A 55,657-nucleotide genomic window follows, 5' to 3' on the forward strand; every position below is an offset into this window, starting at 1 on the left:
CTCAGCGGTTTCCTCGCGAGGACGGCTTTTTTCCTCGTGGCGGAGCCACTTGGAAAAAAGATCCCGCAGCGAGGAAACCGCTGAGGTTCCGCTGAGCGACCCCTTCGCAGGCCGCCCAGAACATGACTAAGCGATCGGTTCGGTCAGTTCTGTTCGGACTTCTGGTGCTGCTGAGCGCTTCGCGTCCGCGGCCTCGTCGTCGGGCTGCGTCTGCGAATCCCGCTCCGCTTCGACGCGCGCGGTGTACACCTCGACCTCGCGGGCGATGCGCGCCTCGTCCCAGCCGAGCACTTCCGCCATCAGGCGAGCCACCGCGTCCGCCGACTCGACGCCGCGGTGCGGGTACTCGATGGAGATGCGGGTCCGCCGCGTCAGCACGTCCTCCAGGTGCAGCGCGCCCTCGTGGGTGCACGCGTACACGACCTCGGCCTGCAGGTAGGCGGACGCGGCCGGGACGGGCTTGAGCAGTTCCGGCCGGTCGATCGTGGGCGCCAGGACCTCGTGCACCTGCGAGCCGTAGCGGTCCAGCAGGTGCCGGATGCGGTACGGGTGCACGCCGTGCGCGGTCGCGATCTGGTCGGCCTGGTTCACCAGCGCGTGGTAGCCGTCGGCGCCGAGCAGCGGGACCTGGTCGGTGATCGAGGAGGCGACCCGTCCGGACAGGTCCGGAGTCACGGCGTCCACCGCGTCGGCCGCCATCACCCGGTACGTCGTGTACTTGCCGCCGGCGATCGCCACCAGGCCCGGGGCGACGCGGGCCACCGCGTGCTCCCGCGACAGCTTCGAGCTCTCGTCGCTCTCGCCCGCCAGCAGCGGGCGCAGCCCGGCGTACACGCCTTCGATGTCCTCGTGCTTGAGCGGCGTGGCCAGCACGGTGTTGACGTGCTCGAGGATGTAGTCGATGTCCTTCTTGGTCGCCGCCGGGTGCGCGAGGTCCAGGTTCCAGTCGGTGTCGGTGGTGCCGACGATCCAGTGCCCGCCCCACGGGACGACGAACAGCACGGACTTCTCGGTGCGCAGGATCATCCCGGCTTCCGAGACGATGCGGTCGCGCGGCACGACGATGTGCACGCCCTTGCTGGCCCGCACCCGGAACCGGCCGCGGCTGCCGGACAGGCGCTGCAGCTCGTCGGTCCACACGCCGGTCGCGTTGATCACGGTTTGCGCGCGGACCTCGGTCTCCTCACCGGTCTCCACGTCGCGCAGCTGCACGCCCGCGACCCGGTCGGCTTCCCGGAGGAACCCGGTGACCTGGGTGGAGGTCGCCACGACCGCGCCGTAGCGGGCGGCGGTGCGGGCCACGGTCATGGTGTGGCGGGCGTCGTCGGACTGCGCGTCGTAGTAGCGGATGCCGCCGATGAGCGCGTCCCGCTTCAGCGCGGGCACCATGCGCAGCGCACCGGCCCGCGACAGGTGCTTCTGCCCGGGGACGGAGCGGGCGCCGCCCATCGTGTCGTACATCAGCAGCCCGGCCGCGGTGTACGGGCGTTCCCACACCCGGTGGCTCAGCGGGTACAGGAACGGCACCGGCTTGACCAGGTGCGGGGCGAGGCGCGTGAGCATCAGCTCGCGCTCCCGCAGGGCCTCGCGGACCAGGGAGAACTCCAGCTGCTCCAGGTAGCGCAGGCCGCCGTGGAACAACTTGCTGGAACGGCTCGACGTGCCCGCCGCGAGGTCGCGCGCCTCCACGAGGGCGACTCGCAGCCCGCGGGTGGCGGCGTCCAGCGCGGCGCCGGCGCCGGTGACTCCGCCGCCGATCACGACGACGTCGAACTCCTCCGACCCCAGCCGTCGCCAGTTGCGCTCCCGGTCGCCCGGACCGAGCCTGCCCTGGGCCTCTTCCGAGGCGCGGGTGGCATCGGTGGCACCGGTCGTTGCGGATGATTTCTCGTCGTGGGACACCTGGCGTCCTCCTCGCTCGAATCGCGATCACCGCCGACCCGCGCCCCATCGGCACGTTCCGCGGTGGTCATCATGCCCGGCCTGCGCCTTGCACGCCTGCCGCGCCATTGCTGCTCGGACCTGCTGCGGCCAGGTCCTTCTTCGACGTTTCCGCATGGATGTCGCCGGTCCGCCGGACCGTCGCCCCGCGTTGCACGAGGACCTCGATCTCGGCGTCCGGCGTCGCCGAATCGACGATCACCATGTCGAACTCCTCCGCGGGCGCGACCGCGTGCAGCGCGCGCCTGCGGAACTTCGTGTGGTCCACGTAGAGCACTCGGCGGCTGGCCGCGGCCAGCATCGCCTTCTTGATCTGCACCATCTCCTGCTGCGGGTAGCAGCAGATCCCGTCGGTGACCGCCGAGACGGACATGACCGCGAGGTCCACCCGCAGCCCGCGCAGCGCGTCCAGCGCCATGCCGCCGACGAACGCGTCGGCCCAGGGCAGGTAGTCGCCGCCGATGGAGATCAGGTGCACGCCTTGGTGCGCGGCCAGTTCACCGAACACCCCTCGATGGTTCGTCACCACGGTCAGCGGCGCGCGCTCCGGCAACCGCCGGGCCAGGTAGACGCCGGTGGTCGAATCGTCGAGCACCAGGGCCTGGCCCGGTTCGATCAGCTCGGCCGCCGCCGCCGCGAGCTCGTCCTTCTCCGCCTCGTTCTGCTGCATCCGGTATTCCGAGGCGGCCTCGTAGAGCAGCGAGGACGCCGCGGAGACGTAGCCGCGGTTGCGGTGCACGAGGCCTTGCGATTCCAGATCGGCCAGATCCCGGTACACGGTCATGGCGCTGGCGCCCACCGTCGCGACCAGGTCGTCGATGCGCAGCGAGCCCTCGGCCATCACCAGCTCGGTGATCCGGCGTCGCCGGTCCTGCTGCTTTCCGGACGGGCGTCGACCGGACGTAGCGGACATCGTCGTCCCCCTCACCGCCGTATCCCCTGCGGGGACTTCCACCATTGGATGCCCATCCTCCTGGCCGAACCCGCGCCCGACCGTCGCGCCTCGCGGCACGAGCGCCGCTGACTTCGGCTTCACCGTACATCGCGATAAAAACACCATCGCAAAGCTATTGCAATGTTTGTTTTCACATGCCTAATGTGACCGTGTTCTCCGGCGCGTCCGGCCGCCGGAGCGGCTCCAACGGAGGAGGTCGACGTGCCCATGCCCGCAACCGGGACTCGCCGCCGACCCGTGATCCGGCACCCTCGCCAGGCCGACCGGAACCACTCCGCCCGACCGATCGCGACGCGCCCTCCCGCGCTACCCGCACGCCGGACGATCAACGCACACCCGACCGCGCCGATGGCGCCGCGACGAGGGGACCTGGGACATGAGTCTGGGTGAGATCTTCCTCTGGGAATTGATGGGAACCGCCGTGCTGACCCTGATGGGCTGCGGGGTGGTCGCCAACGTGACCTTGCGCAAAGCGCTGGGCAACAACGGCGGCTGGCTGCTGGTGAACTTCGGCTGGGGCTTCGCCGTGTTCGCGGGCGCGAGCATCGCCGAACCGACCGGGGCGCACATCAACCCGGCCGTCACGCTGGGCCTGGCCGTCGACGGGCAGGTGCCCTGGAGCCAGGTGCCGGTCTACATCGTCGCGCAGCTGATCGGCGGCACGCTCGGCGGCGTGCTGTGCTGGGCCGCCTACAAGCTCCAGTTCGACACCCACGACGAGCCCGAGGGCACCCTCGGGATCTTCAGCACCGCCCCCACCGTGCGGAACACGACGTGGAACCTGGTCACCGAGATCATCGCCACCTTCGTGCTGGTGCTGTGGATCATCCAGACGCCCGGTTCCGGGCGTGGTGACGACGGCGCCTTCAGCTTCGGCAACGACGCGCTCGGCTACGCGGCGGTCGCGTTCATCGTGATCGGGCTCGGTGCCTCGCTCGGCGGGCCCACCGGCTACGCGATCAACCCGGCCCGCGACCTCGGTCCGCGCCTCGCCTACGCGCTGGTGCCGATCCGCGGCAAGGGCCCCGCGGACTGGGGCTACTCCTGGATCCCGGTCGCGGGCCCGATCATCGGCGGCGTCCTGGCGGGCGCGCTGGCACTGGTGCTGCCCGCGACCTGAGCGCGCTCCCGTTCCGCGCGAGCGCACGCCGCGCGGAACGGGGCCGCCCGCCGCGGTCCGGGGCGGCCGATCGGCGCACCGCAGGTGGCGTCGGAAGGCTGCCCCGCCGGCCTGCGCGGGTGACACTCACCCCAGGCCCACCACGCACATCTCGGAATCCATCGAAAAGGACGACATCATGGCCTCCTACGTCGCCGCGATCGACCAGGGCACCACCTCCACCCGCTGCATGATCTTCGACCACGGCGGCCGGGTGGTGGCCGTCGACCAGGTCGAACACCGGCAGATCTTCCCGAAGGCCGGCTGGGTCGAGCACGACCCGGAGGAGATCTGGAGCAACACCCGCCAGGTGTGCGCGGGCGCCCTGGCCAAGGCCGACCTGGTGACCTCCGAGATCGCCGCGGTCGGCATCACCAACCAGCGCGAGACGACCGTCGTGTGGGACAAGACCACCGGCAAGCCCGTCTACAACGCCATCGTCTGGCAGGACACCCGCACCGACACCATCGTCGGTGAGCTCGCCGACGAAGGCGGGCAGAACCGCTTCCACGCCAAGACCGGCCTGACGCTGTCGCCGTACTTCTCCGGCACCAAGATCCGCTGGATCCTGGACAACGTCGACGGGGTGCGCGCCCGCGCCGAGAAGGGCGAGCTGCTGTTCGGCAACATGGACACCTGGGTGCTGTGGAACAGCACCGGTGGCCCCGACGGCGGCCTGCACGTCACCGACCCCACCAACGCCTCCCGGACCCTGCTGATGGACCTGGAGAAGCTGGAGTGGGACGAGGACATCTGCCGCGAGATCGGCGTGCCGACCTCGATGCTGCCGGAGATCCGGTCGTCGTCGGAGGTCTACGGGCACTTCCGCGAGCGCGGCGTGTTCGGCGGGCTGCCCATCGCCGGGATCCTCGGCGACCAGCAGGCCGCGACGTTCGGGCAGGCCTGCCTGTCGCCCGGTGAAGCCAAGAACACCTACGGCACCGGTAACTTCCTGCTGCTCAACACCGGAACCGAGCCGGTGCTGAGCAACAACGGGCTGCTCACCACGGTCGGCTACAAGATCGGCTCGAACGACACCGTGTACTGCTTGGAGGGCTCCATCGCGGTCACCGGGTCGCTGGTGCAGTGGCTGCGGGACAACCTCGGGCTGATCGGCACCGCGCCCGAGATCGAGCAGATCGCGCGCAGCGTCGAGGACAACGGCGGCGCTTACTTCGTGCCCGCGTTCTCCGGCCTGTTCGCCCCGCACTGGCGTTCCGACGCGCGCGGCGCCATCGTCGGGCTCACCCGGTTCGTCAACCGCGGTCACCTGGCCCGCGCGGTGCTGGAGTCCACGGCGTTCCAGACCCGCGAGGTCATCGAGGCCATGAACGCCGACTCCGGGGTGCCGCTGAAGTCGCTCAAGGTCGACGGCGGCATGGTCGGCAACGAGCTGCTCATGCAGTTCCAGGCCGACATCCTCGGCGTCCCCGTGATCCGCCCGACGGTCAGCGAGACCACCGCGCTCGGCGCCGCCTACGCCGCCGGGCTCGCCGTCGGGTTCTGGGCCGGGGAGGACGACATCCGGTCCAACTGGGCGAAGGACAAGCAGTGGGACCCGGTGATGCCGGAAGAGCGCCGCGCCCACGAGTACGCCCAGTGGCAGAAGGCCGTCACGAAGACCTTCGACTGGGCCTGAGGACCGGCCTCGAAGACGGGATTCGAGGTTGCACCGACCGCCGGCGGGCCGAGTGCCCGCCGGCTCGCGGCTCCTCGGTGCGCGGGCGCCCTCCGCACCGGGGAGCCGCCTCATCCCCTCGGCTGCGGCCAGGTCATGTCGGTCGTGGCCGTCATCGGCTCGCCGGTCACTTCGATGCGGCGCGGCTCGTTCGGTTCACCGCTGGACATCACGACCAGCACGACCCCGATCAGCGCGGCCACCGCGACCGCCCAGGACACCGACACCTTCGGCATGCGTCCCCCTCAGCCCGCCGGCACCGTGCCGGCCCGCTACCAAGGTCGCCGAAGTCGGCCGACTCGTTACTCCGGCCGCCTCGGCAGGCCGGACGCGGTCAGCCGCCACACCAGGTGGGTGCCGGAGCCCGCCGGTGCGAGCTGGTCCTCCGGAACGGGACACCGGTCGACCTCGATGAATCCCAGGGACTTCGGGATCGCCCCACTGCGCGCGTTCGCCTCGTCGTGCCAGATCTCCAAGCGGTCCGCGCCCAGCCGGAAGCCCTCGTCGATCAGCGCGATCACCGCCCGGCGCATGATGCCGCGCCCCTCGAAGTCCCGGTGCAGCCAGTAGCCGATCTCCAAACCGCCGGGCCCGATCCGGCTCATCAGGCCGGCCGCCCCGATCACCTGCTGGTCCGGGCCGAGCACCGCGTAGTTGAAGGCCGTGCGCTGCGCCCAGTCGCGGTCGTTCTTGCCGACGAAGTCGGCGGCCTCCTTCATCCCGTAGCCGGGCTTCGCCCACGGCAACCACGGCCCCAGGTGCTCCAGCGACTCCGTCACGAGCCGCAGGACGACACCGGCGTCCTCCAGCCGCCACCGGCGCAGATCCACTCCATCGTGGTGCAGTTTCTCGTGCGGCTCCATGCCGCAGGAGTCTGCTGCACTCCGCCCCCGAGCGGTACCGGTTTTCCCACGCCCGCCCCGGCCGGCTCCGTCCGGCGGGACGACCGGCGAGAACCGACCGCCCCTCACCACACCGCGTAGGGGCCGATCTTTGATCCTCGTCCTGTCAGCGGCGAAGCCGCTGAGCAGCGACCACGCACGCAGCCGGACCACCCGCGGGTTCTCAGCGGTTTCCTCGCGAGGACAGCTTTTTCCCTCGTGGCGGAGCCACTCGGGAAAAAACTGCCACACCGGCCAGGGGCGCAGCGAGGAAACCGCTGAGGTTCCGCTGAACGACCACCTACGCAGGCCATTCCGAAAGAACCTGCTCGACGACGTCGGCTGCCGTGCGGGCACCACCGGCTTCCTGGATCTCCTGCCGGATGGCCCGGGACCTGGCGAGCAGCTCCGGGTCGTCGCACACCTGGTCCAGCGCCGCACGCAGCGCCTCCGGGGTCGCCTGCTCCTTCGGCAACCGCACCCCGATGCCGAGCTGCTCGATCCGCTCGGCGTTCGCGAACTGGTCCGCGGCCTGCGGAATCGCGATCATCGGCACGCCGGAGTACAGGCCTTCCATCGACCCGCCCATGCCGGCGTGGGTGATGAACACGTCCGCGTGCGACAGCACGTTGAGCTGCGGCACCCACCGGTGCACCTCGACGTTCGCGGGAATCTCCCCCAATTCCGCCGGGGCGACGACCTTGCCGATGGTGAGCACCACCTGCCAGTCGAGACCGCCGAAAGCGGCCAGGCAGGAGCGGTAGAGCTCCAGCTGATCGGTGTAGGCGGAGCCCATCGAGATCAGCAGCACCGGCCGCTCGTCGGACGGTTCCCATGCGCCTTGGGAGGAACGCTCGGTCAGCATCGGCCCGACGAACGTGTACTCGTCGGCGACCGAATCGCCGTTGTACTGGAACGAGCGCGGAATCGCGACGACGCAGCGCTCGGGATCCATCGTCGCGAACGTCATCGGCACGCCCTGCGCGGCGAAGAACTCGTCGGCGCGGGCGTGGACCGCTTTGAGCTCCGGGGTGTCCTGCGAACCGAAGACCTCTTCGATCCCTTCGAACCGCACGTGCGTCGAGGACAGGCAGATCGCCGGGACGCCCCACTGGTGCGCGAGCACCGGCGCTTGCAGTGCGCCGATGTCGTAGACGATCAGGTCCGGCCGGTCCTGGTCGTAGGCGGTGGCGAGCTGCGCCCGCACCGCGATCATCTCTTCGACGAACAGCAGCACGGCGGCGGCCTGCTCGTCCGGCCACTGCTCTTGGGTGGCCGCGGAGGGCAGCGTCGACTCGTAGCGGACCGGCGTGGCTCCGACTTCGGCCACCTGCGGCACGAAGTCCTCGGTCACGGCGTAGGTGACGCGGTGGCCGCGAGCGGTCAGCTCGGCGACCAGCCCCAGGCCCGGGTTGATGTGGCCGTGCGCGGGCACCGCCATGAAGGCGATGTGCGCACGCTCGTTCGGCACGTGATCCATTCTGATCCACTCCACGATTCGGGAAGCCGTCCCCGCGCGCGGGGACGAGCTCGGAATGTCGGCGAGCACCTGCGCGTCGAACCGGCCCCGGAAAGCGGGCGGCGCGCGGCGCGGTTCAGCCGCAGGCGGCGAACTCGCGCGGGCACGTCACGGGTGACGTTCTTCCGCAGGTGGGCGGAGATCAGAGGTAGAACTGGTGCCAGAACATGCCGGAACCGTAACCGGGCCGCACCGGGGCCGTTGCGTCATTTTCGCCGCTGCGCCGACCAGCGGTGACCGGTTCAGGCGGTGCGCTCGGCGATGGCGTCCTCGACCATGCGGCGGGTCTGCCACAGCTCGTTGCCGTTGACCTCGTCGCGCAGCGCGACCAGGTCGGCCATGGTGGCTTTTGCCGGTCGTCCCAGCTTGTCGAGGCTCTTGAGCAGCCCCAGCTGGGCCAGCGCCATGCCGCGCGGTTCCCGGATGGCTCGGAACTTCCCGTGCGCGTCCCGGTAGGTGCGGGCGGCGTCGCCGTACCGGCCGGCCCGGAAGTGCACGTTGCCGCGCATCTTGCGGTTGTAGGCCAGCGCGCTGGAGAGGTCCATCCGGCGGCAGGTCCCTTCGGCGCTCGTCAGCAGCTCCAGCGCCTGCTCGTGCTCACCGCGCAGCGACAGCACGTCCGCCTGCCCGCGCAGCGCCCACGCGTGGCCGCGGTCGTCACCGGAGTTCGCCGCGACGTGCGCGGCTTCCTCGAACCGCTGGGCCGCCGAGTCGAGGTCCCCGGTGTTGCGCTCGATCTGGGCGAGTCCTTCCAGCGCCCACACGATGTGCCGGGATTCCTCCCGCTTGCGCGCCTCGGTGAGCACGTGCTCGTGCAATCCGCGCGCCTGCTCGAAATCGCCCTGGATTCGCACCGTCTCGGCGACACCGGCGAAGGTGTAGCCGTAGGCGACGATGTCCCCCGCCGCCGCGGCCAGGTCCCGCCCCTGGCTGAGCCAGCGCAGCGCCAGGTTCAGCTCTCCCCGCTGGCGCGCCAGCGTGCCCCCGCTCCACAGCGCCCACGCCCGCGCGGCGGTGTCGCCGGCGGTGCGGGCCGCGCGGTAACTGGCCTTCCAGGCGAGCTCGGCCTCTTCGAGGTGCCCCAGCCTGCGGCAGGATTCGGCGACGGCCAGCTTCGCCTGCGCGACGTCGAGGGCCGTGCCCTGCTCGGACGCCCACTGCTCCCGGATTCGCGCCTGTCCGAGGACGTCCTCGTAAGCCGTGTTCACGGACATGTCCTGCAGCGCGCCCTGGTATTCCGGTGCGAACGCCTTGTTGCCGTTCATTCGAGTCCGCCTCACTTGCCTGATCGCCGATGCCCGGCGTTGTCGTCACCGATACGGGTGGCCACCGCTGATGCCTCGTGGCAGTGGCCACCCGCGTCCCTCCGCACCCCTTGCACGAATGAATCTAGGTGCGGGCACGGGCCGTGCGGATCGGCCGAAGTGGCGCGGTTGAAGTCGATCGATAGGCCGTGGACGCGGATCGTTCTCATACTTTCGGCCCGAGTGCGCCGACCCCTCGATCGTTCGTGGCCGAGGCGGACGCCCGGCCCTGGCGGAGCACGCCTGGTCAGGCACCCGGCCGCTGATCGGCGGGCAGCGCGCACGCCGGTGTGGACCCCGGCAGCCGGTAGCGGTTCGCGGCGATCCACCGGTACGCGAACGCGGCGAGCGAACGCAGCACCGGCAGCGACAGCAGCGTTCCCGGCACCGACCACGGGAGGCCGCAGTGCCGGAGCAGCGCGGCGACCGCGTCCGCGCCACCGCGCACGCGACCGCGTTCGCCCACCCAGAGCACTTCGTGCCGGGCGCGCTGCTCGGTGGTGCCCAGGGCGGCCAGGTCGGCCTCCTGCCACGCGACGATGCGCGCTCGCAGCGGCAACTTCTCGGCGAGCCGCACGCTGCGGGTGCAGAACCCGCAGTCGCCGTCGTAGATCAGGACCGGTGTCGCCATGTTCCACGCCTCCCGCGCTCCAGCGTCCCCGTTCCGGGGACGCCCGTCGATCCCGCGGCGGGCACGAGCGGGGTCAGTCGAGGTCGTCGTGGCGCATCAGCTGGCGCCCGGCCTCGGTCAGCGAGCCCGACAACGACGGGTACACCGAGAACGTGTTGGCCAGGTTCTCCACCGTGACCTGGTTCTGCACGGCCAGCGCGATCGGCAGCACCAGTTCGCTGGCGTTCGGGGAGACGACGACGCCACCGATGACCACACCGGTCTGCGGTCGGCAGAAGACCTTGAGGAAGCCTCGGCGCAGCCCTTCCATCTTGGCCCGCGGGTTCGTCGCCAGCGGCAGCGTCACGATCCGCGCGGGCACGTCACCGCAGTCGATCGCCTGCTGGCTGATGCCGACCGTGGCGATCTCGGGGTGGGTGAACACGTTGCCGGCGACCGTCTTCAGCTTGATCGGGCTGACGCCTTCGCCCAGCGCGTGCCACATCGCGATGCGCCCCTGCATGGCGGCGACGGAGGCCAGCAGCAGCAGGCCGGTGCAGTCCCCGGCCGCGTACACGCCGGGCACCTTCGTGCGGGACACCCGGTCGACCTTGACGTAGCCGCCGCGGTCGGTCTCCAGGCCGAGCCGTTCGAGGCCGATGTCCTCGGTGTTGGGCACCGATCCGACCGTCATCAGGGCGTGACTGGCCTCCACCTGCCTGCCGTCGGCGAGGTGCACGACCACGCCCTTGTCGGTGCGTTCGACGCGCTCGGCGCGAGCGTGCTTGACCACCTCGGTGCCGCGCTCGGCGAAGACCTCTTCGAGCACTCCGGCCGCGTCGGCGTCCTCGTGCGGCAGCACGCGGTCCCGGCTGGAGATCATCGTGACCTTGACGCCCATCTCGGTGTACGCGGAGGCGAATTCCACGCCGGTCACCCCGGAGCCGATCACCGCGAGGTGCTCGGGCAGCTCCGGCAGGTCGTAGAGCTGCCGCCAGCTCAAGATCCGCTCGCCGTCGGGCACCGCGCCCGGCAGAACGCGCGGAGTGGCGCCGGTGGCGATCAGCACCACGTCGCCGATCAGCTCCTCGGAGCCGCCGTCGGCCCGCTCGACGCCGATGTGGTGCTGGGCCATGCCGTGTTCACGGTCGGTGAACCGGGCCCGACCAGCGATGATCTTGACGCCTTCCCGGCGGACCCGAGCCCGGATGTCCGCGGACTGCGCCAGTGCGAGCCCCTTGACCCGGCCGTGCACCACGGCGACGTCGACAGCGACGGATTCGGGACTGGTGCGGATGCCCAGCTCGCTCACGTCACGCGCGGAGGAACGCGCACCCGCGGAGGCGATGAACGTCTTGGACGGGACGCAGTCGTAGAGCACGCACGCGCCACCGAGCCCGTCCGGTTCGACCAGCGTGACGTCGGCGCCGTTCTGCGCGGCGACGAGGGCCGCCTCGTAACCGGCCGGCCCACCTCCCATGATCACGATGCGGGTCACTTCGCGTTCCTCCAGAAATCCGAGCCTTGTGGGCGCCGCAGCCACCCTATGTCGCAAGCGTCGCCGACGATTCGGGCGGTACCCACCGGTTCGTCGCGTTCCGATCACGACTCGCCGTCGACGGTGACGCGGTCCACTCCGACATCGGGCGTATCGATCGCTACCCTGTGGGGCGTGCCGCTGTACGCCGCGTACGGGTCCAACATGGACCCGGCCCAGATGACAGAGCGAGCCCCGCACTCCCCCTTGGCGGGAACGGGCTGGCTGATGGACTGGCGGCTGACCTTCGGTGGTGAGGACTACGGCTGGGAAGGTGCGCTGGCGACGATCGTCGAGCACCCCGGCGAGCAGGTCTTCACCGTGCTGTATGACGTCAGCCCCGAGGACGAACGCCAGCTCGACCGTTGGGAGGGCTCCGAGCTGCGGATGCACAAGAAGCTGCGGCTTCGCGTGCAGACCCTCGACGGCCCGGTGCTCGCCTGGCTGTACGTGCTCGACGCCTACGAGGGCGGGTTGCCCTCGGCCCGCTACCTGGGGGTGATGGCCGACGCCGCGGAAGCGGCGGGCGCACCCGAGGACTACGTGGCGAAGCTGCGCACTCGGCCCTGCGGCAACATCGGACCGTGATCGGCTCGCCGCCGTCGAGCGATCCGGTCGCCACATCCCGCGTGTGATAATCACACCGACGGCACACGTCGTGGGTGAGGTGGGTGTGGCCCAGGTCGACGGGACGGTCTCCCAACAGCAGCGGCGCGAGCAGATCCGGCAGGACGTGCTCGCCCACGGCCACGTGCGCATCGAACAGCTCGTCGAGGAGCACGGCGTCAGCGGGATGACCATCCACCGCGACCTGGACCTGCTGGAACGCCAGGGCTGGCTGCGCAAGATCCGCGGCGGCGCCACCTCCACGCCGGGTTCGCTGCTGGCGAGGTCGGTGGGCGCGCGACGCTCCGACGCCGCGGACGCGAAGGCCCGGATCGCCCGCCACGCGCTGCGCCACATCACCTCCGGCCAAGTGGTCGCGATCGACGACAGCACCAGCGGGCTGGCGGTCGCCGAACTGCTCGCCCCGGCGGCTCCGCTGACCGTCGTCACCAACTTCCTGCCGGTGATCAACCTGCTCAGCGGGCAGGACGGGCTGCACGTGATCGGCCTGGGCGGCGATTACCACCCGGGCTTCGACGCGTTCCTCGGCCTGCACGCCGCCGACATGGCGGACACCTTGCGCTCCGACGTGCTGCTGCTGTCGACGACCGCCGTGGTCGACGGGCACTGCCTGCACCGGTCGCAGGAGACGGTGCAGGTGAAGCGGGCCCTGATGCGCACCGCGGCCACCCGCGTCCTGCTGGCCGACCACTCCAAGTTCGAACGCCGAGCCGTGCACGAACTGGCGCCGCTGACCGATTTCGACCTGGTCATCGTGGACGCCGACACCCCGCCCGCGGTGGTCGAAGGCATGCGCGGTCGCGGCGTGGCCGTGGAGATAGCCGAAGCCTGATCCGGCGGCCGGGCGAACTACCGGGCTCGTTGCAGCCGTTCCACCGCGGCGGGCACGTCGGCCAGCGAGAACACCGCGATGTCGGGCTCGTCGAGCTGCTCCCGCGTCGGATCGGGCGGTGCCTCCCCGCGAACCACCCAGACCGTGCGGATCCCCAGCCGCTGCGCGCCGCGGACGTCGGAGTCCAGCCTGTTGCCGACGTGCACCGCGTGCGCCGGCGACACCCCGGCCCGGTCCAGTGCGTGCTGGAAGATCGCCGGATCCGGCTTGGCGGCGCCCACCAGCTCCGAGATGGCCCAGTAGTCGATGAACGAGGCCACGCCGTCCCGGCGCAGCGCGTCCACCACCAAGGCCCGCTGATTGGCCACCACGGCGATCTTGTAGCGCTCGGAGAGCTCGCGCAGCGCGGGCAGCACATCGGGATGCAGCGCGGAGGGCGGGTAGAACCAGTAGCTCTCGGCGCGGTCGGACAACCGCTGCCGGTCCCCCTCGCGCAGGAAGCGCTCCGCCATCGCCGTGCGCAACGAGCCTTCCTGCGACTGCCGCCGCGCGTCGTAGACGCGCTGGAAATCCGCTTCGAGCAGCACTCCGCCGTTCTCCGCGACCAGTTCGCAGGTCGCCCGCAGCAGGGCTTCCCGGTACCAGGAATCGTCGTAGATCGGCCCGCCCACGTCCAGCAGGACCAGTTCGATCCGCTCGCCCGGCGTCCTGGGCGCCACCGCGGACCCCGGCCCGGAGTCCGCGGGCGCGGCGGCCCGCTCCGGAGCCGGGAGCTCGCCGGGGGACTTCTCGCTCTGTCGTGGCACTTCGCGTCCTCCTCGTCCCGCGGCCCTGCTGGATCCGCACGCCGAAGCGGCGGACACCGACGTCGGCTCGGGCCGGAATGCCGGGCTCCTCGCTGAACATAACGCATTCGAATGCGGTCATCACAGCCGTTCGTGTGATGTTCGGGAGCCGGTTCACGACCGGCCTCCGGTGGGCAGGGCAGCCTCGATGCGGGCCACGACGGGAATGGCTCCGGACGGGCCGAGTCGGGCCAGCTCCAGCAGTTCGGCGGCGCGCCGGGTTCCGCGCCGATCGCGCCGTCGCGCCACCTGCTCGGTCACGACCGCGTGGAACCGGACCGCGGCCGAGCCCAGCGCTGCCAGCGCCTGTTCCAGGCAGGCCAGCGCGGTCCGGCGCTCACCCGTGCAGAGCATCTCCGCGAGGGCGGCGTCCAGCGCGTACACCCGGAGCCCGTCGAGTTCGATCACGTCGGCCTCGCGGACCCAGGTCTGCTTGATCGCCAGGTCCGGCGCCGGGCGGAGCTGGCGGTCGTAGGGCACCGCGACGTGCACCGTCCGGTCGGCGATCGCCTCGGTGCAGCCGTGCATGGCGACGGCGGTCGGGCCGCTGAGCACCGCGTGCGGTCCGGCGCGCAGCAGCGCGGCCTCCGCTCGCGCCAGCGGGTCCCCGGCTCGTTCGGACGGCAGCACCACGCCGGACCACGGCTCGATCCACCGGCCGTCGTCCAGCGCCGCTCGTAATCCGTCCGCGCCGAACGCGCGTTCGGCGCTGGACCGGCGAAGCGCGCCGTGCAGCGTTGCGCCCGGGACCTCGGAGGCTGGCCGGGGCGCGGCACCTCGATCGGTGCGGCCGGGTGGTGCCGGCCCGCGCCGCTCGGCGGGGATCTCGGGAGGAGCCGTGGGAAGCAGCAGGTTCGCGGTCATACCTATAAGAGGGCGCGAACCCCGGAACTGATACATCTCGTTCGAGTGAACGCCGCGGCGGAACTCCCGGTATCCAGCAGAGGCCGACGGGACCCCGCCGCGCGTTCGACTCGCGAGGACGTCACGGCCGGACCGGACGCCTCGCCCGACGCGTCACTTGGTCAGCGCCGCCAGCGCCGTCCCGACCATCACCCGGATGCCGACCAGCAACGCCCGCTCGTCCAGGTCGAAGGTCGGCTGGTGCAGGTCCCTGGCCCGCGCCTGCCCGGAACGCACGCCGAGCCGCACGAACGAGCCCGGCACGTGCTCCAGGTACCAGCCGAAGTCCTCGCCGCCCGAGGACTGCGGAGTGCCCGTGACCGCGTGCTCTCCCAACGCGGCCTGGATCGCCGCGGACATCAGCTCGGTGCTCGCCGCGTCGTTGACCACGGGCGGCACACCGCGCCGGTGCTGCAGGTCGAAACCCACGCCCAGCGGCGCCAGCAGGCCCGACACGAGCTCCCGCGTCAGCGGCTCCAGCTCCGCCCACGTCCCCCGATCGCCGGTGCGCAGCGTGCCGGTGAGCACGCCGGTCTGCGGGATCGCGTTCGGCGCCTCCCCCGCGTGCACCGCGCCCCAGGTGAGCACCGTTCCGGTGCGCGGGTCGACGCGGCGGGACAGCAGCGTCGGCAGCCCGGTGATCACGGTGCCCAGCGCGTGCACCAGGTCCGCGGTCAGGTGCGGCCGCGAGGTGTGCCCGCCGGGCGAGTTCAGCCGCAGCTCCAGCAGATCGCTGGCGGAGGTGATGGCACCGGCCTTCACCCCGACGCGGCCGACCGGCAGCCGCGGATCGCAGTGCAGCCCGAAGATCTGCTCCACGCCGTCGAGCCCACCGGCGGCGAGCACGTCGAGCGCGCCGCCCGGCATGACCTCCTCGGCGTGCTGGAAGATCAACCGGATCCGGCCGGGCAGCTCCGGCCCCGTCGCCAGCGCCAGGGCCGTGCCCAGCAGGATCGTCGTGTGCGCGTCGTGGCCGCAGGCGTGCGCCACGCCGTCCGCGGTGGAGGAGAACGGCAGCCCGGTCGCCTCGGTCAGCGGCAGCGCGTCGATGTCGGCGCGCAGCGCGATGGTGCGGCGCGGCTGCGCGTTCTCCGGCCCGAGGTCGCAGAGCAACCCGGTGCCGCCCGGCAGCACGCGCGGGCTCAGCCCGGCCGCGGTGAGCCGCTCGGCCAGGAACGCGGTCGTGCCGTGCTCGGCGCGGGAGAGCTCCGGGTGGGCGTGGATGTGCCTGCGCCACGACAGCACGTGTCCCGCGTTCGCGGTGAGCCACGCGTCGAGCCAGGCCGGGCCCCGTCCGGCACCCAGGTCTTCCAGCGCGCCGTGACCATCGGACCCCACGCCGGACATGGTGTCGCCGCTGTCGCCGATCGGCTCGCCGGGCGGCCTGGCGCCCAGCTCGGCCTCCCGCCACGCGTCCGCGTCGTCCAGGCCGCCGTTGTTCGCTGTCTTGCGCGGCTCGGGGCCGCGAGAATCCACTACCGTCACGCCACGCCTCCCGACGTGTGTTGCCGTCGCGCCGAGCCCGGGTCGGCCCCGGATCCGGCGGCGTTGTGCTTCCCGGTTCGCACCGGGCGGTCTTCGGCCGAGGCCGCGAGCCGCGATCTCAGGCCGGGTTCGGTCGCCGCCGCCACGGCCGTCCACGCCATCGCCACCGCCGCGTCCAGCACGGCGCGATCGGCCGACGGCGACGCGCACGCGGCGGCGAACTCGGCCTGGTGGGTCACCGCGTCGCCGCAGTCCAGCGCGATCATCGGGTGGATCGCGGGCAGCACCTGCGTCACGTTGCCCATGTCGGTGCTGCCGATGACCCGTTCGGCCTGCTCGGCGCGAGGAACCGGCCGGCGCCCGAGTTCGGTGATCGCCGCGCGGTACGCCTCGGAGAGCTCGTCGTCGCAGGACAGTTCGGCGTACACCGGGGATACCTGCACGACCTCGTGGGAGCAGCCGGTCGCCGTCGCACCCGCCTCGAAGCAGGCCCGGATGCGGTTCTCCAGGCGCTCCAAGGAAAGCGACTCGGCGGCGCGCAGGTTGTACATCGCCGCAGTGTGAGCGGGAACGACGTTCGGCGCGGCGCCGCCTGCGGTCACGATACCGTGCACCATCTGGCCGGATTCGAGGTGCTGGCGCAGCAATCCGATCGCGACCTGGGCGACGGTCAGCGCGTCGGCGGCGTTCACGCCGAGCTCCGGAGCCGCCGCCGCGTGCGCCGCTCTGCCCGCGTAGCGCACTTCGAGGTCGTTGATGGCCAGCGACCTGGGCGCGCAGATCTCCTCCGGGCCGGGGTGCACCATCATCGCCATCGCCAGGCCGTCGAACGCGCCGCGTTCCAGCATCAGCACCTTGCCGCCGCCGAGCTCCTCGGCCGGGGTGCCGAGGACGCGGACGGTGATGCCGAGTTCGTCGGCGACCTCGGCCAGCGCCAGCGCGGCGCCGACGGCCGCCGCGGCGATCACGTTGTGCCCGCAGGCGTGGCCGAGTTCGGGCAGCGCGTCGTACTCGGCGCAGATCCCGATCACGAGGTCGCCGTGGCCGCGTTCCGCGGAGAAGGCGGTGTCCAGTCCGGCGACGGGCGCCTGGACGGTGAAGCCGTGCTCGGCGAGCAGCGCGCTCACCTCGGCGGCGCTGCGGTGCTCGGCGAAGGCCGTCTCGGGCTCCGCGTGCAGGCTGCGCGCGAGTCCGATGAGCGCGCGCTCGTGGCGCCGGACGGTCTCCCGGCAGGTGGCGCGGATGTCGGAGCGCGGTGCGGCCTCGCGGGCGGATGGGTCCTGGTTCATGTGGCGACCATCCTGCACGATTCCGGAGCGCTGAAGCCGCAGTGCCCGCGACGGTCCGCCAGCCGGTCGGCGGATTGCGCTCAGCGGCACCGTGTGATCAGCCGCGGGATAGAAGTTCCACATTCAACTTCTTCGCGGGCTTTCCGAACTCCGCGCACACATCCGAGTGCGCCGTACCGGAAGCAGAACTCCGATGCGAAACGCAATGCGGGACAGGAGAGGCACGGGAAAGCGGAACTCGCCGAAGGCCACGAGCGGACCCGAACGATTCCGCGGTCAGCGCCGGCCAGCGCGGCTGCTCGACGGCGATTCCCCAAGCGGCGGAACGCTTTCCGCCGCCGGACCACTGTCGCCGCAGGCCTGGCGCGGCATCCGAACAAGGGATGTCCACAGCGCCGAAGGCGGGCTGAAAGAGGGTGTGGGCCGGCACCGGTCGGGGGGCTTCCCGGTGCCGGCCCACGTCTGCGAGGGGTCACGACCCCAAGTAGTGCACCGTCCCGCCGGGAGTGCGGAGTGCGCCGAACCCGGCTCGCACATCCCGTGCAGTTGTGAAAATCCCACAGGTTAGCCCGCCAGGTCTAGTCCATAGCGGGAAATCTTCGAAAAGAATGCCGAAAACCGACCTCGTTGCCCTTTTTCCCGGAGCACCGCGTGAGGGGTTGCCCTACCTTTTCCACTTGAAGCTGAGGATCGGGCGCTTGCGGGCCTTCCGGGAGAACAGCACCGCCGCGATGAGCACGAAACCACCGATGCCGACCGCCAGCCGCTGCTTGTCGTCGAACGCGCTCTGCTGGTCACCGTTGAGGTCCGGCCCCGGCGGGGCGGTGGGCTCCTGCGCGACCAGCGCGGTCGCGGCGACCGGTGCCTGCTCGGTCGCGGCGACGGCGGTGCCACCGGCCGCGGGCGAGAGCAGGAGGACCCCGCCGAGCGTCAGGACCGCGAGCAGTCGCCCCATGCGTGCCATCAGCACTCCACACCTTTCCACGCAGCGCTACGCGGCGACGGGCCGCCGCACCAGGCCATTTGATCACATCGCGACCGGTGGACGCTCGCGTCCGGGGCAGGTTGCCCGGATCGTCGCAACGCCTCCGGTCAGGCCGTGATGTACGTCGAGATCCCCTGCTTCGCGCACAGCGCCTTCTCCCGCTCCTGCGGCGTGGACGCGCAGCCGTAGCCCTCGAAGTTCGCGAACCGGCCGCTGCCCTGGTACTCGTCCGCGGGCAGCGAGAGGTACTTGGTCATCACCCGCTCCGCCTCGGCGCAGCCCAAGGTCTTGCCCGACTCGTTCTCCGCGAACAGCCGGTACGTGACGCCCGCCCGGTTCGTGATCTCGCCGCAGTCGGTGTCGCCGGTGTCGGGCGGAGCGGTCGATTCGCCGGTGTCGGACGTGGGCGTCGTCGACGACGAATCACCGGTGGTCACCGACGTGGTGGCGGGGGCCTCGCCGGTCGCCGAGGGCTCCGCGGGGCCGCTGGGAGCCGCGTCGGCGGTGGGCGGCGGCGGTTCGAGGGCCTTCGGCAGGGTCACCACCGCGGGCGGCTGCTGGGCGGGCGCGGACTCGGGTGCGGCGCCGCATCCCGCGAGGCAGAGCCCCGCGATCATGGATCCGGCGATCAGTCGGGCACGCATGGTCGCTCCTCGTTCACTGGGTCCGCCCTGCCAGGAAGGAGGACGCGCGGCGCACCCGCCGAGTTCACCGGAAGTGGGGCGGGCCACAGCCGATCCCCTCGGGGCGCTGTGCCCAGGAACGGTACCGGCGACCGCACCCGGCTCGGCGTTCACCGCCGGTCTTGCTCGCGGCCGATGCGCTCGCCCAGGTCGTCGACGACCAGGTTCTCCCGGCGGATGCTGTCGGTCCGGTACGCCGCGCGCCCCACCAGCTGCGCCAGCACCGGCGCGGTGAGCATCTGGAACAACGCCACCAGCCCCAGCGCCAGCGAGTAGTGGAAGTCCAGCTGCAGGGCCGTGCCGATGAGGATCAGGATCAGCCCGAGCGTCTGCGGTTTGGTCGCGGCCTGCAGCCGCGCGGTGACGTCCGGGAAGCTCAGCAACCCGATCGCCCCGAACAGGCAGGACAGCGCGCCCACGATCAGGCAGCAGGCGGAGACCACATCGAGCTGGTTCACCGGTACGGCTCCTTCTTCTCGACGAGGCGGGCCGCGCTGATCGAACCGATGAACGTCAGCAGCGCGAACGCCGCGAGCAGTGCGATGTTGGAACCGTCGCGCAACCAGCCCATGCTCACGCAGGTCCCGGCGACGATCAGCGTCAGCAGCACGTCCAGCGCCACGATGCGGTCCAGCGTCGACGCGCCCAGGATCAGCCTGATCAGCGTCAGCAACCCGGCGATGCACAGCAGCGCGAAGGTCACGACGAACACCACGTCCATCAGGATTCCTCCTTGATGCCCGCGTCCCGCGCGACGCGTCCGACGATCTCGAGCTCGCTCGCGGAACCGACGGCCCGGACGATGCGGCGTTCCAGGCCCAGCACTTCGCGCCGCACCGCGTCCTCGCCCCCGGCCCGCATCCCGAGCGCGTAGACGTAGCAGATGCGGTGCCCGCGGTCGATCTGCATGACGAACTTGCCGGGCGCCAAGGACACGGCGTTGGCGACCATCGCGGTCAGGTGGTCGGAGTCGGTCAGCAGCGTCACCTGCACGATGCCCGCGGTGGTGCGCGGCCCGTGCCGGACCGCCTGCCACGACACGCGCACCGTGGAGATGACCAGGTCCGCAGCGAGGTAGCAGATCAGCCGCAGCAGCGGCAGCGGACGCGCCACCATGTGGGTGGTGACCGAGGGCAGCGGGAACATGGTCGTCACGAGCAGGGCCACCACCACGCCGAACACGAGCGTGCCCAGGTCCAGCGTGCCCCACAGCAGGATCCACACCGCGGTCAGCCACAGCACCAGCGGCAGGCGGCGCAGCGTGCGGCGGGCGAATCGGGTCATCGCGCACCTCCCAGCACCGCTTCGCGGTAGGTCTCGCCGTGCATCAGGTCGTCCGCGGCCCGCTCGCTGACCCCGGCCAGCGGCCCGGCGAACAGGGCGATCACGACGCTCGCGGTGACCAGCACCCCGGTGGCGGCGACCATCGGGCGGGTCGAGTTGCCGGTACCGACGACCAGCTCGTCGTCGGGGTCCGGGTCGGGTTCCGGCGCGCGGACCTGGCCCCAGAACGCCCGCGTCCACACCCGCGCCATCGCGTACAGGGTGAGCAGGCTGGTGAACACCACGCCGCCGGTCACCGCGTACGCCGGCCAGGTCCCGGCGCCCGCACCGGCCTGCAGCAGCGCCAGCTTCGCCACGAACCCGGAGAACGGGGGCACCCCGGCGAGGCTCAGCGCGGGCAGCGCGAACAGCACGGCGATCATCGGCGCGGCCTTCGCCAGCCCGCCCATCCGGCTCAGCGCCACCGTGCCGGTGTGCCGGGTGATCAGACCGCTGACCAGGAACAGCGTCGCCTGCACCGTGATGTGGTGCACCACGTAGAGGATCACGCCGGTGAGCCCGATGACGTCGTAGACGCCGAGCCCGAACAGCATGTACCCGATGTGGCTGACCAGCAGGAACGACAGCATCCGGTTGAGGTCGTTCTGCGCGAGCGCGCCCAGCGCCCCGACCAGCATGGTGATCAGCGCGATCACCAGCATCAACGTCCACGGCTGTTCGTGGCTGAACACCAGGGTCTGGGTCCGGATCAGCGCGTAGATGCCGACCTTCGTGAGCAGCCCGGCGAACACGGCGGTGACCGGCGCGGGCGCCGTCGGATAGCTGTCGGGCAGCCAGAAGTGCAGCGGCACCATGGCCGCCTTCACACCGAACACGATGACCATCAGCAGGCCCAGCGCCACCTGGAGGCCTTCGGGCAGCAGCGCGACCTTGTCGCCGAGGTCGGCCAGGTTCACCGTCGCGGTCGCCGCGTACACCAGCGCGATCATGGTGATGAACAGCAGCGACGAGGTGAGGCTGACGATCACGTAGGTCATGCCCGCGCGCACCCGGCTGGCCGTGGTGCGCCGCGTGATCAGCACGTACGAGGAGGACAGCATGATCTCGAACGCGACGAACAGGTTGAACAGGTCGCCCGCGAGGTAGGCCAGCGACACCCCGGCGCACAGCACCAGGTACATCGGGTGGAACGTCGTGCTGGCGCGCTCCCGGCCGTAGTCGGTGAGCCGCTGGCCGATCGAGTAGATCAGCACCGCGAAGGTCACCACCGCCGAGATCACGAGCAGCAGCGCGGAGAGCCGGTCGGCGATCAGCGTGATGCCCGCAGGCGCCGCCCAGCCGCCGACCTGCAGCACGACGGGGCCGGTGCGGTCGGTGGCGTAGAGCAGCACGCCGGCGTCGACGATGATCGCCGCGAGCACGACGAGCCCGATGATCCGCTGGAAGTCGGCGAACCGGCCGAGCGCGAGCGACATCCCCGCGGCCGCCAGCGGAAGCAGGACGGGCAGGGCCACGAGGACGGTCACTGAGTGGCCTCCCGTTCGAGTTCCTCTTCTTGGGCCTCGTCCTCGGACTCGGCGAGCCTGCGCTCCAGCCGCCGGATGCGGCGGTCCTCGACGTCGTCGCGGACTTCGTCGTGGCCGAGCAGCACCCACGAGCGGTAGGCGAGCGCGAGCAGGAACGTGGTGAGCGCGAAGGTGATGACGATCGCGGTCAGCGCCATGGCCTGGGGCAAGGGGTCGGTCATCTGCTCCGGTGCCGCGTCACCGAGGATCGGCGCCCGCCCCGGCGGTCCCCCGGCCAGCTGCAGCAGCAGGTTGGCGCCGTGCCCGACGATCACGGTTCCGATCAGGATGCGCATCAGCGAACGCTGCATGAGCAGGTAGAACCCGGCTGAGTAGAGCGCGGCGAGCACCACGGCCATCGTGAAGTTGACGGTGAGGTCGTCGGTCATGCCTGGCCCCTCTCCGCCGCCGCCGCGTCGGCTTCGACGCCGGATCCGAGGGTGCGCAGCAGGTCCAGCACCACTCCGATGATCAGCAGGTACACACCGATGTCGAGCACGATGCTGGTGACGAACTTGATCTGCCCGAGCAGCGGGACGCCGATCTTGTAGATGGCGCTCTCCAGCAGTTCGTTGCCGAACATCAGCGGGACGAACCCGGTGAGGGTGGCGATGGTGAGGCCGAGCCCGATCAGCACCGGTGGGCGCAGCGAGATGATCGCGCTGTCGTCCATCCGGCCGCCCGCGAGGTAGCGCAGCGCGAACGCCTGCCCGGCGACGAGGCCGCCGCTGAACCCGCCGCCCGCGCGGTCGTGCCCGGCGAACAGCAGGTAGATCGACAGCACCAGCACGGTGGGGAACACGATGCGGGCCGCGAGTTCGAGCAGCATGGCGCGTTCCCGGCCGTCCCGGGGGAAACCGGACAGCAGCCAGCGCTCCCGCGGCGCGTCCCACCCCGTCCACGGCCCGCGGTTGCGCTGGCCGTTCTGGGGAGCGGTGATCCTGGGGTCGGTGGTCATTCCTGCACCTCCTCGTGGCGGTGGCCGTTCCCGCTGAGCACCGCGCCGGGCTTCTCGGCGGACGCCACCGCGGCGGCACCTCGGGTGCTGCGGCGCCTGCGGTCGAACCGGGAGGCCAGCACCAGGCTGGCGACGCCGGTGGCGGCGACGGCGAGCACGGAGATCTCCCCGACGGTGTCGAACGCGCGGAAGTCGACCAGGATCGCGTTCACGACGTTCGTCGCGCCCGCGCCCTTCTCGGACTGCGCGATGAAGTCGGCGCTGACGTCCGGCGGCCGTTGCCGGGCGGCGCTGAACAGCACCGCCGCGAGCGCGATGACCACGCCGCCCGCGACCGACAGGGCCAACTTCGGCCAGCGCAGCGACCGCGCCGCGTCGCCCTTGGTGAAGCGCGTGGGCAGCCGCCGCAGCACGAACACGAACGCGACCATCGTGAGCGTCTCGACCAGGAACTGCGCCAGGGCGACGTCCGGTCCGCCGTCGACGATGAACAGCCCGCCGATGCCGTAGCCGATCACGCCGACGACCAGCACGGCGGTGAGCCGCCGCTTGGCCCGCACCGCCGCGATCGCCGCGATGATCACCAGAACGGCCAGCGGCACTTGCAGCAGGTTGTGGTAAAGCCGCATGTCATCGGGGATGTGCGCGTGGTAGAGCAGCACCGAGCCGGGAACCGCGAGCACGGTGAGCAGGATGATCGCCAGGTACGTCGGCAGCGAACCGACCTGCGTCCGCCCGGTGACGCCGACCGCCGTGCGCTCCAGCAGCGCCATCATCCGCTCGTAGCCGCGTTGCGCGTCGAGCAGCTTCGGCAGCCGGTTGCGCACCGCGGTGAGGCGGGCGCGCGCCGCGTGCGCCCACAACCCGGCGGCCACGGCGAGCACGGAGAACAGCAGCGGCAGCTCGAAGCCGTGCCACAGCTCCAGGTGGGGCGCGTCCGCACCGGCGCCGAACACCGCCGCGTAGGAACCGGCGAGCTCGTCGGTCAGCGGGTAGCCGACGCCGAGCACCACGCCCGCGAACGCGGGCACCGCGGCGGGCACCAGCAGCAGGGCGTTCGGCGGCTTCGCCGCGGTCGGGTGCACGCCCGGCTTGTCGCCGAACGCGCCCCACAGCAGCCGGGCGCTGTAGGCGACGGTGAACACCGAGCCGAGCACCAGGACGAAGTCGACGAGCAGCCCGCCCCCGCCGGTGCCGAGGAACGCGCCGAACGCGGCCTCCTTGCCGAGGAAGCCCAGCATCGGCGGCAGGCCCGCCATGGAGGCGGCGGCGAGCAGCGCGATGATCGCCAGCGCGGGCATCCGGCGGCCCAGGCCGGACAGCTCCCGCACGTCGCGGGTGCCCGCCTGGTGGTCGACGGCGCCGACCACCAGGAACAGGGTGGCCTTGAACATGCCGTGCGCCAGCAGCATCGCCGCCCCGGCCAGCGCCGCCGCGTAGGTGCCCTGCCCGACGAGCACCATCAGGAACCCGAGCTGGCTGACGGTGCCGTAGGCGAGCAGCTTCTTGAGGTCCGTCTCGTGCAGCGCGCGCCACCCGCCGACGACCATGGTGAACAGGCCGAACACCAACGTCGGCACCCACCACTGCGGCACCCCGACGAACACCGGGCCGAGCCGGGCGACGAGGAAGATGCCCGCTTTGACCATCGAGGCCGCGTGCAGGTAGGCGCTGATCGGGGTGGGCGCGACCATCGCCGTGGGCAGCCAGTTGTGGAACGGCATCTGCGCGGACTTGGTGAGCGCGCCGACGAGGATCAGCGTCGCCGCGACCGCGAGCTGCGCGCCGCCCGGCGGCTCGTCGATGATCTCCGAGATCCGGTAGGTCCCGGCGGCTTCACCCAGGACCACGAAGCCCAGCAGCATCGCCAGCCCGCCCATGGTGGTGATCATGAGCGCCTGCAGCGCCGAACGGCGCGACTCGCGGCTGATGCCCGCCTGCCCGACCAGCAGGAACGAGCAGATCGTGGTCAGTTCCCAGAACACGTACACGGTCAGCAGGTCGTCGGCGAGCACCAGCCCGAACATGGCGCCCGCGAACGCGAGCAGCAGCGGGGCGGAGCGCCGGGCGTCACCGCTGCCCGGCTGGAAGTAGCCGATCGAATAGACCAGCACCAGCACGCCGATGCCCGCGACGAGCAGCGTCATCAGCAGCGCGAGCGCGTCGAGCCGGAAGGTGAACTCCAGGCCGAGCAGCGGCGCCCACGGGATCTGCTCCACGACGGCGTCCCCGCTGAGCACCGAACCGGAGCGCGCCAGCACCCAGGTCAGGGCCGCGGCGGGGGGCACGGCGGCGATCGCGAATGCCGCGCGCGTGTTGCGCCGGGCTACCGCCGGCAAAGCCAGAGCCACCAGCAGATGGACGAGGACGAACGCGGACAAGGGCACCTCCTCGGCGAGCCGGTGATCAACGACCGTGGACCAGGCGACCCCGTGGAATTGTTCGTCACTCACGCTGCGCCCACCATCGCGCGACCCCACCGACGAGCCGATGGGGCCTCCAGGACACTCTCGACGGCCCGCCCGAAGGCGGATGCCGAGTGGTGCGTGACGGGGTCGCCGAACGGTTTGCTCCCGCTGGCGGTGGTCCCGGCCGCGCCCAACTTATCCGAATCGCCCCGTCCGGCCATAATCCCGAGCCGCGGCGCCCGCTCGCGGACGAAGCCCGTCCGGAGGGGTTTTTCGTTGCGACGAAATAATCTTGGACACCTGCGGTGGCCACGGGGCGGAACCGCCCGCGTGGGAAACTTCACTACCGGTAACACCGCTACCCTGCTCACCGGGCCCTTTCGATCACGCTGAGTGATACGTGCTGTTGGTCGACGAAGGGCCGGGTTTCGACCGAGCACGACGGCGCTGGATGGAGAATGAGCGCGTGCCCACCACTGAGGAAGAGACCTCCGCAGGCGCGGATCGGCTGATCGCCGACCGGTACCGGCTGGAACAGCGCATCGGCGGCGGCGCCATGGGCATCGTGTGGGCCGGCACCGATGAACTGCTGCGCAGGCCGGTCGCCGTGAAAGAGGTCCTGCTGCCCAAGGGCATGCCCGAGGGCGAGGCCGCCGAACTCCGCGAACGCGCCCTGCGGGAAGCGCGGGCCATCGCGCTGGTCACCCATCCGAACGTGGTGACGCTCTACGACGTGGCCCGGCACGAGGGCGAACCGTTCGTCGTGATGGAGCTGGTGCCCTCGCAGAGCCTCGCGGCGGTGCTCAGCGAACACGGGGCGCTCGGCGACCCGCAGCTCGCGCTGGTCGCCGACGGCGTCGCCGCCGCGCTCGACGCCGCGCACCGGGCCGGGATCGTGCACCGGGACGTGAAACCCGGCAACGTGCTCATCGGCGACGACGGCCGGATCAAGCTCAGCGACTTCGGCATCTCGCGCAACGTCTCCGAGCACACCATCACCAGCACCGGGATCATGCTGGGCACTCCCGCGTTCATCGCGCCCGAGATCGCGTCCGGGGAGGCCGTCACCGACGCCGCCGACCTGTGGGGCCTCGGCGCGACCCTGTTCGCCGCGTCCGAGGGCGCGGCGCCCTACGGCACCGACGACGATCCGCTGGCGACGATCACCTCCGTGGTGCGCGGCCCGGTGCCCGCCGCCCACCGGGTCGGCCCGATCGCGGAGATCATCGCGAGCCTGATGATCAAGGACCCGGCGCAGCGGATGTCGGCGCAGGAGGTGCGCAGGCAGGTGCAGGGCCTGCTGCCGCCGTCCGGTTCCCGCCCGTTCGAGATGCTGCTCGACCCGGACGCCCCGACGGTGCGGGTGCGCAAACCCGCGAGCACCGCGCGCAGCAGCACCGAAGCGCAGGCCGAGCAGGAGCCGGCGCAGCTGGCCGCCGACCCGGGGCCGTTGCCGTTCATGCTGACCGATCCGCCGCCCGCGCCGCGCAAGCGCTTCCGCTGGGCAGCGGTGGCGCTGGTGCTGGCGGCCGTCGTGCTGTTCGCCGGGTCCGCCGCCGGCGGATTCGCGGCGACCCGCGTGCTCGCCGGACGCGACGTGCTGCCGCAGCTCGACCGCCCCGCGCCCGTCAACCCCACCACGCCCCGGCTGGCCCGCTACGTCGACGAGGCCGACCGCACCGAGGACGGCCGCGGCTCCTTCGAGGTCACCGCACCGGAGGGCTGGTCGTCGTTCCGCGGCAGCCGCAACCAGCCCACCGAGAGCATGATCGTGTACCTGGTGTCGCCGGACGGGGCCTCCGAGGTCGCCGTCGAACGGTTCCAGGACTACTACGGCGACGGCTACACCTCGCAGGACTACGTCGACGTGCTCGAGCAGCGCTCCGCAGGCCAGCACGGCCGGTTCTCCTTGGAAGTGGACGAAGCGTCCGGCGCCGTCGAGAGCACCAGCGGGGAAGCGGACCGTCACCTGCGCTACACCAGCAGCCAGGGCGGACTGATCGGCCCGGCGTCGACGGCCGAAGGACGCGTCACCACCTCGCAGGTGATGCCGCGCGGCGGTGACCTGTGGGTGCTGCGCGTGACCAGCCCCGGTGATCGGCCCGCCGACAACGACGAACTGTTCACCACCGCGCTCAACAGCTTCCGGCTCACCGGGGCCTGAGCGCGGCGAGCGGTGCGGGAAAGACGGCGATCCCGGGTTGCTCCGGCCACCCACCCGGCGGCCGGGAGATGACTACGCTGGTCGATCGTGACGTCTTCTTCGACCTCTGATCCGTTCGCCACCGCCAGCGCCGCCGCGGCCGCTCTCGCCGAGAGCACCGGAGCGGCCCACCACGACCTGGCCGTCGTGCTGGGCTCCGGCTGGCGACCCGCAGCCGAAGAGATCGGCAGCCCCGGCGCCGAAGTGACCATGTCCGACCTGCCCGGTTTCGAACCGCCGAGCGCGAGCGGGCACAGCGGGCGGATCTGGTCGGTGCCCGTCGCGGGCAAGCAGGTGCTGGTGTTCCTGGGCCGCACCCACCTCTACGAGGGCAAGAGCATGGACTCGGTCGTGCACGGCGTGCGCACCGCGGTCGCCGCCGGATGCCGGACGGTGGTGCTCACCAACGCCGCCGGCGGCCTGCGCGAAGGCATGTCCGTGGGGCAGCCGGTGCTGATCAGCGACCACGTGAACCTCACCGCCCGCTCCCCGCTGGTCGGCCCGCACTTCGTGGACCTCACCGACCTGTACTCGCCGCGGCTGCGCGGGATCGCCCGCGAGATCGACGAGTCGCTGGAAGAAGGCGTGTACGCCGGGCTGCCCGGACCGCACTTCGAGACCCCGGCGGAGATCCGCATGCTGCGCGGCAACGGAGTGGACCTGGTCGGTATGTCGACCGTCGCGGAGGCCATCGCCGCGCGAGCCGCGGGCGCGGAGGTGTTCGGGCTGTCGCTGGTGACGAACCTGGCCGCCGGGTTGTCCGGTCAGCCGTTGAACCACCAGGAAGTGCTCGACGCCGGGCAGGAAGCAGCGGGCCGGATGGGCAAACTCCTCCACGCGTTGGTCGAACGGTCTTGAGATTGCCCGCCCGGTTGGTTTGGGCGTGTGGTCGGGTGGCGGAACCTCAGTGCCTTCCTCGCTGCGGGATCTTTTTCCCGAGTGGCTCCGCCACGATGGAAAAAGCTGTCCTCGCGAGGAAGGCACTGAGAACCCGCGGGTGGTCGGCTCTTTGACGTGGGCTATGTGCTTCGCACATCCAGGCACGGCCTGCGGCCGCAAGGCAGGCGTGGCTTCGCCCGCCCAGAGCGCGGCTTCGCCGTAAAGCACGGCTTTGCCCCGGGGCTTTGCTTGGCGGGGTGGTGTTTTGGAATCGCACTTGGGCCGGGTGGCCGGTCCCTATTGGAGGATGTGACGTCGTGGTCACCGGTCAGCATCTTGATCAGGGGTTGGTGGACGCCGCTCGGAACTGGGTCGACGGCGACGTCGACCCGGTGGCTCGGGGCGAGCTCACCGAACTGCTCGACGCCGCCTCCGCCGGGGACTCGGCGGCGGCCGACGAACTCGCCCAGCGCATGTCCGGCCTGCCGACCTTCGGCACGGCCGGCCTGCGCGGCACCGTGCGGGCCGGGGCGAACGGCATGAACCGGGCGGTCGTCGTGCGCACCACCGCCGGAGTCGCGCGCTGGCTGCTCGACCAGGGCCACCGGGGCGGGATCGTCGTGGTGGGCCGGGACGCGCGGCACGGATCGCGGGAGTTCGCCGAAGACACCGCCGGAGTGTTCGCGGCGGCCGGGTTCGACGTCCGCGTGCTGCCCGAGCCGCTGCCCACCCCGGTGCTCGCGCACGCGGCCCGCGCGCTCGACGCCATCGCCGGAGTGCAGATCACCGCCTCGCACAACCCGCCGCAGGACAACGGCTACAAGCTGTACCTGACGGGCGGCACCCAGCTGATCGGCCCCGCCGACACCGAGATCGAACAGCACATCGCGCGCAGTCCCGCCGCGTCCGCCGTCCCCCGGGAACGGACGTGGTCGGTGCACGAGCGGGCGCTCGCGGACTACCTGGCCCCGGTGGCGGCGCTGCCGCGCGGTACCGCGCGCACGCTGCGGGTGGCCGCGACCGCGCTGCACGGGGTCGGGGCGGGCCCCCTGCAACGTGCGCTGGAGGCGGCGGGCTTCACCGACGTGCACTGGGTGGCCGAGCAGTCCGCGCCGGACCCGGACTTCCCCACCGTCGGCTTCCCGAACCCGGAGGAGCCGGGAGCCACCGACCTGCTGCTGGCGCTGGCCGCGGAGACCTCGGCGGACCTCGCGATCGCACTGGACCCGGACGCGGACCGCTGCGCGCTCGGCATCCGGGACCGGGACGGCTGGCGGATGCTGCGCGGCGACGAGACCGGCGTGCTGCTGGGCGAGCACGTCCTGTCGACGCTGGACCGCTCGGCCGCCCCGGATCCGCTGGTCGCGACCACGATCGTCTCGGCGACCATGCTGCGCTCGATCGCGGACCGCCACGGCGTGCGCTTCGACGAAACGCTCACCGGCTTCAAGTGGCTGGTCCGCTCCGGCGACGGCAGCGGAACGGGGCTGGTCTACGCCTACGAGGAAGCGCTGGGGCACTGCGTCGACCCGGAGCGGGTCCGGGACAAGGACGGCATCTCGGCGGCGGTCCTTGCCTGCGACCTGGCGGCGACGCTCAAGGCGCGTGGACGCGGCCTGCCGGACCTGCTCGACGAGCTCTCCACCGAGCACGGCGTGCACCGCACCGGGCAGGTGTCGGTGCGCGTCACCGACCTCGACGTGATCGCGGAGACGATGCGGCGGCTGCGCGCCGACCCGCCGACCGCGCTGATCGGGACCGAGGTGTCGGTCCAGGACCTGCTGCCGGACACTGACGCGCTGCTGATCACCGGCGCCGGTGGGCTGCGCCTGGTGGTGCGCCCTTCGGGCACCGAACCGAAGCTCAAGTGCTACTTCCAGGTCGTGGAAGCCGCCGAACCCGACCTGGCGACCGCCGAGCAGCGCGCGGACGAACGGCTGGCGCTGCTGCACGCCGCGGTCTCGGTCCTCGTCCGCCCGGACGCCTGAGCCGGGACGCACGCCCCCGTCCCCCTTGCCGCCTCGAGAACAGCGGAGTCGCCCGATGCCCAGGTTGCTGATCGTCCACCACACCCCGTCACCGGGGATGCAAGCCATGTTCGAGCAGGTCGTCGCCGGGGCGACGACCGACGAGATCGAAGGCGTCGAGGTGGTCCGCAAGGCCGCGCTGGCGGCGACCGCCTCCGACGTCCTGGACGCGGACGGTTACCTGCTGGGAACCCCGGCGAACCTCGGCTACATCAGCGGAGCCCTGAAGCACTTCTTCGACACCGTCTACTACCCGTGCCTGGACTCGACCGCGGGTCGCCCGTTCGCGTGCTACGTGCACGGGAACGAAGGCACCGAAGGTGCTGTGCGCGCCATCACGACGATCACCACGGGACTGTCCTGGCGGCAGGTCGCCGAGCCGCTGTGCTTGTCCGGCCAGCCCGACTCGGCGGGCCTGTCCGCGTGCTGGGAACTGGGCGCGACGGTCGCCGCGGGGCTCGCGCCCTGACGTTCGGACGCCGCATTTCCGATCTTGCGCCCGGCCATCGGGACTCCCGTGCGATCTCCGCTCGAACGAGGGCGCGCGCGTGGATTTTCCCACAGCAAAGCCGAAACCGCCCCTGTTGATCTTGATCGAAGATCACCCGGTAAGGTGATCAAGGCCGTCGGGACGCGCACCCGCGCGGCGAACGGGACGCCCTGGATGACGGCCCGCCTTCCCTCAACTGTCGTGTCGAGTTCAGGGCGTCCCCCTCGAAGCGAACCCCGGGCCCGAGCAAGCCGGCGCCGCCGCGCCCGCTGCTCCCGCGAAACCTGCCCTGACGCGGGACAACCGCTCACCATACCGACATTCGACCAGGTCACCGGCTACGCGTTACCCTTTCACGGTGAGTGAGGAAACGATCGAACTCGAACTCGACGACTCCGGCGTCTCCGTTGATCTTCCGAAGCCCGCCCACCCGCGGGACCAGGTCCACGGAGTGCCTTACCGGCCGGTCGAGTTCCGCGACGACGATCTGCCGACCGCATTGGAACGGTCCGCCCGCTGGCTGCGCGAAGCACAGTCCTGGTTGGGCGAGCCCGTAGATGTCATCGCAGTCCACCTGGACTACGACGACCGCAAAGGTGCGCCGTACTACGAATTGAAGTTGCTCTGCAACGAAGAAGACCTGGCCGGCGCACCACTCGCCCTCCGCAAGCATGAAACGGATCACGTCGAAGACTGATCGCTGACGTCATCCGCCCACCGTGTGGCCCGTTCCTCCGGGAGCGGGCCACACTCCGGGGTCAGCTCCCGCTGCGGCGCCCCTTCCAGGACACGGTTCCCCGCAGCACGCGGACCGCGCCGTCGAGCAGCACACCGCCGAACAGCGCTCCGGTGAACGGGGCCAGCGGCGCCAGCTTCGGCTCGGCCCGCATGTAGCGCGCGGTGTGCGCGTGCGCGACGCCCTGCGCCGTCCAGCCGAGCGCGCCGAGCGCCGCCAGCAGCGGCCGGCGGCGGCGACCCCCGACGGCGACCGCGGCGGGCGCCGCCAGCGACAGCGCGATCTGCCCCAGCCCGCCGCCCAGCAGCACCGGCACCGACTGCCGGGTGCCCGCCACGAAGCTCTTCCGGAACGACGCCCAGCCCTGCGAGAACGGGTCCATGCCGGTGGTCGTCACGTGATCGAGCCCGTCCACCATGCGGGTCACGCCACCGTGGTCGCGCACCGACGTGGCGATCGCGATGTCCTCGTTGCGCAGCGCGGCCAGCGAACTCCAGCCGCCGATCTTCTCGTAGTGCGAACGGCGCAGCAGGATGCAGTGCCCGATCGCGAACGCCTTGCTGCCGCGACCGTCCGGGGCGGCGTTCTCCCCGATCATCTGCAGTCCCGGCGGCATCAGCAGCGGCCAGGCCGCCGAGCGGTCGGCCGGGGGCCCGCCGGGCGTGGAGACGAGGTCGGCGTCGACCGCGTCGGCCGTGGCCAGCAGCCGCGACAGCAGGTCGGGGGCGAGCACCGTGTCCGCGTCGACGAACAACAGCCACTCCCCCGCTCCCGGCGGCCCGGCGGCTTCGACGCCGACGTGCATCGCGTGCACCTTGCCCGCCCAGCCGGGCGGCGGACCGTCGACCCGCACGACCCGCACCCGATCGTCGACCGCCGCGTGGGCGCGGGCGATGTCGCCGGTGCCGTCGGTGGAGCCGTCGTCGACCAGCACCACGCGCAGCGCGGACGGGTCGCCGTCTCCGTAGGTCTGGGAGCGGATGCCGCGCAGGCAGTCGTCGAGGACGGCGGCCTCGTTGCGCGCGGGGACGACGACGGTGACCGCGGCCGGGATGACGCTGCGGGGCGGAGCCTCGTGCAGCGGTACGAGCGATCGGACCTGGCGCACCGTGCGGAGGCTGCGATAGCTCGCCCCCGCGACCGCGCCACCGAGTAGAGCGGTCACGACGGCGGTTCTACGTGGAGCCACCACCCCAGCCTGCCACGAAACGGGCGAAACACCTGAGATCGCCCACGCGAACACCTCGGGAACTTCACGAGTCCGGCCGCGGTCGACGTTCCCGCGCCGACGGCGGGGTTCAGCCCTTGGGCTTGGCGGAACGTTCCAGGAAGTCCGCGACCTCGGCGATCTCCCGCCGGTCCCGGCCGACTTCGCGGACCAGGGTGAGCGCTTCGTCCTCGTCGGCCTCGATCCACCAGCCGTTGACGTCGCACATGGCGACCGCGGCGATCCAGCCGAGGCGCCAGTTGCCCTCCAGCAGCGGCCGGGTGCGCACCAGGGAGTCCAGCAGGGCGGCCGCTTTCAGCCACAACGTCTCGTAGGCGGGCACTCCGAGCACCTCGGCGCGCGGCCGGTACGCGGCCGAATCGAGCAGGCCGCTGTCCCGCACGACCAGGTCACCTCGCGTGACGGCGGTCGCGAGCAGCAGCAGATCGGAAGCGTCGAGGTATACGAGCACCGATCAATAATCGATCATGCGGGTCCGAGTTTGTCCAGCAATCCCCGGTAATGCGGCAGCACCCGCTGCATCACCTCGCCGAGCTGCTGGTCCTTGCACTGCCGGGCCCACCGTTCGGCGAGCGCGGAGCGCACGATCTCCTGCTTCGAGCGACCTTCGGCGGCGGCGAGCTCCGCCAGCCGATCGCTCTCCTCGTCGGTCAGCCGCAGTGTCATCGCCATGGCCCGGATGGTATCTCGCTGATACCACCCGGACCAAGGTGTCGTTCTGCCTCTTTTCCCAGCGTGGGAGTGGTGCTACACGGCGCCGTACTCGCGGTCCCCGGCGTCGCCGAGACCCGGCACGATGAAGCCGGACTCGTTGAGGCGCTCGTCGACGCTGGCCGTCACGACCCGCAGCGGCAGCCCGGATTCCTCCAGGTGCTGGATGCCTTCCGGCGCGGCGAGGGTGCAGATCGCGGTCACGTCGGTGGCACCGCGCTCGACGAGCAGGTGGATCGTGTGCAGCATCGAGCCGCCGGTGGCCAGCATCGGGTCCAGCACCAGCACCGGCAGCCCGGAGAGGTCCTTCGGCAGCGACTCCAGGTACGGCGTCGGCAGCAGCGTCTCCTCGTCGCGGGCGAGCCCGACGAAGCCCATCTGCGCCTCCGGGATCAGCCGGTGCGCCTGGTCGGCCATGCCGAGCCCGGCGCGCAGCACGGGCACCAGCAGCGGCGGGTTCGCCAGCCGGTAACCGGTGGTGCGGGCGACCGGCGTGTGGATCGGCGCTTCGGCGACTTCGGCGTCGCGGGTCGCCTCGTAGATCAGCATGAGGGTGAGTTCTTGCAGCGCTGCCCGGAAGGCGGCGTTCTCCGTGCGCGCGTCGCGCATGGTCGACAGCCTCGACTTCGCCAGCGGGTGGTCCACGACCCGAACGTCCATGGCCGAGCACACTAACCGGCACGGGTCTCGCCCCGAGCAACGGCGACCGCCCGATGTGCGCCACGTCCCGCCGAACCCTCCGCGCCCGGACGGCAGCGCTCCGGCCCTCTCCCGCGAACGGCGTACGCCCACTCGAACGAGTGACGGTAGGAGCGCGCGTGCCGGGTAGTCCGGAATCGATGCGCATACCGGCACGTGCGCGTCCGCCCGGCGCGTCCGCGCGCCGGAACCCGTCACCGGCGGAGGTGTTTCCCATGAAGGCAGTGGTCTACCGAGAGCCGTTCGCGGTCGCCGTCGACGAAGTCGACCGTCCGAGCATCCAACATCCCAACGACGTCATCGTGCGCGTCACCTCGACCGCGATCTGCGGTTCCGACCTGCACATGTACGAAGGACGCACCGCCGCCGAACCCGGCATCGTGTTCGGGCACGAGAACCTCGGGATCATCGACGAGGTCGGCGCCGGCGTCGTCGGCCTCAACCGCGGCGACCGCGTGGTGATGCCGTTCAACGTCGCCTGCGGGTTCTGCATGAACTGCATGGCGGGCGACACGGCGTTCTGCCTCACCGTCAACCCCGGCTTCGCGGGCGGCGCCTACGGCTACGTGGCGATGGGGCCCTACACCGGCGGGCAGGCCGAGTACCTGCGGGTGCCGTTCGCCGACTTCAACTGCCTGGTGCTGCCACCGGACTCCAGCAAGGAGACCGACTACGTGCTGCTGGCCGACATCTTCCCCACCGGCTACCACGGCTGCGAACTCGCCCAGGTGTCCCCGGGCGAGACCTGCGTGGTCTACGGAGCGGGCCCCGTCGGGCTGATGGCCGCGTACTCGGCGCTGCTGCGCGGCGCGTCCCGCGTGTTCTGCGTCGACCGCATCCCGGAGCGGCTGGCGAAGGCCGAGCAGATCGGCGCCGTCCCGATCGACTTCAGCGCGGGCGACCCGGTCGAGCAGATCAAGGACCGCACCGAAGGGGTCGGCACCGACAAGGGCATCGACGCCGTCGGCTACCAGGCGCAGACCGGCGACGCGTCCGGCGAGGAACCGGCCGTGGTGCTCAACTCGCTGATCCACACCGTGCGGGCCACCGGGAGGCTCGGCGTGCCGGGCCTGTACGTGCCCGCCGACCCCGGCGGACCGGACGCGAACGCCAAGCAGGGCATGCTGCTGGTGGCGATCGGGAAGATGTTCGAGAAGGGGCAGGTCATCGGCACCGGGCAGTGCAACGTGAAGCGCTACAACCGGCAGCTGCGCGACATGATCACGGCGGGCCGGGCCGCGCCGAGCTTCGTGGTCTCCCACGAGCTGTCGCTGTCCGAGGCCCCCGACGCCTACACCAAGTTCGACCAGCGAATAGAGGGCTACACCAAGGTCGTCCTGCACCCGTGAGCGCACGCCTTGTCCGCGAGCTTGTCCTGCGTAGCGGGTCCGGTAGCGGAACCTCAGCGTTCTTCTCGCTGCGGGGTCTTTTTCCCAAGTGGCTCCGCCACGAGGGAAAAAGCCGTCCTCGCGAGAAGGCCGCTGAGAACCCGCCGGTGGTCGGCCTGCTCAAGCCGGTCACTGCTCAGCGGCTCCGCCGCTGACAAGACAAGACGGAACCCGAAGCTCGCACACCCCAAGACAGGCGGTCGGTGGTCGCGCGCTCGGCGACCCGCTGCGCAGGCCCAAGATCCGAACGATCACCCGGGCGAAGGCATCGAGGGTGGGCCGGTGCTGACTTAGACTGCGCGCATGGTCGAACCACTGCCGACGTCGTCGTCGGGTGAGCAGCGCGCGGGCTCGTTGCCGCCTGAGCTCGCCGAGGCCACCAGGGATGAGAGCTCGCTGCGGCGGTTCCTGCACGGCCTGCCCGGAGTGGACCAGGTGGGGCTGGAGCAGCGGGCCGCGGGCCTGGCCACCCGCAGCATCAAGAAGGACGCGAAGACCTGGGCGATCGACGCGGCGATCGGCATGGTCGACCTGACCACGCTGGAAGGCGCCGACACCGAGGGCAAGGTCCGCGCGCTGGCGGCGAAGGCGCGCCGGCCCGACGCCGACCACCCGGACGTGCCTGCGGTCGCCGCGGTGTGCGTCTACCCGGACCTGGCGGCGACGGCCGTCGAGGCGCTGGCCGGGTCCGGCGTGGGCGTCGCGTCCGTCGCGACCGCGTTCCCCTCCGGGCGGTCCTCGCGGCAGGTGAAGCTGCACGAGGTGGAGCTCGCGGTCGCCGCGGGTGCGTCCGACGTGGACATGGTGATCGACCGGGGCGCGTTCCTGTCCGGCCGCTACGGGCAGGTCTTCGAGGAGATCCAGGCGGTGAAGGCGGCGTGCGGCTCCGCGCACCTGAAGGTCATCCTGGAGACCGGCGAGCTCGCCACCTGCGACAACGTCCGGCGGGCGTCGTGGCTGGCGCTGCTGGCCGGGGGCGACTTCATCAAGACCTCCACCGGCAAGGTCTCTCCCGCTGCGACGTTGCCGGTGACGACGCTGATGCTGCAGGCCGTGCGGGAGTGGCGGGACCGCACCGGGCAGCTGCGCGGTGTGAAACCGGCCGGCGGCATCCGGACCACGAAGGACGCGATGCGCTACCTCGCCGCGGTGCACGAGGTGGCCGGGCCGGAGTGGCTGACCCCGGAACTGTTCCGCTTCGGCGCGTCGAGCCTGCTGGGGGATCTGCTGATGCAACGACGAACGCAACGCACCGGCCACTACTCGGCCGCGCACTACGTGGCGGTGGACGCATGAGCTTCTGGGAGTATGCGCCCGCGCCGGAATCGGCGTCCGTGGCGAACCTGCGCGACCGGTACCGGATGTTCGTCGACGGCGAGTTCGTCGACGGCGCGGGCGATCCGCTCACGACGATCAACCCGGCTACCGGCGAACCGCTCGCCGAAGTCGCCACCGCCGCACAGTCCGATGTGGACACCGCGGTCCGGGCGGCGCGACGCGCCTTCGAGCGGACCTGGGGGCCGATGCCCGGCTCCGAACGCGCGAAGTACCTGTTCCGCATCGCCCGGCTCATCCAGGAACGCGGCCGGGAACTGGCCGTGCTGGAGACGCTGGACAACGGCAAGCCCATCAAGGAGGCCCGCGACACCGACATCCCCACCGCCGCGGCGCACTTCTTCCACCACGCGGGTTGGGCCGACAAGCTCGGCTACGCCGGGTACGGCCCCGATCCGCGACCGCTGGGCGTGGCCGCCGGGATCATCCCGTGGAACTTCCCGCTGCTGATGCTGGCGTGGAAGATCGCTCCGGCGCTGGCCTGCGGCAACACGGTCGTGCTCAAGCCCGCCGAGACCACGCCGCTGACGGCGCTGGTGTTCGGCGAGCTGTGCCAGGAGGCCGGGCTGCCCCCGGGCGTGGTGAACATCCTGCCCGGCGCCGGTGACGTGGGCTCCCGGCTCGTCGCGCACCAGGACGTGGACAAGGTCGCGTTCACCGGTTCCACCGCGGTGGGCAAGGAGATCCAGCGCACCCTCGCCGGTACCGGCAGGAAGCTCACTCTGGAGCTCGGCGGCAAGGCCGCGAACATCGTGTTCGACGACGCGCCGCTGGACCAGGCGGTCGAGGGCGTCGTCAACGGCATCTTCTTCAACCAGGGCCAGGTGTGCTGCGCCGGATCCCGGCTGCTGGTGCAGGAATCCGTCGCCGACGAACTGCTCGGCAAGCTGCGCGCCCGGATGGAGACGTTGCGGGTGGGCGATCCGCTGGACAAGAACACCGATGTCGGCGCCATCAACTCCGCGGAGCAGCTCGCCCGCATCACCGAGCTCGTCGCGGCCGGGGAGGCCGAGGGCGCGTCGCGCTGGAGCAGCTCGTGCCCGCTGCCGGAACGGGGATTCTTCTTCTCCCCCACCGTGTTCGAGCAGGTGCAGCAGTCCATGCGCATCGCTCGGGAGGAGATCTTCGGCCCGGTGCTGTCGGTGCTGACCTTCCGCACCCCGGGCGAGGCGATCAGCAAGGCCGACAACACCCCGTACGGCCTGTCCGCGGGCGTCTGGACGGAGAAGGGCTCCCGCATCCTGTGGGCCGCGCAGCAGCTGCGCGCCGGCGTGGTGTGGGCCAACACGTTCAACCGGTTCGACCCGACCGCGCCGTTCGGCGGCTACCGGGAATCCGGGTTCGGCCGCGAAGGCGGTCGCGCAGGTCTGGAGGCATACCTTGACGTCTGAGCAGCACGAGACCGGCCGGGTCGCGGTGGCCAAGACCTGCAAGCTCTACGTCGGCGGGAAGTTCCCCCGCTCCGAGTCGGGCCGGGTGTACCCGGTGCGCGCTGCCGACGGCGCGCTGCTGGCGAACGCGGCGCTGGCCTCCCGCAAGGACGTGCGGGACGCGGTCGCCGCCGCGCGCGGTGCGTTCCCCGGCTGGTCCGGCGCCACGGCCTACAACCGCGGGCAGGTGCTGTTCCGCATCGCCGAGGTGATGGAGGGCCGCCGCGCCCAGTTCGGCGCGGACGTTGCCGCCGCGGAGGGCCTCGGTGCGGGCGAGGCCGCGGCGGTGGTGGACGCCGCGATCGACCGGGTGGTGTGGTTCGCGGGCTGGACGGACAAGATCACCGGAGTGCTGGGCGCGGCGAATCCCGTTGCGGGGCCGTACTTCTCGTTCAGCGTGCCCGAGCCGACCGGCGTCGTCGGCGTGCTCGCCCCGCAGGACTCCTCGCTGCTGGGCCTGGTCAGCGTGCTCGCCCCGGTGCTGGCGGCGGGCAACACCGCCGTCGTCGTGACGAGCGCCGAGCGCCCGCTGCCCGCGATCACGCTGTCCGAGGTGCTCGCGACGTCCGACGTGCCGGGCGGCGTGGCGAACCTGCTCACGGGCACGGTCGCGGAACTCGCGCCGCGGCTGGCGTCACACGCCGACGTCAACGCCCTCGACCTCACCGGAGCCCCCGCCGACCTGCGCCCGGAACTGGAACGGGCCGCGGCGGGCACCGTCACGCGCGTGCTCCGCACCGGCCGCGCCGAACCGGACTGGACCGCCGCCCCCGGCCTGGAACGCCTTCGCGCCTTCACCGAGCTCAAAACCGTCTGGCACCCGGTGGGCACCTGACCGCTCGCCGTCGCGCGGCGGCGAAGCGCGGTACTCGCCCGGTGCGGCGTTCGGGCGAGCGCGGCCTGATCAGCACCTCGCGGGCCGCAGCCCGTGCGGCCCGCGAGCCGGGTGCCGCGCTCAGGCCGGAGGGACGACCCGGCCGCGCCGGATCGCGGCGAGCAGCAGCAGGACCGCGCCCGCGAGCAGCACCGCGCCGAGGGTGATCGCCGCCCATCCCGGCAGCTCGAACAGCACCGGCGCCTCGCCGAGCAACCGGTCCACCACGTTCGTCCCCGCGATGGCGAGCAGGCCCGCGACCACCGCACCGGCCAGGTACCAGCGCCTGCCGCGCAGCGCGGTCGCCGAGCGGAACGCCGCGCCGACGGCCACCACGATCAGCAGCAGCATCCACACCGCTCCGACCGCGTCGGCGAGCACGAACGGCACCGGCCCGCGGAAGCCGTCGATGAAGAACTCCAGCCCGAACAAGGTCAGCGCGGCGGTGCCGAGCGCGCCGGCGAGCACGGCGGGCCGGGACAGCTTCGCGGGGTCGCCGTCGAGCTGCGCGGCGACGTGGGCGGCGTACTCGCGCGGGGTGCCGAAGGCCTCGACCGGGTCTTCACCGGATTCGGCGAGGTGCGTGTCCACCTCGGCGAGCACGTCCCCGACACGAGCTCCGGAGATCTCGTGCATCCGCAACGCGATCAGCAGTTCGTCCCGGTACTTCTCGGTCTCGATCGTCATCGCCCCGTCCCCCGTTCGATCACCGAGCTCGCGTTCTTCGCGAACTCCGTCCACTTAGGTCCCTGTTCGGCGAGCACCGCGCGCCCCTGTTCGGTGAGGGCGAAGAACTTGCGGCCGGGGCCGCTCTCCCCCGCCCGCCACTCGGTGCTCAACAGCCCGTCGGCGGCCAGCCGGTTGAGCAGCGGGTACAGCGTTCCCGCTTTCATGTCCGGCAGGCCGGCGTCGGCAAGTCGTTGCAGCAGCAGGTATCCGTAGCCCTCACCGCTCTCGGCGAGCAGCGCCAGGACCGCCAGGTCGAGGACGCCGCGCAGCCATTGGGTCTGCCGCGCGTCGGGCTTCTTCTCAGGCACAACACGAAGGTAGCACCTACTAGTTGGTGACACAAACTAGTAGGTCGACAGCGGGGACGTTCGGACAAAGAGAACCGCCCACCCGGGGCGATCCGAGTGGGCGGCGATTCGAAGAGCTGTCCGCACCGGCGACACCCCGCGCCCCCGACCGGAGCGCGGACCACCGGCGGCGTCAGCGGATCTGCCAGTCCAGCCTGCCGTCTTCGGTGACCGTCGGGTGGCTGTGCCCGGCGGAGGCTCCTTCGGTCAACGACCGGTGCACGTCGGTGAGCATCGCCGAGATGCTGCGCCACTCCGGGCGCTGCACCTGCCCGGCCTCCTGCTCCCACTCCAGCACGCACCCGCGCAGCGGTCCCGGCCGCAGGTCCACCACCAGTTCGTCGGCGAACCCGTCCCCGGCGATGGGAATCCACGCCGGGTGGTAGCTCGACCCCGGCGCGCCCGCGTAGTAGTCGCACGCGGGCCGTTCCCATTGCGCCGCCCAGGTCTTGCGGTGCCCGCTCCACACTTCCCACGCGCGCTGCGCGCTGTAGGGCGTGTAGAACGGCGGCAGCACATCGGCGAGGACGTCACCGTCGGTGCCGCCGCAGCTGGTCCACCACTCCCTCAGCTCCTCCGGCAACCGGATCTCGAATTCCGTTTCCAGCTCGGCGAAATCCGGCGGCGGGGAAGGCGGAAGCAGGGCCGCTGCGGTCACCGGCGCGTGCTCACCCAACCAAAGCACGATTCTCGTCCACAGCTCCGTGACATCCATTCGAACCATGATCGACGGGGCGACCGGACGCCGGTACCGCCAACCGTGACCGCGCGCCGCTGCTCACCTCGGACGACCGCTCGAACCCATTCGGTTGCGACGGCTCTCGACAAGGTCGATACGGTAGGCAGCCCGACCGGACGGCAGGCGTGCGTCGGGCAACCCGTAGGCTTCGCGGACGTCTGGTTCGGCGACCGGAGGTAGGAAGATGGCGCAGGACATCGTCCCCATCGAACTGGGGCTTCCGCAAGGTGACGTGGTCACCCTGTGGGCACCGCGATGGCGTGAGGACGGCGAGGACTGGGAGGCCTTCCTCGGCCACGAGGAGGACCTCTACGCGTTCCCCGACGCCGCGAGGCTCGCCGCGTTCGTGCGCACCGCGCACGAGCACGACCTCGACGATCACCCCGCCTGGCACGTGGTGCCCGCTCTGTCCGCGGTCGAGCTGAACCCGGACGAGGACCACCAGTTCGACCTGGTTGGCGTGCCCGAGCTGGTGGCCGACACCCCGGACGTCTGGGCGATCAACGAGCTGCACGACATCGTGGAGATCGCGCGCTCGCTGGCCGACGTGTGCGAGCTGGACACGGTGCACGAGGTGCTCGACGCCGCGGACGGCTTCAGCCTGCTCGACCAGGGCACGCTGGTGTTCACCGGCAAGGACGGCCAGAAGCGCTGGTCCGAGCTGTGCGCCGTGGTCGCCGAGCGCTGGGACGAGCTGCTCGACGCGCTCGACTCCGTCGTGAGCACCCCCGAGGTGCCCGCGGACGCCGTGGCCACCGCGGAGACCGAGCTCGCCGAGGCCCTGGAGCACGACGAGGCCGAGCAGACCGACTCCGAATCCGATGTGGACCCGGTGGACGAGGACTCCGAGCCCGGCTTCTGGGGTGAGATCGGCATCGACCCGATCCGGATCATCACCGGCCAGGGCGAGTTCTACTCGCTGCGCTGCTACCTCGACGACGACCCGGTGTTCCTCGGTTCCGACGGGCGCATCGACGTGTTCGGCTCGCCCCGCGCGCTCGCCCGGTTCCTCGCCGAGGGCGAGGCGCTGGAGGACAACGACCTGGCGCGGGTCGCGACCTGGCCGCAGGTGACGCAGCGGGCGACCGGCGGTGAGGTGGAGATCGAGGTCGACCCGGACAACAGCTACGTGCTCACCGGGCTGGACGACGACCTCGCCGCCGGCCCGTCCGAAGTGGACCCGAACCAGCTGGACCTGGCCGAGGAACTGCTGCTGGACGCGGCGACCTGGGCCGACGACAAGACCGTGGACGAGGCGTTGCAGCCCTCGGAGCGGCTCGGCTGGCTGGTGTCGTTCGTGCTGCGCCCGAACCCGAACCGGCTGCCCCCGAGCCCGCCGTTCGACACCGAGGTGGAGGTCTGGCGCGAGCTCGTCGCCCAGTTCGAGGACCAGCGCCTGCGCAAGCACTGACCTCACGACGCGCGAACGGGCCGCCCGATCAGATCGGGCGGCCCGTTGCTCGTTCGTGCCCCGAGATCACCCCATCAGGGTGGCGTACCCGGGCTTGATCGCGTCGTTGATGATCGCCAGACGGTCGTCGAAGCCCAGGAACGACGACTTCATCGCGTTCACCGTGAACCACTGCATGTCCGCCCAGCCGTAGCCGAACGTCTCGTGCAGCGCGGCGAATTCGCTGGACATCGTGCAGTGGCTCATCAGGCGGTTGTCGGTGTTGACCGTGACGCGGAACCGCAACCGGCTCAGCAGCCCGATCGGGTGCTCGGCGAGCGAGGCCGCGGCCCCGGTCTGCAGGTTCGACGACGGGCACATCTCCAGCGGGATGCGCCGGTCCCGCACGTAGGACGCGAGCCTGCCCAGGTGCACCTCCCCGTCCTCGTCGACCTTGATGTCGTCGACGATCCGCACGCCGTGCCCGAGCCGTTCCGCGCCGCAGTGCTGGATGGCCTCCCAGATGGAGGGCAGCCCGAAGGCCTCACCGGCGTGCACGGTGAAGTGCGCGTTGCGCTGGCGCAGGTACTCGAAGGCGTCGAGGTTCCGAGTGGGCGGGAATCCGGCCTCCGGGCCCGCGATGTCGAAGCCCACCACCTCGGCGTCGCGATAGCGCACGGCCAGTTCCGCGATTTCCGCGGAACGCGCGTTCTGCCGCATCGCGCAGAGAAGTGTTCCGATCCGGATAAGTTTCCCTTGCGATTCCGCACGCCGTTCCCCTTCGCGGAATCCCTCCTGCACGGATTCCACGATCTCCGGCAGGCTCAGCCCGCCTTCCTGGAACAACTCCGGCGCGTAGCGGACCTCGGCGTAGACCACCCCATCGGCCGCCAGGTCCTCGACACATTCGGCGGACACCCGGCGCAGCGCATCGGCGGTCTGCATCACCGCCACGGTGTGCGCGAACGTTTCCAGGTACCGCTCCAGCGATCCGGAATCCGCCGCTTCTCGAAACCACGAACCGAGGGTTTCCGCGTCCTGGTGCGGCAACCCCTCGTATCCGGCGTCAGCGGCCAGGTCGATCACGGTCTGCGGGCGGAGGCCACCGTCGAGGTGGTCGTGCAGCAGGACCTTGGGGGCCAATCGGATCGTGTCCAAGCTCACCGGTGTTGACATGGCACTACGTTACAACCCGGCCACGACGGCTCCGCGCGGGCGGCGAGGGCCGAAAAACCACCCGAATGCACGTCGCCACAGAAGTCACCCGGATAGCCTAAGCGCAACCCCAGCGCCCTATTGACATACAAGAACGCTGGGCTGAACGGCCTAGTGCCCGGCCATCATTCAGAGTGACGCTTCACGGTGCGCTAACTCAATGTATCCGGGGGTGGCTGGGAACGCGGGAAACGACTAGCTACGCTCCATTGGTCCTCCCCTGCCCCTCGACGAAGGACGTCCGAGCCGTGAACGAGAACATGTCCTTCGACCGCATGCGGAACATGCTCACGCGTGCGGCCGAAATCCGCGAGAGCGAGCAGCAGCAGATTTTCGACGCACTCGACGAGATCCACGCCCGGATGTCCCCGCTCGAATCGCTGGGTTCCGTCCGCAAGCGGTTGTCCGAACTCCCCGACCGCACCGAACTCGGCGTGCTGACCGAGCGGGTCGACGAAGCCCTCTCCAAGATCGACGCCCAGGACGGGGTCATCGGTGACGTCAAGCTGGCCGTGGACGGCCTGTTCGACAAGCTCGCCAAGCCCTTCGCCCAGCTCGACGGCCGCCTCGACGGCGTCTCCGGACGCTTCGACGGCGTCGCCGGCCGGATGGACGGGTTGGAGGACAAGCTCGCGCACATCCACAAGCGGCTCGACGAGCTCGGCGGCCACCTCGACAAGCAGGACACCCGGCTGGAAGCCATCCCGGGTTCGGTGACCGGCCAGGTCCGCGAGCGCATCGACGGCCTGGAGACCAGCCTGCGCGGCCGGTTCGCCGAGATCGACGAGGGCGTGCACGAGCACCTCGACGGCACCCGCGAATCCCTGCAGCGCGCGGTCACCGAGACCGGCAGCGGCGTGCAGGGCGCGCTCACCGAAGCCGTCACCGGCAGCCGCGACCAGCTGCAGACCGGTCTCGACGCGCTCGCCGAGCGCCCCGCGGTCGACCCGACCGAGAAGCTCGACAAGCTGGCCGAGCGCCTGGAGCAGCTCACCGAGCGGCTCGACCGCGTCTCCGGCCGGTTGGACAACGTCGAGGACAACGTGCACACCCGCATCGAGGCGGTCGAGCAGGGCGTCAGCACCCGGCTCGACACCGTCGAAGAGGGCGTCAAGTCCGGGCTCGGCGAGCTCGGCGGCACGCTGGCGCAGAACCTGTCGCAGATCAGCGGCACGCTCGCGTCGCGGCCGGACTCCGACGCGGTGGACACGATGGTCCGCCAGGCCAACGAGGAGACCGAGCGGCGCCACGCCGGTCAGCTCGACGAGGCCATGGCCACGTTCGCCGAGCTGATCCTCGGCGGCAGCGGCCCGTCCAGCCCGCCGCCGCCCACCACGCTGCCCCGCCAGCAGCGCGGGCGCGGTCGCTCGAAGAGCGCCAAGCGCGACGGCGACGCCAAGGCGCTGGGTTCGGACGACTCCTCCGACGAGGGTTACGCCGCCGAGAGCGCCTGACCCCGCAGCACCGACCAGGGCCGCGGTTCCCACCGGGAACCGCGGCCCTGTCGCACGTCCGGCACCGGATCTTTCGAAGTGAACGGACCGTTCGCCCAATCTGATCGGACGAACGGTCCGTTCACTCCACCCCGGAGCACCGACGACGGTTTGAGTGAGCGGACCGTTCGCCCGATCTCGTTGGACGAACGGGCCGTTCACTCACCTCGACGTCGTCGGTGGCGGGGCGGCGCGTGTGGTGCTGTTGCGGTGAGCGGACCGTCCGCCCGATCTCGTTGGACGAACGGGCCGTTCACTCACCTCGCTTCGCGGGTCAGGGGCGGATCGTGTCGAGGATCAGCGGGGTGACGGCGGGAGCCTCGGCGGTGACGGCGACGGCTTCGGCGAGCGCTTCGCGGGCGGCGGGGAGCTTCTCGGGGGTGTCGGTGTGGAGTTCGAGCAGCGGGGCGCCCTCGGTGACCCGCTCCCCCGGTTTCGCCAGGCAGCGGATGCCCGCGGCGTGCTGCACGGCGTCCTCCTTGCGCGCCCGGCCCGCTCCCAGCCGCCAGGCGGCCAGCCCCACGGCATAGGCATCCAAAGTGGACAGAACACCGGTCGCCGGAGCCGCGAAGGTCTCCACGTGCGCGGCGGTGGGCAGCTCCGCGTCCGGGTCGCCGCCCTGGGCGCCGATCATCGCGCGCCAGGAGTCGTAGGCCTTGCCCGAGGCCAGCACCTCCGCCGGATCCACGTCGGACAGGCCCGCGTGCGCCAGCATCTCCCGCGCCAGCGCCAGCGTCAGCTCCACGACGTCCGCCGGGCCGCCGCCCCGCAGCACCTCGACGGACTCCGCCACCTCCAGCGCGTTGCCCACGGCTGATCCCAGCGGCACCGACATGTCGGTGAGCAGCGCGCTGGTGCGGACGCCGTGCGCGGCGCCGATCGAGACGAGCTCGTCGGCCAGCGCCCGCGCCTGTTCCAGGTCCTTCATGAACGCGCCGGACCCGCACTTCACGTCGAGCACCAGGGATTCGGCGCCCTCCGCGATCTTCTTGCTCATGATGGAGCTGGCGATCAGCGGGATGGACTCGACGGTGCCGGTGACGTCGCGCAGCGCGTAGAGCTTGCGGTCGGCGGGCGCGATGCCCTCGGTGGCCGCGCACACCACGGCGCCGATCTCGGCGAGCTGGGCCCGGATCTCGGGCGCCGAGAGCCGGGCGCGCCAGCCGGGGACGGACTCCAGCTTGTCCAGCGTGCCGCCGGTGTGCCCGAGCCCCCGGCCGGACAGCTGCGGCACCGCCGCGCCGCAGGCCGCGACCAGCGGGGTCAACGGCAAGGTGATCTTGTCCCCGACACCGCCGGTGGAGTGCTTGTCCACTGTGGACCGCGGGACGCCGCTGAGGTCGAGCCGTTCCCCGGAGCCGATCATCGCGGCGGTCCAGCGGGCGATCTCGGCGCGATCCATGCCGCGCAGCAGGATCGCCATCGCCAGGGCGGCCATCTGCTCGTCGGCCACCGCGCCGCGCGTGTAGGCGTCGACCACCCAGTCGATCTGCTCGTCGTCGAGCCGGTCGCCGTCCCGCTTCGCGCGGATCACGTCGATCACCGAGTGCGCCATCAGCCAGATCCCCTCACCGCGCCCGGTCCTGCGCCGGGTGCTGGCCTGATGAGATCACCTCGCCCCCGGACTTGTCGCCCGCGTCGAGAACCCGCCGCGCGGGCGTCAGAGCTCGAAGGCGTCCGGCAGGACCTCCCGCATCGGGATGATGCCGCGCGGGGTGTCCACCAGGCAGTCCGGACCGCCGAGCTCGTAGAGCAGCTGGCGGCACCGCCCGCACGGCATGAGCAGCTCGCCCTGCCCGCTGCGGCAGGCCACGGCGACGAACCGGCCGCCGCCGGTGAGCCGCAGCTGCCCGGCCATCGTGCACTCGGCGCACAGCGTCACCCCGTAGGACCCGTTCTCGACGTTGCAGCCGACGACGAGCCGCCCGTCGTCGCAGACCGCCGCCGAGCCCACTTGGAGCTTCGAATAGGGGCAGTACGCCTTCGCCGCGGCCTCCACGGCCGCCGCGCGCAGCGCCTCCCAGTTGATCGTCTCCATGTCCACTCCTGATCTCGTAGGCTCTCCGGTCGAATGTCGCACTCGCCCCCGCCGCGCGGGGCGGCGACACGGTTCCCGGCGGTATTGGAAGCCGCCTGGAGGCGGACTCCGCGTTTCCCACCGGAATTCGCCGACCCGATACGCGGCGCACGTCCGGTGACATGGCTCTCGAAAACAAGACTTGACGCTGCCGCTCTCGCATTGCGCCGGTGTCACGAGTTGATTTCTACATCGATCCACCAGCCTGGGGCCTTTGTCTGGTCGATCACACAGAGCACAGGCGAGTAGGCCGCAAGGATGGCGCGGGTCTAGCATCCGAGAAGTCCAGGCCCTAGTTCAGGTGGCCGGTGACGGGCGTACGAATGATGACGACTCGGACCGGTCGTCACGTTCCCGAACGGGCCGTCAGTCCACCAGCGACGTTGGAGGCCTTCCACCATGGCCAGCACCACCGCCTCCGCGGCGGAGGCCCCCCAGCGCGAGGGCAACCCTCGTGCCAAGGGATCCCTCTACCGCGGTGATTTGGGCATGTGGTCGTGGGTAGCGCACCGCATCACGGGCGTGCTCACATTCTTCTTCTTGTTCGTGCACGTGTTGGACACCGCTCTCGTGCGGGTATCGCCTGAGGCGTACGACACGGTCATCGAAACCTACAAAAGCCCGATCATGATCCTGTTCGAACTGGGTCTGCTCGCGGCGGTGCTGTTCCACGCGTTCAACGGCATCCGCGTCATGCTGGTCGACTTCTGGGCGAACGGACCGAAATACCAGAAGCCGATGCTCTGGACCGTTCTGGTGTTGTGGCTGGTGCTGATCGTTCCCGCCGCCATCAGCATGCTCACGCGCGCCGTCACGGAACTGTTCGGGGGGCACTGACCCATGACCACCATCGACGCGCCGCTGTCGGTCGACAAGCCGCGGTCCCCGCACCGCCCGGCCGCCCGCCGCAGCAACTTCGAGCTCTACAGCTGGCTGTTCATGCGCCTGTCGGGCGTGCTGCTGCTGTTCCTGGTCCTCGGACACATGCTGATCATGCTGTTCCTGGACGGCGGGGTGCACCGGATCAACTTCGCGTTCGTCGCGGGTCGCTGGGCCTCGCCGTTCTGGCAGTTCTGGGACCTGACGATGCTGTGGCTGGCCGGCCTGCACGGCGGCAACGGGCTGCGCACCGTGATCAACGACTACTCCCGCAAGGACGCCACCCGGTTCTGGCTGAAGATGCTGCTGTACGTCTCGGTCCTGCTCACGGTCGGTCTGGGCACCTTCGTGCTCTTCACCTTCGACCCGAACATCGGCTGACGACACAGCGCAGGCTTCGAGGCCCCGCACTGAGCGGACGGCCTCGCCAGCGGCCCTAGGAGGCGACCATGCAACACCACAAGTACGACGTGGTCATCGTCGGCGCCGGCGGCGCCGGGATGCGCGCGGCGATCGAGTCGGGCCAGCGGGCCCGCACCGCCGTGCTGACGAAGCTCTACCCCACGCGCTCCCACACCGGCGCGGCGCAGGGCGGCATGTGCGCCGCGCTGGCCAACGTCGAAGAGGACAACTGGGAGTGGCACACCTTCGACACCATCAAGGGCGGCGACTACCTCGTCGACCAGGACGCCGCCGAGGTCATGGCCAAGGAGGCCATCGACTCGGTGCTCGACCTGGAGAAGATGGGGCTGCCGTTCAACCGGACGCCCGAAGGCAAGATCGACCAGCGCCGGTTCGGCGGGCACACCCGTGACCACGGCAAGTCCCCGGTCCGCCGGGCCTGCTACGCCGCGGACCGCACCGGCCACATGATCCTGCAGACGCTGTACCAGAACTGCATCAAGCACGGCGTCGAGTTCTTCAACGAGTTCTACGTCCTCGACGTCACCATGAGCGAGGACGAGAACGGCGAGCAGGTCTGCACCGGCGCCGTCGCCTACGAGCTCGCCACCGGCGAGATCCACGTCTTCGAGGCGAAGTCCGTCGTGTTCGCCACCGGCGGTTTCGGCAAGGTCTTCAAGACGACGTCCAACGCGCACACCCTCACCGGTGACGGCATGGGCATCATCTACCGCAAGGGCCTGCCGCTGGAGGACATGGAGTTCTACCAGTTCCACCCGACCGGCCTGGCCGGGCTGGGCATCCTCATCTCGGAGGCGGTCCGCGGCGAGGGCGGCATCCTGCGCAACGCCGACGGCGAGCGGTTCATGGAGCGCTACGCCCCGACGATCAAGGACTTGGCGCCGCGCGACATCGTCGCCCGCTCCATGGCTCTGGAAGTGCTGGAAGGCCGCGGCGCCGGTCCGAACAAGGACTACGTGCTGCTCGACGTCACGCACCTCGGCGCGGACGTGCTGGAGCAGAAGCTGCCGGACATCACCGAGTTCTCCCGCACCTACCTGGGCGTGGAGCCGACCACCGAGCCGGTGCCGGTGTACCCGACCGCGCACTACGCGATGGGCGGCATCCCCACCAACATCGTCGGTGAGGTGCTCAAGGACAACGAGACCACCATTCCCGGCCTGTACGCCGCCGGCGAGTGCGCGTGCGTCTCGGTGCACGGCTCGAACCGCCTGGGCACGAACTCGCTGCTGGACATCAACGTGTTCGGCCGCCGCGCCGGCATCGCCGCCGCGGACTACGCCAACGCCCACGAGCACGTGGAACTCCCGGAGGAGCCCGCGAAGCTCGTCGAAGGCATGGTCGAGCACCTGCGCACCGCGCACGGCGGGGAGCGGGTCGCCACGATCCGCACCGAGCTGCAGGAGACGATGGACGCCAACGCCTCGGTGTACCGCACCGAGGAGACCTTGAAGACGGCGCTGTCGGACGTGCAGGCGCTCAAGGAGCGCTACGGCCGGATCGCGGTGCACGACAAGGGCAAGCGGTTCAACTCGGACCTGCTGGAGGCCATCGAGCTCGGCTTCCTGCTGGACCTCGCGGAATCGCTGGTGAACGCCGCGCTGGCGCGCAAGGAGTCCCGCGGCGGGCACGCCCGCGAGGACTACACCGCGCGCGACGACACGAACTTCATGCGCCACAGCATGTCGTACAAGCAGCTGCCCGACGCCGAGGATCCGAACGCGCCACTGGGACTCACCGGCTTCCAGTCCGACATCCGGTTGGACTACAAGCCCGTCGTCGTGACCCGGTACCAGCCGATGGAGCGTAAGTACTGATGACCGCAACCGTCACGAACACCGAACAGACCACGGACCTGCCTTCGGACGCCCCGCCGATCCCCGAGGGCGCGACCATGGTCACGGTCCGCATCCAGCGGTTCAACCCCGAGGTCGACGAGGACCTGCACTGGGAGTCCTTCCGGATCCCGGCGCTGCCCAGTGACCGCGTGCTGAACCTGCTGCACTACATCAAGTGGTACGTCGACGGCTCGCTGACGTTCCGCCGGTCGTGCGCGCACGGTGTCTGCGGCTCGGACGCGATGCGCATCAACGGCGTCAACCGGCTGGCGTGCAAGGTCCTCATGAAGGACCTGTTCGCCAAGAACGGCGAGACGACGATCAGCGTCGAGCCCATCAAGGGCCTGCCGGTGCACAAGGACCTGCTGGTCGACATGGAGCCGTTCTTCGAGGCGTACCGGGCGATCAAGCCGTACCTGGTCACCTCGGGCAACGAGCCGACCCGCGAGCGCACCCAGTCCGTCGCGGAGCGCGCGCGCTTCGACGACACCACCAAGTGCATCCTGTGCGCGGCGTGCACCACGTCGTGCCCGGTGTACTGGTCGGAGGGCTCCTACTTCGGGCCCGCCGCGATCGTCAACGCGCACCGGTTCATCTTCGACAGCCGCGACGAGGCCGCCGAGGAGCGCTTGGACATCCTCAACGACGTGGACGGCGTGTGGCGCTGCCGCACCACGTTCAACTGCACGGACGCCTGCCCCCGTGGCATCCAGGTCACCAAGGCGATCCAAGAGGTCAAGCGGGCCTTGATGTTCCGCCGCCGCTGACCCCGCGCAGCACTCCCGGAAGCGCCCGCCTCCCCCGGAGGCGGGCGCTTCCGCGTCTCCGGGGCCGGTCAGCGCGGGGCGTCGGTGAAGCGTTCGTGGCCTACGACGGCGAGGAGTTCGAGCTTGGCGTGGCCCTCGGTGCCGGGGGCGGCGGTGAGCACGAGCAGCGCCTGGGACTGGTCCTCGGTGAACAGGATCTGGCAGTCCAGTTCGATCGGGCCGAGTTCGGGGTGCAGCAGGGTCTTGTGGTCGGCGAAGCGCTTCGCGACCTCGTGGCGCTGCCACAGCTCGGCGAACTCCGCGCTCTCCCGCTGCAACGCCCGCACCAGGTCACCGGCGGCGGAGGCGTCGCCCATCATCCCGTAGCCGGCACGCAGGTTCGCGACCTGCGCGCGGCTCTGCCGGTCGCGGTCGGCCTCCGGGTACATCCGGCGCTCGTGCTCCGGGGTGGTGAACCAGCGGTAGACCTCGCTGCGGGACAACCCGGTGTAGCCGGAGCGGTCGCCGAGCAGGGCGACGGCCAGCCGGTTCTGCACCAGCGTCTCCCCCAGCGCGGACAGGATCAGCGCCGGGGTGTCGTCGAGCCGGTCCAGCACCCGCAGCAGCGCGGGCGCCACGTGCGTCGCCGCGACCACCGGCGTGGGGGCGTTGTGCCCGGCCACGCGGAACAGGTAGTCCCGCTCGTCGTCGGTGAGCCGCAACGCCCTGGCCAGCGCGGTGAGCAACTGCGCGCTGGGATGCGGGCCGCGGCGCTGCTCCAGCCGCGTGTAGTAGTCCGTGGACATTCCCGCCAGCGACGCCACCTCCTCGCGCCGCAACCCCGGGGTGCGCCTGCGGGCGCCCGGGGGCAGGCCGACGTCGGCGGGGCGCAGCGCCGCCCGGCGGCGGGACAGGAAGGTGGCGAGCGCGGCGCGGTCCATGTCCCCAGCATGGCCCCGGCGGGCGGCGCCGACCAGGGACCGCGGATCCCCCGATGACCGGTCTCTGCACGGGGCGCCACGGCCCGCTGAGACTCGTGGCATGCACATCAACGGCAACACCGTCTTCATCCCCGGCGCCAGCAGCGGCATCGGCCTCGCCCTCGCGCTGCGCCTCCAGGCCAAGGGCAACACCGTGATCATCGGCGGGCGCCGCGAGGAACTGCTCGATCGGATCGTCGCCGAGAACCCCGGCATCGACGCCGTGCGGATCGACACCCTCGACCCGGCGAGCATCCGCGACGCGGCCGCCGAGGTGCTGGCGCGGTACCCCGAGCTCAACGTGCTCGTCCCGATGGCGGGGATCATGCGCGTCGAGGACTGGCGCAAGCCGGCCGGTTTCCTCGAATCGGCCGAGGACGTCATCGCCACCAACGTGCTCGGCCCGATCCGGCTCATCGCCGAGTTCGTCGAGCACCTGCAGACGCGGCCGGACGCCACGATCCTCACCGTGTCCTCCGGGCTCGCGTTCAGCCCGCTGCGCGCCACACCCAGCTACAACGCGTCGAAGGCCGCGATCCACATGCTCACCGAATCGCTGCGGCTGCAGCTGGCGGGCACCAGCGTGCGGCTGCAGGAGCTCGCGCCGCCCGCCGTGCGCACCGAACTGCTGCCCGGCCACCAGGAGAGCGCGCACGCGATGCCGCTCGACGAGTTCGCCGACGAAGTCGTGTCGCTGCTGGAATCCGAGCCCGAGGCCCGGGAAGTCCTGGTCGAGCGGGTGAAGTTCCTCCGCTACGGGGAGGCGCGCGGCGACTACGACCAGGTGGTGGCCGCGCTCAACGCCGCCGACCCGCACGGCGACTGAGCAACGGACCGGAGGAGAAGACCATGCCGTTCGCGAACCTGAAAGTGCCCGCCGGATCGCTCGACGCCGAGCAGAAGGAACGGCTCGTGCACCGCGTCACCGACCTGTACGCCGAGATCTACGGCGAACGGGCCCGCGCCACCACCCTCGTTCTCGTGGAGGACGTCGCCGACGGCGGTTGGGGGATCGGCGGGGACGTGCTGACGCTCGCCGCGCTGCGCGGCGAACCGCGGGCGGGCTGACCGCGCCGATCAGCCGCGGGTCGCGCGCAACGCCCGCCAGCCGAGCACGCCGATGGCGGTGCCCAGCACCAGCGACACCGCGGCGATCACGAAGTGCACGTAGAGGAACGGCGTGGGCGAGCCCGCCTGCCAGGAGTTCTCGCTGATCCAGATGTTGCGGAAGAAGGTCGGCCACAACAACCAGGACCAGACGCCGAAGGCGAGCAGGAGCAGGGCGGTACGGCGGGAGAGCGTCACGCGACCCAGTATCGTCCCGCCCTGGTCGCGGGCTCGCGCACCCCGGTCGGCAGGTGGGCCAGGTCTCCCGGCGGCCCGCTCGGGCGGTGGCCGGTGGAGCGGCTCGTGATGATCTCCGTGGACCGGGGATCATCGCGCCGCCGCGTTCGCTAGCCTGAGCTCGTGCCCGTGAGAGCTCACCGCCCGGTCGCCCCGGTCCGCACAACTCCCCCGTCTCAGCCGAGGAATCCGGCATTCACGCCGAATGCCTCGGAAGCGGGATCGTTCGCGGATCGGCGCAGATCGCCTTCGGACCACCGGCCGAGCTCGACGGGCCTGCGGCTCGCCGTCGCGGGATGCGCCGCGCTCCTGCTGCTGGGTCCCGTGCCGCTGACCGCGACGGCCGCCCCCGCGCAGGCGCCGGGCGGCGGTTGCCCGAACGCGGCCGCGCCACCGGCTGCCGTGGACACCTCCGAGGTGCCGCCGCCGGGCGTGCCCGCCCCGGAACCGCTGCCGATCCCCGCGGAACCCGTCGGCGGCCCGCGGCTCGCCGAATGCGGCGAGGTCCGGCCGCCCGATGTCCCGCCCGCGCCGATCGACCCGGTCGCCTCCCAGTCCTGGGTGCTCGCCGACCTGGACACCGGGGAGGTCGTGGCGGCGCGCGACCCGCACGCGCGGCACCGCCCCGCTTCCACGATCAAAGTGCTCACCGCGCTGGTGACCATTCGGGAGCTCGACCTGGACGAGCGGATCATCGCCACCCAGGCCGACGCCGACCAGGAGGGCAGCCGGGTCGGGCTCGAACCCGGCGTCGTCTACACCGTGCGGCAGGTGCTGGCCGGGTTGATCATGCAGTCCGGCAACGACGCCGCGCACGCGCTCGCGATGAAGCTCGGCGGTGTCGAGCAGACCGTCGGCAAGATGAACGCGCTCGCCGCCGAGATCGGCGCGCTCGACACCCGCACCGCCACACCGTCCGGTTTGGACGGTCCGGGCATGAGCACCTCCGCCTACGACCTGGCGCTGATCTTCCGGACCGCGATGCGCCACCCCGAGTTCGCGAACGCCGAGGCGACCCGGGAGATCCAGCTGCCCGGCAAACCGGGCGAACCACCGATCCCGGTGGAGAGCGACAACGCCGTGCTGTGGAACTACCCGGGAGCGCTCGGCGGCAAGACCGGCTTCACCGACGACGCGCGGCACACCTTCATCGCCGCCGCCGAACGCGACGGCAGGCGGCTCGTCGCAGTGCTGATGCGCGGCGAGAACAAGCCCGTCAAGCAGTCCCAGCACACGATGCACCTGCTCGACTACGGGTTCTCGCTACCGCGCGACGCCGCGGTGGGCGAGCTGGTGACCGAGCCGTCGCCGACTTCGGAGGCCGAGCAGGAACCGGAACCGCAGGCCGCGGCCGCCGCGGACGAACCGTCGTCCCCCTTGTACGGCACCGTCGGCGGACCGCTGACCCTGCTGGCCGTCGCGGGCATCGTCGTCGCCGGCGCGTTCGCCGTGCTGCGCAGGCGCCGCGCCAAGCTCGCCGCCGCCCGCCGTGCGGCCGACCGCACGACCGACCACCCCTGATCCGCGCGCTGCCCGGCCGAGAGTTGGGTTTCGAAGCGGAAACGGCCCCCCGGCCCGGTTCGGGGCAAGGCCGGGGGACCGCGCGCCCCGTGCGGTGGCCACCGCACGGGGCAGGAGCCGGTGACCGGTTCGGGGTCGCACCGCGAGGGCGGCCCGTAGGTCAACCGGGCTCACCCGCCACCAACTCCTATAAACGAGAATGCCGGGTCTAGCTTCAGAACGAAGCAGTGCGACTACCCGAGTACTACCTAGCCCGTCCGAGTGATCACCGCAGCGCGGCAGCGCCGGGCATTGAACTCGCCGCTCCAGACGAACAGCGTCCTTGATCCTTGTCTTGTCAACGGCGAAGCCGGTGAGCAGCAACCACCCTGCCCACCGGCACCGCAGCGGGTTCTCAGCGTTCTTCTCGCGAGGACAGCTTTTTCCCTCGTGGCGGAGCCACTCGGGAAAAAGATCCCGCAGCGACGGCGACCGGGGCGGGTGGCCGG

Annotated in this window: 55 protein-coding genes; 22 read left to right on the forward strand and 33 right to left on the reverse strand. The window is 71.1% G+C overall.

The features are described 5' to 3' along the window. Nucleotides 1-126 precede the first annotated feature (126 nt). Both glpD and ACWD38_RS19935 read right to left on the reverse strand, forming a co-directional pair. Complete coding sequence (gene glpD / locus ACWD38_RS19930) at nucleotides 127-1,788, reverse strand: glycerol-3-phosphate dehydrogenase (protein ID WP_221316805.1); 1,662 nt, start codon at nucleotides 1,786-1,788, stop codon at nucleotides 127-129. A gap of 184 nt (nucleotides 1,789-1,972) precedes the next feature. Then, nucleotides 1,973-2,854 carry a DeoR/GlpR family DNA-binding transcription regulator gene (locus tag ACWD38_RS19935; protein ID WP_184482447.1) on the reverse strand — a complete coding sequence of 294 codons (882 nt, stop codon included), beginning with the start codon at nucleotides 2,852-2,854 and terminating at the stop codon, nucleotides 1,973-1,975. 418 nt (nucleotides 2,855-3,272) lie between these two features. Here ACWD38_RS19935 and ACWD38_RS19940 point away from each other — a divergent pair, with 418 nt between their 5' ends. Together ACWD38_RS19940 and glpK are read left to right on the forward strand one after the other, a co-directional pair. Then, nucleotides 3,273-4,016, forward strand: a complete 744-nt coding sequence (locus ACWD38_RS19940; RefSeq protein ID WP_450124660.1) for an MIP/aquaporin family protein — start codon at nucleotides 3,273-3,275, stop codon at nucleotides 4,014-4,016. Between the two features lie 178 nt (nucleotides 4,017-4,194). Further along, complete coding sequence (gene glpK / locus ACWD38_RS19945; RefSeq protein ID WP_184482453.1) at nucleotides 4,195-5,694, forward strand: glycerol kinase GlpK; 1,500 nt, start codon at nucleotides 4,195-4,197, stop codon at nucleotides 5,692-5,694. A gap of 110 nt (nucleotides 5,695-5,804) precedes the next feature. On the opposite strand, the gene ACWD38_RS19950 is transcribed toward glpK, so the two are convergent. From ACWD38_RS19950 to ACWD38_RS19975, 6 genes are all read right to left on the reverse strand, one after another. Then, nucleotides 5,805-5,969, reverse strand: coding sequence for a hypothetical protein (locus ACWD38_RS19950; RefSeq protein ID WP_450124661.1), 165 nt, complete (start codon nucleotides 5,967-5,969; stop codon nucleotides 5,805-5,807). A gap of 66 nt (nucleotides 5,970-6,035) precedes the next feature. Beyond that, the gene (locus ACWD38_RS19955; RefSeq protein ID WP_184482460.1) at nucleotides 6,036-6,596 is read right to left on the reverse strand and encodes a GNAT family N-acetyltransferase; all 561 of its coding nucleotides are present in this window, start codon (nucleotides 6,594-6,596) and stop codon (nucleotides 6,036-6,038) included. Nucleotides 6,597-6,915: 319 nt separating this feature from the next. Then, nucleotides 6,916-8,055, reverse strand: a complete 1,140-nt coding sequence (locus tag ACWD38_RS19960) for a macrolide family glycosyltransferase (RefSeq protein ID WP_450124674.1) — start codon at nucleotides 8,053-8,055, stop codon at nucleotides 6,916-6,918. A 320-nt stretch (nucleotides 8,056-8,375) separates the two neighbouring features. Continuing rightward, nucleotides 8,376-9,398: a tetratricopeptide repeat protein gene (locus ACWD38_RS19965; protein WP_450124662.1), complete on the reverse strand. Its 1,023-nt coding sequence runs from the start codon at nucleotides 9,396-9,398 to the stop codon at nucleotides 8,376-8,378. 286 nt (nucleotides 9,399-9,684) lie between these two features. Continuing rightward, nucleotides 9,685-10,068 carry a thiol-disulfide oxidoreductase DCC family protein gene (locus ACWD38_RS19970; RefSeq protein WP_184482469.1) on the reverse strand — a complete coding sequence of 128 codons (384 nt, stop codon included), beginning with the start codon at nucleotides 10,066-10,068 and terminating at the stop codon, nucleotides 9,685-9,687. Between the two features lie 73 nt (nucleotides 10,069-10,141). Beyond that, a complete protein-coding gene (locus tag ACWD38_RS19975; protein WP_184482472.1) occupies nucleotides 10,142-11,545 on the reverse strand; it encodes an NAD(P)H-quinone dehydrogenase in 1,404 nt (467 codons plus the stop codon). A 174-nt stretch (nucleotides 11,546-11,719) separates the two neighbouring features. Here ACWD38_RS19975 and ACWD38_RS19980 point away from each other — a divergent pair, with 174 nt between their 5' ends. Together ACWD38_RS19980 and ACWD38_RS19985 are read left to right on the forward strand one after the other, a co-directional pair. Further along, nucleotides 11,720-12,172: a gamma-glutamylcyclotransferase gene (locus ACWD38_RS19980; RefSeq protein WP_184482475.1), complete on the forward strand. Its 453-nt coding sequence runs from the start codon at nucleotides 11,720-11,722 to the stop codon at nucleotides 12,170-12,172. A 70-nt stretch (nucleotides 12,173-12,242) separates the two neighbouring features. Next, nucleotides 12,243-13,043: a DeoR/GlpR family DNA-binding transcription regulator gene (locus ACWD38_RS19985; RefSeq protein WP_450124663.1), complete on the forward strand. Its 801-nt coding sequence runs from the start codon at nucleotides 12,243-12,245 to the stop codon at nucleotides 13,041-13,043. A gap of 17 nt (nucleotides 13,044-13,060) precedes the next feature. Here the strand turns inward: ACWD38_RS19985 and ACWD38_RS19990 are convergent, their stop codons facing one another. The 13 genes from ACWD38_RS19990 to mbhE all read right to left on the reverse strand — a co-directional run bounded on the left by ACWD38_RS19990 (nucleotide 13,061) and on the right by mbhE (nucleotide 25,421). Continuing rightward, complete coding sequence (locus ACWD38_RS19990; protein WP_343071583.1) at nucleotides 13,061-13,849, reverse strand: HAD family hydrolase; 789 nt, start codon at nucleotides 13,847-13,849, stop codon at nucleotides 13,061-13,063. Nucleotides 13,850-14,002: 153 nt separating this feature from the next. Continuing rightward, nucleotides 14,003-14,752, reverse strand: coding sequence for a hypothetical protein (locus ACWD38_RS19995; protein WP_184482478.1), 750 nt, complete (start codon nucleotides 14,750-14,752; stop codon nucleotides 14,003-14,005). Between the two features lie 153 nt (nucleotides 14,753-14,905). Beyond that, nucleotides 14,906-16,138 carry a M20 family metallopeptidase gene (locus ACWD38_RS20000; protein ID WP_184485745.1) on the reverse strand — a complete coding sequence of 411 codons (1,233 nt, stop codon included), beginning with the start codon at nucleotides 16,136-16,138 and terminating at the stop codon, nucleotides 14,906-14,908. Between the two features lie 134 nt (nucleotides 16,139-16,272). Continuing rightward, on the reverse strand, nucleotides 16,273-17,565 hold the full coding sequence (locus ACWD38_RS20005) for an amidohydrolase (protein ID WP_184482481.1): 1,293 nt from the start codon (nucleotides 17,563-17,565) through the stop codon (nucleotides 16,273-16,275). Between the two features lie 664 nt (nucleotides 17,566-18,229). Then, nucleotides 18,230-18,529, reverse strand: a complete 300-nt coding sequence (locus ACWD38_RS20010) for a hypothetical protein (protein ID WP_184482485.1) — start codon at nucleotides 18,527-18,529, stop codon at nucleotides 18,230-18,232. A gap of 128 nt (nucleotides 18,530-18,657) precedes the next feature. Then, nucleotides 18,658-19,194 carry a hypothetical protein gene (locus tag ACWD38_RS20015; RefSeq protein ID WP_184482488.1) on the reverse strand — a complete coding sequence of 179 codons (537 nt, stop codon included), beginning with the start codon at nucleotides 19,192-19,194 and terminating at the stop codon, nucleotides 18,658-18,660. Between the two features lie 149 nt (nucleotides 19,195-19,343). Beyond that, nucleotides 19,344-19,691: a monovalent cation/H(+) antiporter subunit G gene (gene mnhG, locus ACWD38_RS20020; RefSeq protein WP_184482491.1), complete on the reverse strand. Its 348-nt coding sequence runs from the start codon at nucleotides 19,689-19,691 to the stop codon at nucleotides 19,344-19,346. Beyond that, a complete protein-coding gene (locus ACWD38_RS20025; protein WP_184482494.1) occupies nucleotides 19,688-19,954 on the reverse strand; it encodes a monovalent cation/H+ antiporter complex subunit F in 267 nt (88 codons plus the stop codon). Before ACWD38_RS20025 ends, mnhG begins: the two co-directional genes overlap by 4 nt. Further along, on the reverse strand, nucleotides 19,954-20,517 hold the full coding sequence (locus tag ACWD38_RS20030) for a Na+/H+ antiporter subunit E (protein ID WP_184482497.1): 564 nt from the start codon (nucleotides 20,515-20,517) through the stop codon (nucleotides 19,954-19,956). The genes ACWD38_RS20025 and ACWD38_RS20030 overlap by 1 nt, the downstream gene beginning before the upstream one ends. After that, nucleotides 20,514-22,043 (reverse strand): Na+/H+ antiporter subunit D, encoded by a 1,530-nt coding sequence (locus ACWD38_RS20035; protein ID WP_450124664.1) that lies wholly within the window; start codon nucleotides 22,041-22,043, stop codon nucleotides 20,514-20,516. The genes ACWD38_RS20030 and ACWD38_RS20035 overlap by 4 nt, the downstream gene beginning before the upstream one ends. Then, nucleotides 22,040-22,471, reverse strand: a complete 432-nt coding sequence (locus ACWD38_RS20040; RefSeq protein ID WP_184482502.1) for a Na(+)/H(+) antiporter subunit C — start codon at nucleotides 22,469-22,471, stop codon at nucleotides 22,040-22,042. Before ACWD38_RS20040 ends, ACWD38_RS20035 begins: the two co-directional genes overlap by 4 nt. Further along, nucleotides 22,468-23,040 carry an MnhB domain-containing protein gene (locus ACWD38_RS20045; RefSeq protein WP_184482505.1) on the reverse strand — a complete coding sequence of 191 codons (573 nt, stop codon included), beginning with the start codon at nucleotides 23,038-23,040 and terminating at the stop codon, nucleotides 22,468-22,470. Before ACWD38_RS20045 ends, ACWD38_RS20040 begins: the two co-directional genes overlap by 4 nt. After that, nucleotides 23,037-25,421: a hydrogen gas-evolving membrane-bound hydrogenase subunit E gene (gene mbhE / locus ACWD38_RS20050; RefSeq protein WP_184485747.1), complete on the reverse strand. Its 2,385-nt coding sequence runs from the start codon at nucleotides 25,419-25,421 to the stop codon at nucleotides 23,037-23,039. Before mbhE ends, ACWD38_RS20045 begins: the two co-directional genes overlap by 4 nt. 493 nt (nucleotides 25,422-25,914) lie before the next feature. Between mbhE and ACWD38_RS20055 the strand changes: the two genes are divergently transcribed. From ACWD38_RS20055 to ACWD38_RS20075, 5 genes are all read left to right on the forward strand, one after another. After that, on the forward strand, nucleotides 25,915-27,612 hold the full coding sequence (locus ACWD38_RS20055; RefSeq protein ID WP_343071585.1) for a serine/threonine-protein kinase: 1,698 nt from the start codon (nucleotides 25,915-25,917) through the stop codon (nucleotides 27,610-27,612). Between the two features lie 87 nt (nucleotides 27,613-27,699). Beyond that, a complete protein-coding gene (locus ACWD38_RS20060; RefSeq protein ID WP_184482512.1) occupies nucleotides 27,700-28,509 on the forward strand; it encodes a purine-nucleoside phosphorylase in 810 nt (269 codons plus the stop codon). Between the two features lie 338 nt (nucleotides 28,510-28,847). Beyond that, entirely contained in the window at nucleotides 28,848-30,518 is a 1,671-nt protein-coding gene (locus ACWD38_RS20065) for a phospho-sugar mutase (protein ID WP_450124665.1), read from the forward strand. A gap of 55 nt (nucleotides 30,519-30,573) precedes the next feature. Then, nucleotides 30,574-31,026, forward strand: coding sequence for a flavodoxin family protein (locus ACWD38_RS20070; RefSeq protein WP_184482518.1), 453 nt, complete (start codon nucleotides 30,574-30,576; stop codon nucleotides 31,024-31,026). Nucleotides 31,027-31,405: 379 nt separating this feature from the next. Beyond that, nucleotides 31,406-31,744 (forward strand): hypothetical protein, encoded by a 339-nt coding sequence (locus ACWD38_RS20075; RefSeq protein ID WP_184482521.1) that lies wholly within the window; start codon nucleotides 31,406-31,408, stop codon nucleotides 31,742-31,744. 61 nt (nucleotides 31,745-31,805) lie between these two features. Here the strand turns inward: ACWD38_RS20075 and ACWD38_RS20080 are convergent, their stop codons facing one another. The 4 genes from ACWD38_RS20080 to upp form a co-directional block, all read right to left on the reverse strand. Next, entirely contained in the window at nucleotides 31,806-32,948 is a 1,143-nt protein-coding gene (locus ACWD38_RS20080; RefSeq protein ID WP_450124666.1) for a glycosyltransferase, read from the reverse strand. 133 nt (nucleotides 32,949-33,081) lie between these two features. After that, nucleotides 33,082-33,462 carry a Fic family protein gene (locus tag ACWD38_RS20085; protein ID WP_184482527.1) on the reverse strand — a complete coding sequence of 127 codons (381 nt, stop codon included), beginning with the start codon at nucleotides 33,460-33,462 and terminating at the stop codon, nucleotides 33,082-33,084. A gap of 14 nt (nucleotides 33,463-33,476) precedes the next feature. Next, nucleotides 33,477-33,683, reverse strand: a complete 207-nt coding sequence (locus ACWD38_RS20090; protein ID WP_184482531.1) for a ribbon-helix-helix domain-containing protein — start codon at nucleotides 33,681-33,683, stop codon at nucleotides 33,477-33,479. Nucleotides 33,684-33,758: 75 nt separating this feature from the next. Next, on the reverse strand, nucleotides 33,759-34,382 hold the full coding sequence (gene upp, locus ACWD38_RS20095; RefSeq protein WP_184482534.1) for a uracil phosphoribosyltransferase: 624 nt from the start codon (nucleotides 34,380-34,382) through the stop codon (nucleotides 33,759-33,761). A 254-nt stretch (nucleotides 34,383-34,636) separates the two neighbouring features. Here upp and ACWD38_RS20100 point away from each other — a divergent pair, with 254 nt between their 5' ends. From ACWD38_RS20100 to ACWD38_RS20115, 4 genes are all read left to right on the forward strand, one after another. Continuing rightward, complete coding sequence (locus ACWD38_RS20100; protein WP_184482538.1) at nucleotides 34,637-35,770, forward strand: glutathione-independent formaldehyde dehydrogenase; 1,134 nt, start codon at nucleotides 34,637-34,639, stop codon at nucleotides 35,768-35,770. 342 nt (nucleotides 35,771-36,112) lie between these two features. Then, a complete protein-coding gene (gene deoC, locus ACWD38_RS20105) occupies nucleotides 36,113-37,105 on the forward strand; it encodes a deoxyribose-phosphate aldolase (RefSeq protein WP_450124667.1) in 993 nt (330 codons plus the stop codon). Next, a complete protein-coding gene (locus ACWD38_RS20110) occupies nucleotides 37,102-38,535 on the forward strand; it encodes an aldehyde dehydrogenase family protein (protein WP_184482543.1) in 1,434 nt (477 codons plus the stop codon). The genes deoC and ACWD38_RS20110 overlap by 4 nt, the downstream gene beginning before the upstream one ends. Further along, nucleotides 38,525-39,409: an aldehyde dehydrogenase family protein gene (locus ACWD38_RS20115; protein ID WP_450124668.1), complete on the forward strand. Its 885-nt coding sequence runs from the start codon at nucleotides 38,525-38,527 to the stop codon at nucleotides 39,407-39,409. Before ACWD38_RS20110 ends, ACWD38_RS20115 begins: the two co-directional genes overlap by 11 nt. 120 nt (nucleotides 39,410-39,529) lie before the next feature. On the opposite strand, the gene ACWD38_RS20120 is transcribed toward ACWD38_RS20115, so the two are convergent. The 3 genes from ACWD38_RS20120 to ACWD38_RS20130 all read right to left on the reverse strand — a co-directional run bounded on the left by ACWD38_RS20120 (nucleotide 39,530) and on the right by ACWD38_RS20130 (nucleotide 41,182). Next, a complete protein-coding gene (locus ACWD38_RS20120; protein ID WP_184482546.1) occupies nucleotides 39,530-40,135 on the reverse strand; it encodes a hypothetical protein in 606 nt (201 codons plus the stop codon). Next, entirely contained in the window at nucleotides 40,132-40,485 is a 354-nt protein-coding gene (locus tag ACWD38_RS20125) for a helix-turn-helix transcriptional regulator (protein ID WP_184482549.1), read from the reverse strand. The genes ACWD38_RS20120 and ACWD38_RS20125 overlap by 4 nt, the downstream gene beginning before the upstream one ends. A 172-nt stretch (nucleotides 40,486-40,657) precedes the next feature. Next, nucleotides 40,658-41,182, reverse strand: coding sequence for an SMI1/KNR4 family protein (locus tag ACWD38_RS20130; RefSeq protein WP_450124669.1), 525 nt, complete (start codon nucleotides 41,180-41,182; stop codon nucleotides 40,658-40,660). Nucleotides 41,183-41,447: 265 nt separating this feature from the next. Between ACWD38_RS20130 and ACWD38_RS20135 the strand changes: the two genes are divergently transcribed. Beyond that, complete coding sequence (locus tag ACWD38_RS20135; protein WP_450124670.1) at nucleotides 41,448-42,674, forward strand: primosomal protein; 1,227 nt, start codon at nucleotides 41,448-41,450, stop codon at nucleotides 42,672-42,674. Nucleotides 42,675-42,740: 66 nt separating this feature from the next. Here the strand turns inward: ACWD38_RS20135 and ACWD38_RS20140 are convergent, their stop codons facing one another. Further along, nucleotides 42,741-43,829, reverse strand: a complete 1,089-nt coding sequence (locus tag ACWD38_RS20140) for an adenosine deaminase (protein ID WP_184482595.1) — start codon at nucleotides 43,827-43,829, stop codon at nucleotides 42,741-42,743. A gap of 287 nt (nucleotides 43,830-44,116) precedes the next feature. On the opposite strand from ACWD38_RS20140, the gene ACWD38_RS20145 reads away from it, so the two are divergent. Then, nucleotides 44,117-45,322, forward strand: a complete 1,206-nt coding sequence (locus ACWD38_RS20145; protein WP_184482597.1) for a hypothetical protein — start codon at nucleotides 44,117-44,119, stop codon at nucleotides 45,320-45,322. Between the two features lie 313 nt (nucleotides 45,323-45,635). Here ACWD38_RS20145 and ACWD38_RS20150 read toward each other — a convergent pair whose 3' ends face one another. Then, entirely contained in the window at nucleotides 45,636-46,916 is a 1,281-nt protein-coding gene (locus ACWD38_RS20150; RefSeq protein ID WP_450124671.1) for a thymidine phosphorylase, read from the reverse strand. 105 nt (nucleotides 46,917-47,021) lie between these two features. Next, the gene (locus ACWD38_RS20155; RefSeq protein WP_184482600.1) at nucleotides 47,022-47,399 is read right to left on the reverse strand and encodes a cytidine deaminase; all 378 of its coding nucleotides are present in this window, start codon (nucleotides 47,397-47,399) and stop codon (nucleotides 47,022-47,024) included. Between the two features lie 438 nt (nucleotides 47,400-47,837). On the opposite strand from ACWD38_RS20155, the gene sdhC reads away from it, so the two are divergent. The 4 genes from sdhC to ACWD38_RS20175 all read left to right on the forward strand — a co-directional run bounded on the left by sdhC (nucleotide 47,838) and on the right by ACWD38_RS20175 (nucleotide 51,345). Beyond that, nucleotides 47,838-48,275: a succinate dehydrogenase, cytochrome b556 subunit gene (gene sdhC, locus ACWD38_RS20160; RefSeq protein ID WP_184482603.1), complete on the forward strand. Its 438-nt coding sequence runs from the start codon at nucleotides 47,838-47,840 to the stop codon at nucleotides 48,273-48,275. Nucleotides 48,276-48,278: 3 nt separating this feature from the next. Continuing rightward, nucleotides 48,279-48,698 carry a succinate dehydrogenase hydrophobic membrane anchor subunit gene (locus ACWD38_RS20165; RefSeq protein WP_184482606.1) on the forward strand — a complete coding sequence of 140 codons (420 nt, stop codon included), beginning with the start codon at nucleotides 48,279-48,281 and terminating at the stop codon, nucleotides 48,696-48,698. 68 nt (nucleotides 48,699-48,766) lie between these two features. Next, nucleotides 48,767-50,557, forward strand: a complete 1,791-nt coding sequence (sdhA, locus tag ACWD38_RS20170) for a succinate dehydrogenase flavoprotein subunit (RefSeq protein ID WP_184482609.1) — start codon at nucleotides 48,767-48,769, stop codon at nucleotides 50,555-50,557. Next, nucleotides 50,557-51,345: a succinate dehydrogenase iron-sulfur subunit gene (locus ACWD38_RS20175; RefSeq protein ID WP_184482612.1), complete on the forward strand. Its 789-nt coding sequence runs from the start codon at nucleotides 50,557-50,559 to the stop codon at nucleotides 51,343-51,345. Before sdhA ends, ACWD38_RS20175 begins: the two co-directional genes overlap by 1 nt. Nucleotides 51,346-51,413: 68 nt before the next feature. Here ACWD38_RS20175 and ACWD38_RS20180 read toward each other — a convergent pair whose 3' ends face one another. Continuing rightward, nucleotides 51,414-52,265 (reverse strand): helix-turn-helix transcriptional regulator, encoded by an 852-nt coding sequence (locus ACWD38_RS20180; RefSeq protein ID WP_450124672.1) that lies wholly within the window; start codon nucleotides 52,263-52,265, stop codon nucleotides 51,414-51,416. Nucleotides 52,266-52,365: 100 nt separating this feature from the next. Here ACWD38_RS20180 and ACWD38_RS20185 point away from each other — a divergent pair, with 100 nt between their 5' ends. Together ACWD38_RS20185 and ACWD38_RS20190 are read left to right on the forward strand one after the other, a co-directional pair. Then, complete coding sequence (locus tag ACWD38_RS20185; RefSeq protein ID WP_450124673.1) at nucleotides 52,366-53,130, forward strand: SDR family oxidoreductase; 765 nt, start codon at nucleotides 52,366-52,368, stop codon at nucleotides 53,128-53,130. A 23-nt stretch (nucleotides 53,131-53,153) separates the two neighbouring features. Then, nucleotides 53,154-53,372, forward strand: a complete 219-nt coding sequence (locus tag ACWD38_RS20190) for a tautomerase family protein (protein WP_184482621.1) — start codon at nucleotides 53,154-53,156, stop codon at nucleotides 53,370-53,372. 9 nt (nucleotides 53,373-53,381) lie between these two features. Here the strand turns inward: ACWD38_RS20190 and ACWD38_RS20195 are convergent, their stop codons facing one another. Next, nucleotides 53,382-53,609 (reverse strand): SCO4848 family membrane protein, encoded by a 228-nt coding sequence (locus tag ACWD38_RS20195; RefSeq protein ID WP_184482623.1) that lies wholly within the window; start codon nucleotides 53,607-53,609, stop codon nucleotides 53,382-53,384. A gap of 363 nt (nucleotides 53,610-53,972) precedes the next feature. Here ACWD38_RS20195 and ACWD38_RS20200 point away from each other — a divergent pair, with 363 nt between their 5' ends. Then, nucleotides 53,973-55,169, forward strand: a complete 1,197-nt coding sequence (locus ACWD38_RS20200; RefSeq protein WP_343071586.1) for a D-alanyl-D-alanine carboxypeptidase family protein — start codon at nucleotides 53,973-53,975, stop codon at nucleotides 55,167-55,169. Nucleotides 55,170-55,657: the final 488 nt, after the last annotated feature.

This window comes from Saccharopolyspora sp. NPDC002578 (assembly GCF_053592695.1).

Coding starts and splice junctions, on each gene's coding strand:
- ACWD38_RS19935 (WP_184482447.1), bottom strand. CDS start 2,854: ATGTCCGCTACGTCCGGTCGACGCCCGTCCGGAAAGCAGCAGGACCGG.
- ACWD38_RS19940 (WP_450124660.1), top strand. CDS start 3,273: ATGAGTCTGGGTGAGATCTTCCTCTGGGAATTGATGGGAACCGCCGTG.
- glpK (WP_184482453.1), top strand. CDS start 4,195: ATGGCCTCCTACGTCGCCGCGATCGACCAGGGCACCACCTCCACCCGC.
- ACWD38_RS19950 (WP_450124661.1), bottom strand. CDS start 5,969: ATGCCGAAGGTGTCGGTGTCCTGGGCGGTCGCGGTGGCCGCGCTGATC.
- ACWD38_RS19955 (WP_184482460.1), bottom strand. CDS start 6,596: ATGGAGCCGCACGAGAAACTGCACCACGATGGAGTGGATCTGCGCCGG.
- ACWD38_RS19960 (WP_450124674.1), bottom strand. CDS start 8,055: ATGGCGGTGCCCGCGCACGGCCACATCAACCCGGGCCTGGGGCTGGTC.
- ACWD38_RS19965 (WP_450124662.1), bottom strand. CDS start 9,398: ATGAACGGCAACAAGGCGTTCGCACCGGAATACCAGGGCGCGCTGCAG.
- ACWD38_RS19970 (WP_184482469.1), bottom strand. CDS start 10,068: ATGGCGACACCGGTCCTGATCTACGACGGCGACTGCGGGTTCTGCACC.
- ACWD38_RS19995 (WP_184482478.1), bottom strand. CDS start 14,752: ATGACCGCGAACCTGCTGCTTCCCACGGCTCCTCCCGAGATCCCCGCC.
- ACWD38_RS20000 (WP_184485745.1), bottom strand. CDS start 16,138: ATGTCCGGCGTGGGGTCCGATGGTCACGGCGCGCTGGAAGACCTGGGT.
- ACWD38_RS20005 (WP_184482481.1), bottom strand. CDS start 17,565: ATGAACCAGGACCCATCCGCCCGCGAGGCCGCACCGCGCTCCGACATC.
- ACWD38_RS20010 (WP_184482485.1), bottom strand. CDS start 18,529: ATGGCACGCATGGGGCGACTGCTCGCGGTCCTGACGCTCGGCGGGGTC.
- ACWD38_RS20015 (WP_184482488.1), bottom strand. CDS start 19,194: ATGCGTGCCCGACTGATCGCCGGATCCATGATCGCGGGGCTCTGCCTC.
- ACWD38_RS20025 (WP_184482494.1), bottom strand. CDS start 19,954: ATGGACGTGGTGTTCGTCGTGACCTTCGCGCTGCTGTGCATCGCCGGG.
- ACWD38_RS20030 (WP_184482497.1), bottom strand. CDS start 20,517: ATGACCCGATTCGCCCGCCGCACGCTGCGCCGCCTGCCGCTGGTGCTG.
- ACWD38_RS20040 (WP_184482502.1), bottom strand. CDS start 22,471: ATGACCGACGACCTCACCGTCAACTTCACGATGGCCGTGGTGCTCGCC.
- ACWD38_RS20045 (WP_184482505.1), bottom strand. CDS start 23,040: ATGACCACCGACCCCAGGATCACCGCTCCCCAGAACGGCCAGCGCAAC.
- ACWD38_RS20070 (WP_184482518.1), top strand. CDS start 30,574: ATGCCCAGGTTGCTGATCGTCCACCACACCCCGTCACCGGGGATGCAA.
- ACWD38_RS20090 (WP_184482531.1), bottom strand. CDS start 33,683: ATGGCGATGACACTGCGGCTGACCGACGAGGAGAGCGATCGGCTGGCG.
- upp (WP_184482534.1), bottom strand. CDS start 34,382: ATGGACGTTCGGGTCGTGGACCACCCGCTGGCGAAGTCGAGGCTGTCG.
- ACWD38_RS20100 (WP_184482538.1), top strand. CDS start 34,637: ATGAAGGCAGTGGTCTACCGAGAGCCGTTCGCGGTCGCCGTCGACGAA.
- deoC (WP_450124667.1), top strand. CDS start 36,113: ATGGTCGAACCACTGCCGACGTCGTCGTCGGGTGAGCAGCGCGCGGGC.
- ACWD38_RS20110 (WP_184482543.1), top strand. CDS start 37,102: ATGAGCTTCTGGGAGTATGCGCCCGCGCCGGAATCGGCGTCCGTGGCG.
- ACWD38_RS20120 (WP_184482546.1), bottom strand. CDS start 40,135: ATGACGATCGAGACCGAGAAGTACCGGGACGAACTGCTGATCGCGTTG.
- ACWD38_RS20135 (WP_450124670.1), top strand. CDS start 41,448: ATGGCGCAGGACATCGTCCCCATCGAACTGGGGCTTCCGCAAGGTGAC.
- ACWD38_RS20140 (WP_184482595.1), bottom strand. CDS start 43,829: ATGTCAACACCGGTGAGCTTGGACACGATCCGATTGGCCCCCAAGGTC.
- ACWD38_RS20150 (WP_450124671.1), bottom strand. CDS start 46,916: ATGGCGCACTCGGTGATCGACGTGATCCGCGCGAAGCGGGACGGCGAC.
- ACWD38_RS20155 (WP_184482600.1), bottom strand. CDS start 47,399: ATGGAGACGATCAACTGGGAGGCGCTGCGCGCGGCGGCCGTGGAGGCC.
- sdhC (WP_184482603.1), top strand. CDS start 47,838: ATGGCCAGCACCACCGCCTCCGCGGCGGAGGCCCCCCAGCGCGAGGGC.
- ACWD38_RS20165 (WP_184482606.1), top strand. CDS start 48,279: ATGACCACCATCGACGCGCCGCTGTCGGTCGACAAGCCGCGGTCCCCG.
- sdhA (WP_184482609.1), top strand. CDS start 48,767: ATGCAACACCACAAGTACGACGTGGTCATCGTCGGCGCCGGCGGCGCC.
- ACWD38_RS20175 (WP_184482612.1), top strand. CDS start 50,557: ATGACCGCAACCGTCACGAACACCGAACAGACCACGGACCTGCCTTCG.
- ACWD38_RS20180 (WP_450124672.1), bottom strand. CDS start 52,265: ATGGACCGCGCCGCGCTCGCCACCTTCCTGTCCCGCCGCCGGGCGGCG.
- ACWD38_RS20185 (WP_450124673.1), top strand. CDS start 52,366: ATGCACATCAACGGCAACACCGTCTTCATCCCCGGCGCCAGCAGCGGC.
- ACWD38_RS20190 (WP_184482621.1), top strand. CDS start 53,154: ATGCCGTTCGCGAACCTGAAAGTGCCCGCCGGATCGCTCGACGCCGAG.